The organism is Methylobacterium sp. yr668, assembly GCF_900116245.1.
Taxonomy (GTDB): domain Bacteria; phylum Pseudomonadota; class Alphaproteobacteria; order Rhizobiales; family Beijerinckiaceae; genus Methylobacterium.
The window spans coordinates 1-52,707 of record NZ_FOZY01000007.1; the positions used below are offsets into that span (position 1 = coordinate 1).

General features: G+C 73.0%; 63 protein-coding genes (1 of these 63 only partly in view). 27 read left to right on the plus strand and 36 right to left on the minus strand.

The window, feature by feature from the left end; translation table 11 throughout:
* Positions 1-140: 140 nt before the first annotated feature.
* Positions 141-1,604: a class II fumarate hydratase gene (gene fumC / locus BM419_RS10615; protein WP_091926400.1), complete on the minus strand. Its 1,464-nt coding sequence runs from the start codon at positions 1,602-1,604 to the stop codon at positions 141-143.
* 263 nt (positions 1,605-1,867) lie between these two features.
* Positions 1,868-3,322 (minus strand): CoA transferase, encoded by a 1,455-nt coding sequence (locus tag BM419_RS10620; protein WP_091926401.1) that lies wholly within the window; start codon positions 3,320-3,322, stop codon positions 1,868-1,870.
* Positions 3,323-3,397: 75 nt separating this feature from the next.
* Here BM419_RS10620 and BM419_RS10625 point away from each other — a divergent pair, with 75 nt between their 5' ends.
* Positions 3,398-4,531, plus strand: coding sequence for a citrate synthase (locus BM419_RS10625; RefSeq protein WP_091926566.1), 1,134 nt, complete (start codon positions 3,398-3,400; stop codon positions 4,529-4,531).
* A gap of 65 nt (positions 4,532-4,596) precedes the next feature.
* Here the strand turns inward: BM419_RS10625 and BM419_RS10630 are convergent, their stop codons facing one another.
* On the minus strand, positions 4,597-5,460 hold the full coding sequence (locus tag BM419_RS10630) for a class II aldolase/adducin family protein (RefSeq protein WP_091926402.1): 864 nt from the start codon (positions 5,458-5,460) through the stop codon (positions 4,597-4,599).
* 129 nt (positions 5,461-5,589) lie between these two features.
* On the opposite strand from BM419_RS10630, the gene BM419_RS10635 reads away from it, so the two are divergent.
* Entirely contained in the window at positions 5,590-6,498 is a 909-nt protein-coding gene (locus BM419_RS10635) for a LysR substrate-binding domain-containing protein (RefSeq protein ID WP_091926403.1), read from the plus strand.
* A 218-nt stretch (positions 6,499-6,716) separates the two neighbouring features.
* A complete protein-coding gene (locus tag BM419_RS10640) occupies positions 6,717-8,075 on the plus strand; it encodes an NAD(P)H-dependent oxidoreductase (RefSeq protein WP_091926404.1) in 1,359 nt (452 codons plus the stop codon).
* 4 nt (positions 8,076-8,079) lie between these two features.
* On the opposite strand, the gene BM419_RS10645 is transcribed toward BM419_RS10640, so the two are convergent.
* On the minus strand, positions 8,080-8,994 hold the full coding sequence (locus tag BM419_RS10645) for an AraC family transcriptional regulator (protein WP_091926405.1): 915 nt from the start codon (positions 8,992-8,994) through the stop codon (positions 8,080-8,082).
* Between the two features lie 85 nt (positions 8,995-9,079).
* Positions 9,080-9,310: a hypothetical protein gene (locus BM419_RS10650; protein WP_012321783.1), complete on the minus strand. Its 231-nt coding sequence runs from the start codon at positions 9,308-9,310 to the stop codon at positions 9,080-9,082.
* Positions 9,311-9,862: 552 nt separating this feature from the next.
* Between BM419_RS10650 and BM419_RS10655 the strand changes: the two genes are divergently transcribed.
* Positions 9,863-11,179: an HlyD family secretion protein gene (locus BM419_RS10655; protein WP_091926406.1), complete on the plus strand. Its 1,317-nt coding sequence runs from the start codon at positions 9,863-9,865 to the stop codon at positions 11,177-11,179.
* Positions 11,176-13,320, plus strand: coding sequence for a peptidase domain-containing ABC transporter (locus BM419_RS10660; protein ID WP_020091010.1), 2,145 nt, complete (start codon positions 11,176-11,178; stop codon positions 13,318-13,320). The genes BM419_RS10655 and BM419_RS10660 overlap by 4 nt, the downstream gene beginning before the upstream one ends.
* A gap of 19 nt (positions 13,321-13,339) precedes the next feature.
* Here BM419_RS10660 and BM419_RS10665 read toward each other — a convergent pair whose 3' ends face one another.
* Positions 13,340-14,299, minus strand: coding sequence for a helix-turn-helix domain-containing protein (locus BM419_RS10665; protein WP_091926407.1), 960 nt, complete (start codon positions 14,297-14,299; stop codon positions 13,340-13,342).
* A 134-nt stretch (positions 14,300-14,433) separates the two neighbouring features.
* Positions 14,434-15,732, minus strand: coding sequence for an MFS transporter (locus tag BM419_RS10670; protein WP_244540748.1), 1,299 nt, complete (start codon positions 15,730-15,732; stop codon positions 14,434-14,436).
* Positions 15,733-16,112: 380 nt separating this feature from the next.
* Between BM419_RS10670 and BM419_RS10675 the strand changes: the two genes are divergently transcribed.
* On the plus strand, positions 16,113-16,574 hold the full coding sequence (locus BM419_RS10675) for a GNAT family N-acetyltransferase (RefSeq protein WP_091676032.1): 462 nt from the start codon (positions 16,113-16,115) through the stop codon (positions 16,572-16,574).
* A gap of 160 nt (positions 16,575-16,734) precedes the next feature.
* Here the strand turns inward: BM419_RS10675 and BM419_RS10680 are convergent, their stop codons facing one another.
* From BM419_RS10680 to BM419_RS31910, 4 genes are all read right to left on the minus strand, one after another.
* Positions 16,735-17,574, minus strand: a complete 840-nt coding sequence (locus tag BM419_RS10680; protein ID WP_091926409.1) for an alpha/beta fold hydrolase — start codon at positions 17,572-17,574, stop codon at positions 16,735-16,737.
* A 222-nt stretch (positions 17,575-17,796) separates the two neighbouring features.
* The gene (locus BM419_RS10685; protein ID WP_091676038.1) at positions 17,797-18,039 is read right to left on the minus strand and encodes a hypothetical protein; all 243 of its coding nucleotides are present in this window, start codon (positions 18,037-18,039) and stop codon (positions 17,797-17,799) included.
* A 137-nt stretch (positions 18,040-18,176) separates the two neighbouring features.
* Entirely contained in the window at positions 18,177-18,590 is a 414-nt protein-coding gene (locus tag BM419_RS10690) for a Ros/MucR family transcriptional regulator (protein ID WP_091676041.1), read from the minus strand.
* 70 nt (positions 18,591-18,660) lie between these two features.
* Positions 18,661-18,903, minus strand: a complete 243-nt coding sequence (locus BM419_RS31910; protein ID WP_139257060.1) for a hypothetical protein — start codon at positions 18,901-18,903, stop codon at positions 18,661-18,663.
* Positions 18,904-18,976: 73 nt separating this feature from the next.
* Here BM419_RS31910 and BM419_RS10695 point away from each other — a divergent pair, with 73 nt between their 5' ends.
* The 4 genes from BM419_RS10695 to BM419_RS10710 all read left to right on the plus strand — a co-directional run bounded on the left by BM419_RS10695 (position 18,977) and on the right by BM419_RS10710 (position 20,520).
* The gene (locus tag BM419_RS10695; protein WP_056522867.1) at positions 18,977-19,327 is read left to right on the plus strand and encodes a hypothetical protein; all 351 of its coding nucleotides are present in this window, start codon (positions 18,977-18,979) and stop codon (positions 19,325-19,327) included.
* Positions 19,328-19,456: 129 nt separating this feature from the next.
* Positions 19,457-19,717, plus strand: a complete 261-nt coding sequence (locus BM419_RS10700) for a hypothetical protein (protein WP_056523187.1) — start codon at positions 19,457-19,459, stop codon at positions 19,715-19,717.
* Positions 19,717-20,124 (plus strand): hypothetical protein, encoded by a 408-nt coding sequence (locus BM419_RS10705; protein ID WP_091926410.1) that lies wholly within the window; start codon positions 19,717-19,719, stop codon positions 20,122-20,124. The genes BM419_RS10700 and BM419_RS10705 overlap by 1 nt, the downstream gene beginning before the upstream one ends.
* A gap of 84 nt (positions 20,125-20,208) precedes the next feature.
* Positions 20,209-20,520 carry a hypothetical protein gene (locus BM419_RS10710; protein WP_091926411.1) on the plus strand — a complete coding sequence of 104 codons (312 nt, stop codon included), beginning with the start codon at positions 20,209-20,211 and terminating at the stop codon, positions 20,518-20,520.
* A gap of 16 nt (positions 20,521-20,536) precedes the next feature.
* On the opposite strand, the gene BM419_RS10715 is transcribed toward BM419_RS10710, so the two are convergent.
* From BM419_RS10715 to BM419_RS10740, 6 genes are all read right to left on the minus strand, one after another.
* Positions 20,537-21,001 (minus strand): hypothetical protein, encoded by a 465-nt coding sequence (locus tag BM419_RS10715; RefSeq protein ID WP_244540749.1) that lies wholly within the window; start codon positions 20,999-21,001, stop codon positions 20,537-20,539.
* A gap of 139 nt (positions 21,002-21,140) precedes the next feature.
* Positions 21,141-21,359: a hypothetical protein gene (locus BM419_RS10720; protein WP_020090998.1), complete on the minus strand. Its 219-nt coding sequence runs from the start codon at positions 21,357-21,359 to the stop codon at positions 21,141-21,143.
* A gap of 257 nt (positions 21,360-21,616) precedes the next feature.
* The gene (locus BM419_RS10725; protein ID WP_091926568.1) at positions 21,617-22,357 is read right to left on the minus strand and encodes an ABC transporter permease; all 741 of its coding nucleotides are present in this window, start codon (positions 22,355-22,357) and stop codon (positions 21,617-21,619) included.
* Positions 22,357-23,289: an ABC transporter ATP-binding protein gene (locus BM419_RS10730; protein WP_091926412.1), complete on the minus strand. Its 933-nt coding sequence runs from the start codon at positions 23,287-23,289 to the stop codon at positions 22,357-22,359. Before BM419_RS10730 ends, BM419_RS10725 begins: the two co-directional genes overlap by 1 nt.
* A complete protein-coding gene (locus BM419_RS10735) occupies positions 23,286-24,476 on the minus strand; it encodes an ABC transporter permease (RefSeq protein WP_091926413.1) in 1,191 nt (396 codons plus the stop codon). The genes BM419_RS10730 and BM419_RS10735 overlap by 4 nt, the downstream gene beginning before the upstream one ends.
* A 207-nt stretch (positions 24,477-24,683) precedes the next feature.
* A complete protein-coding gene (locus tag BM419_RS10740) occupies positions 24,684-25,616 on the minus strand; it encodes a glycine betaine ABC transporter substrate-binding protein OsmF (RefSeq protein WP_091926414.1) in 933 nt (310 codons plus the stop codon).
* A 528-nt stretch (positions 25,617-26,144) separates the two neighbouring features.
* On the opposite strand from BM419_RS10740, the gene BM419_RS10745 reads away from it, so the two are divergent.
* Positions 26,145-26,360 carry a hypothetical protein gene (locus BM419_RS10745; RefSeq protein ID WP_056522883.1) on the plus strand — a complete coding sequence of 72 codons (216 nt, stop codon included), beginning with the start codon at positions 26,145-26,147 and terminating at the stop codon, positions 26,358-26,360.
* Positions 26,361-26,376: 16 nt separating this feature from the next.
* On the opposite strand, the gene BM419_RS10750 is transcribed toward BM419_RS10745, so the two are convergent.
* The 6 genes from BM419_RS10750 to BM419_RS10775 all read right to left on the minus strand — a co-directional run bounded on the left by BM419_RS10750 (position 26,377) and on the right by BM419_RS10775 (position 31,463).
* Entirely contained in the window at positions 26,377-27,852 is a 1,476-nt protein-coding gene (locus tag BM419_RS10750) for a protein adenylyltransferase SelO (protein WP_091926415.1), read from the minus strand.
* 221 nt (positions 27,853-28,073) lie between these two features.
* Entirely contained in the window at positions 28,074-29,132 is a 1,059-nt protein-coding gene (locus BM419_RS10755; RefSeq protein ID WP_091926416.1) for a phosphatase PAP2 family protein, read from the minus strand.
* A 124-nt stretch (positions 29,133-29,256) separates the two neighbouring features.
* Entirely contained in the window at positions 29,257-29,517 is a 261-nt protein-coding gene (locus tag BM419_RS10760; protein WP_020090990.1) for a hypothetical protein, read from the minus strand.
* Positions 29,518-29,708: 191 nt separating this feature from the next.
* Positions 29,709-30,239, minus strand: coding sequence for a Ros/MucR family transcriptional regulator (locus BM419_RS10765; RefSeq protein WP_020090989.1), 531 nt, complete (start codon positions 30,237-30,239; stop codon positions 29,709-29,711).
* 361 nt (positions 30,240-30,600) lie between these two features.
* On the minus strand, positions 30,601-30,903 hold the full coding sequence (locus BM419_RS10770; RefSeq protein WP_020090988.1) for a hypothetical protein: 303 nt from the start codon (positions 30,901-30,903) through the stop codon (positions 30,601-30,603).
* 134 nt (positions 30,904-31,037) lie between these two features.
* Positions 31,038-31,463, minus strand: a complete 426-nt coding sequence (locus BM419_RS10775; RefSeq protein WP_091926417.1) for a hypothetical protein — start codon at positions 31,461-31,463, stop codon at positions 31,038-31,040.
* A 96-nt stretch (positions 31,464-31,559) separates the two neighbouring features.
* On the opposite strand from BM419_RS10775, the gene BM419_RS10780 reads away from it, so the two are divergent.
* Positions 31,560-32,318 (plus strand): CDP-diacylglycerol diphosphatase, encoded by a 759-nt coding sequence (locus tag BM419_RS10780; RefSeq protein WP_091926418.1) that lies wholly within the window; start codon positions 31,560-31,562, stop codon positions 32,316-32,318.
* A gap of 94 nt (positions 32,319-32,412) precedes the next feature.
* Entirely contained in the window at positions 32,413-32,742 is a 330-nt protein-coding gene (locus tag BM419_RS10785; protein WP_244540750.1) for a hypothetical protein, read from the plus strand.
* 55 nt (positions 32,743-32,797) lie between these two features.
* Here the strand turns inward: BM419_RS10785 and BM419_RS32345 are convergent, their stop codons facing one another.
* Positions 32,798-32,965 (minus strand): hypothetical protein, encoded by a 168-nt coding sequence (locus tag BM419_RS32345; protein WP_165923156.1) that lies wholly within the window; start codon positions 32,963-32,965, stop codon positions 32,798-32,800.
* Between the two features lie 154 nt (positions 32,966-33,119).
* Here BM419_RS32345 and BM419_RS10790 point away from each other — a divergent pair, with 154 nt between their 5' ends.
* Positions 33,120-33,365, plus strand: a complete 246-nt coding sequence (locus BM419_RS10790) for a hypothetical protein (protein WP_175556296.1) — start codon at positions 33,120-33,122, stop codon at positions 33,363-33,365.
* Between the two features lie 15 nt (positions 33,366-33,380).
* Here BM419_RS10790 and BM419_RS10795 read toward each other — a convergent pair whose 3' ends face one another.
* Complete coding sequence (locus BM419_RS10795) at positions 33,381-33,569, minus strand: hypothetical protein (RefSeq protein ID WP_020090982.1); 189 nt, start codon at positions 33,567-33,569, stop codon at positions 33,381-33,383.
* Between the two features lie 168 nt (positions 33,570-33,737).
* Positions 33,738-34,001, minus strand: a complete 264-nt coding sequence (locus BM419_RS10800; protein ID WP_026604594.1) for a hypothetical protein — start codon at positions 33,999-34,001, stop codon at positions 33,738-33,740.
* Between the two features lie 217 nt (positions 34,002-34,218).
* Here BM419_RS10800 and BM419_RS10805 point away from each other — a divergent pair, with 217 nt between their 5' ends.
* The 3 genes from BM419_RS10805 to BM419_RS10815 all read left to right on the plus strand — a co-directional run bounded on the left by BM419_RS10805 (position 34,219) and on the right by BM419_RS10815 (position 35,201).
* Positions 34,219-34,608, plus strand: coding sequence for a hypothetical protein (locus tag BM419_RS10805; protein WP_091926420.1), 390 nt, complete (start codon positions 34,219-34,221; stop codon positions 34,606-34,608).
* A gap of 21 nt (positions 34,609-34,629) precedes the next feature.
* A complete protein-coding gene (locus BM419_RS10810; RefSeq protein WP_091926421.1) occupies positions 34,630-34,830 on the plus strand; it encodes a hypothetical protein in 201 nt (66 codons plus the stop codon).
* Between the two features lie 65 nt (positions 34,831-34,895).
* On the plus strand, positions 34,896-35,201 hold the full coding sequence (locus BM419_RS10815; protein ID WP_091676078.1) for a hypothetical protein: 306 nt from the start codon (positions 34,896-34,898) through the stop codon (positions 35,199-35,201).
* A gap of 46 nt (positions 35,202-35,247) precedes the next feature.
* On the opposite strand, the gene BM419_RS10820 is transcribed toward BM419_RS10815, so the two are convergent.
* A complete protein-coding gene (locus BM419_RS10820; protein WP_091926422.1) occupies positions 35,248-35,652 on the minus strand; it encodes a hypothetical protein in 405 nt (134 codons plus the stop codon).
* A 208-nt stretch (positions 35,653-35,860) separates the two neighbouring features.
* On the opposite strand from BM419_RS10820, the gene BM419_RS10825 reads away from it, so the two are divergent.
* Positions 35,861-36,106, plus strand: a complete 246-nt coding sequence (locus BM419_RS10825) for a hypothetical protein (protein WP_091676084.1) — start codon at positions 35,861-35,863, stop codon at positions 36,104-36,106.
* A gap of 42 nt (positions 36,107-36,148) precedes the next feature.
* On the opposite strand, the gene BM419_RS10830 is transcribed toward BM419_RS10825, so the two are convergent.
* Together BM419_RS10830 and BM419_RS10835 are read right to left on the minus strand one after the other, a co-directional pair.
* On the minus strand, positions 36,149-36,889 hold the full coding sequence (locus BM419_RS10830; RefSeq protein WP_091926423.1) for a DUF4336 domain-containing protein: 741 nt from the start codon (positions 36,887-36,889) through the stop codon (positions 36,149-36,151).
* A 103-nt stretch (positions 36,890-36,992) separates the two neighbouring features.
* Positions 36,993-37,577 (minus strand): YgjV family protein, encoded by a 585-nt coding sequence (locus tag BM419_RS10835; protein ID WP_091926424.1) that lies wholly within the window; start codon positions 37,575-37,577, stop codon positions 36,993-36,995.
* A gap of 649 nt (positions 37,578-38,226) precedes the next feature.
* Between BM419_RS10835 and BM419_RS10840 the strand changes: the two genes are divergently transcribed.
* A complete protein-coding gene (locus BM419_RS10840) occupies positions 38,227-39,201 on the plus strand; it encodes a methyltransferase (protein WP_091926425.1) in 975 nt (324 codons plus the stop codon).
* Positions 39,202-39,221: 20 nt separating this feature from the next.
* On the plus strand, positions 39,222-40,181 hold the full coding sequence (egtD, locus tag BM419_RS10845) for an L-histidine N(alpha)-methyltransferase (protein WP_091926570.1): 960 nt from the start codon (positions 39,222-39,224) through the stop codon (positions 40,179-40,181).
* 70 nt (positions 40,182-40,251) lie between these two features.
* Here the strand turns inward: egtD and BM419_RS10850 are convergent, their stop codons facing one another.
* Complete coding sequence (locus tag BM419_RS10850; RefSeq protein ID WP_091926426.1) at positions 40,252-40,476, minus strand: hypothetical protein; 225 nt, start codon at positions 40,474-40,476, stop codon at positions 40,252-40,254.
* A 205-nt stretch (positions 40,477-40,681) separates the two neighbouring features.
* Here BM419_RS10850 and BM419_RS10855 point away from each other — a divergent pair, with 205 nt between their 5' ends.
* A complete protein-coding gene (locus BM419_RS10855; protein WP_091926427.1) occupies positions 40,682-41,410 on the plus strand; it encodes an SDR family oxidoreductase in 729 nt (242 codons plus the stop codon).
* A gap of 16 nt (positions 41,411-41,426) precedes the next feature.
* Here BM419_RS10855 and BM419_RS10860 read toward each other — a convergent pair whose 3' ends face one another.
* Positions 41,427-41,870, minus strand: a complete 444-nt coding sequence (locus BM419_RS10860) for a DMT family transporter (protein ID WP_020090969.1) — start codon at positions 41,868-41,870, stop codon at positions 41,427-41,429.
* A 43-nt stretch (positions 41,871-41,913) separates the two neighbouring features.
* Positions 41,914-42,363: a DMT family transporter gene (locus tag BM419_RS10865; protein WP_091926428.1), complete on the minus strand. Its 450-nt coding sequence runs from the start codon at positions 42,361-42,363 to the stop codon at positions 41,914-41,916.
* A gap of 216 nt (positions 42,364-42,579) precedes the next feature.
* On the opposite strand from BM419_RS10865, the gene BM419_RS10870 reads away from it, so the two are divergent.
* From BM419_RS10870 to BM419_RS32350, 3 genes are all read left to right on the plus strand, one after another.
* Positions 42,580-44,589 (plus strand): OPT family oligopeptide transporter, encoded by a 2,010-nt coding sequence (locus BM419_RS10870; protein ID WP_091926429.1) that lies wholly within the window; start codon positions 42,580-42,582, stop codon positions 44,587-44,589.
* Between the two features lie 155 nt (positions 44,590-44,744).
* Entirely contained in the window at positions 44,745-45,218 is a 474-nt protein-coding gene (locus BM419_RS10875; protein ID WP_091926430.1) for a DUF2243 domain-containing protein, read from the plus strand.
* The gene (locus tag BM419_RS32350; protein ID WP_170868071.1) at positions 45,215-45,370 is read left to right on the plus strand and encodes a hypothetical protein; all 156 of its coding nucleotides are present in this window, start codon (positions 45,215-45,217) and stop codon (positions 45,368-45,370) included. The genes BM419_RS10875 and BM419_RS32350 overlap by 4 nt, the downstream gene beginning before the upstream one ends.
* A 34-nt stretch (positions 45,371-45,404) precedes the next feature.
* On the opposite strand, the gene BM419_RS10880 is transcribed toward BM419_RS32350, so the two are convergent.
* The 3 genes from BM419_RS10880 to BM419_RS10890 all read right to left on the minus strand — a co-directional run bounded on the left by BM419_RS10880 (position 45,405) and on the right by BM419_RS10890 (position 47,733).
* Positions 45,405-46,166 carry an amino acid ABC transporter ATP-binding protein gene (locus BM419_RS10880; RefSeq protein ID WP_091926431.1) on the minus strand — a complete coding sequence of 254 codons (762 nt, stop codon included), beginning with the start codon at positions 46,164-46,166 and terminating at the stop codon, positions 45,405-45,407.
* Entirely contained in the window at positions 46,163-46,843 is a 681-nt protein-coding gene (locus BM419_RS10885; protein ID WP_091926432.1) for an amino acid ABC transporter permease, read from the minus strand. Before BM419_RS10885 ends, BM419_RS10880 begins: the two co-directional genes overlap by 4 nt.
* A 92-nt stretch (positions 46,844-46,935) precedes the next feature.
* Complete coding sequence (locus BM419_RS10890) at positions 46,936-47,733, minus strand: amino acid ABC transporter substrate-binding protein (RefSeq protein ID WP_091926433.1); 798 nt, start codon at positions 47,731-47,733, stop codon at positions 46,936-46,938.
* Between the two features lie 238 nt (positions 47,734-47,971).
* Here BM419_RS10890 and BM419_RS10895 point away from each other — a divergent pair, with 238 nt between their 5' ends.
* On the plus strand, positions 47,972-48,898 hold the full coding sequence (locus BM419_RS10895) for a dihydrodipicolinate synthase family protein (protein ID WP_091926434.1): 927 nt from the start codon (positions 47,972-47,974) through the stop codon (positions 48,896-48,898).
* Between the two features lie 16 nt (positions 48,899-48,914).
* Here BM419_RS10895 and BM419_RS10900 read toward each other — a convergent pair whose 3' ends face one another.
* Entirely contained in the window at positions 48,915-50,135 is a 1,221-nt protein-coding gene (locus BM419_RS10900; RefSeq protein WP_091926435.1) for a pyridoxal phosphate-dependent aminotransferase, read from the minus strand.
* A 258-nt stretch (positions 50,136-50,393) separates the two neighbouring features.
* Between BM419_RS10900 and BM419_RS10905 the strand changes: the two genes are divergently transcribed.
* The gene (locus tag BM419_RS10905) at positions 50,394-51,812 is read left to right on the plus strand and encodes a cytochrome ubiquinol oxidase subunit I (RefSeq protein ID WP_091926436.1); all 1,419 of its coding nucleotides are present in this window, start codon (positions 50,394-50,396) and stop codon (positions 51,810-51,812) included.
* 7 nt (positions 51,813-51,819) lie between these two features.
* Positions 51,820-52,707 carry the 5' portion of a cytochrome d ubiquinol oxidase subunit II gene (gene cydB / locus BM419_RS10910; RefSeq protein WP_056522934.1) on the plus strand. The gene runs 120 nt beyond the window's last position, so only the first 888 of its 1,008 coding nucleotides appear in the window; its start codon is at positions 51,820-51,822; its stop codon lies off the right edge, out of view.

A 52,707-nucleotide genomic window follows, 5' to 3' on the forward strand; every position in this document is an offset into this window, starting at 1 on the left:
GGCCGTTGAGGCTGTCACCGACCACGCCGTAGATGCGCTTCACGCCGGCCTGCGCCAGCGCCCGGACGAACAGATCGGCGACCTTCGTGCTCATGGTGTCTCGCTCAGCTGAGGGGGCGGACGGACGGTCCCGGCGCACTTCAGGCGCCGGCCAGCCCGTGGCCGATCATGGTCCTGGGATCGCACACCGCGTCGAAGCGCTCGGCCGGGACGCCCTCGGCCAGGGCGGCCGCGCGCAGCGTCGTGCCCTCGTCGTTGGCGCGGTGGGCGATCTTCGAGGCGAGGTCGTAGCCGATCACCGGCGACAGAGCCGTGACCAGCATCAGCGACTGGTTCACGGTCTCGTCGATCCGCGTCCGGTTGAGTTCGGTGCCCTCGACCGAGTAGGTCCGGAACTTCTCGCAGGCGTCGCCCAGCACGCGGATCGAATGCAGCGTGTTGTTGATGATGATCGGGCGCATCGCGTTGAGCTCGAAGTTGCCCTGCGAGCCCGCGAAGGCGACCGCGTTGTCCTCGCCGATCACCTGGATGCAGACCATCACCAGGGCCTCGCACTGGGTCGGGTTGACCTTGCCGGGCATGATCGAGGAGCCCGGCTCGTTGGCCGGCAGCAGCAGCTCGCCGAGGCCGCAGCGGGGCCCCGAGGCGAGCCAGCGCATGTCGTTGGCGATCTTCATCAGCGCGACCGCGAGCCCGCGCACCGCCGCCATGGCGGCGACCATGGCGTCCAGCGACCCCTGCGCGGCGAACTTGTTGGGCGCCGTGACGAACGGCTTGCCGGTGAGATCGGCGATCTTGGCGGCGATCTCCGCGCTGAACCCTTCCGGGGCGTTGAGGCCGGTGCCGACCGCGGTGCCGCCGGCCGCCAGCTTGTACAGCCCGGCGCGCGACGCCTCGACGAGGGCCAGCGCGTCGCGCATCTGCGCCACGTAGCCCGACCATTCCTGGCCGACGGTGAGCGGCGTCGCGTCCTGCAGGTGGGTCCGGCCGGTCTTGACCACGTCCATCCAGGCCCGCGCCTTGGCGTCGATCGCGTCGGCCAACGCCCGCGCCTTGGGGCGCAGGACCTCGTCGAGTTCGAGCACCGTGGCGACGTGCATCGCGGTCGGGAAGGTGTCGTTCGACGACTGGCCCATGTTGACGTGGTCGTTCGGGTGGACCGGGCTCTTGGAGCCGAGCACACCGCCGAGGAGCTGGATCGCGCGGTTCGACAGCACCTCGTTGACGTTCATGTTGGACTGGGTGCCGGAGCCGGTCTGCCAGACGTAGAGCGGATAGTGCGCGTCGAGCTTGCCCGCGATCGTCTCGTCGGCGGCCTGGACGATGGCCTGCGCGCGCCAGTCCTCCAGGCGGCCGGCGGCGGCGTTGACCAGGGCGGCGGCCTTCTTGACGTAGCCGTAGGCGTGGTAGACCCGCTTGGGCATGCGATCGTCGCCGATCGAGAAGTGCTGGAGCGAGCGCTGCGTCTGCGCGCCCCAGTAGCGGTCCGCCGGCACGTCGATCCCGCCCATCGAGTCCGTCTCGTGCCGCATCCCGGTGGCGGCGATGCCGATCGGAACGTCGCGCAGGATGGGGTGGCCCGGGGCAGACTCGTTCATCGTCATCCTTCTCGGTGTCGGACCGTCTGGCACAGTGCGAGACGGGTTCGGCGAACCGGGTGCGCTTTGACGTAAACGGAGGTATTATTTTCGGTCTTCGGTCGATATGTGCAGGTTTTAATAAAGCTGACTATTAAATCTTCACTTAAACCTAGTATTAAAAACGCCGACAAAACGCATTACAGATCATGAATGCGAATTGCCAGATAACATAGATCGGTGTCAAGCGTTCCGCCGCGCGGAGGCTGCAAAAACATTCCCGCGATTGGTCAATTTATAGCGCTTCTGCTCCCCGGAGCGGCTTTCGAGCCGGACAAGCGCGCGCTGCCGAAATGTCTGACTTGTGCGGCCTCCGTCGTGCCGAGATCGCAGGCCGGGCGATCCCACCGCAGCGGCGCGCCCTCAATCCGCACGGGCGCGTGCAGCCGGAGGGCAGGTCCCCACGCCGTGTCCTCGATCTCCGGGGCGTAATCCGCGTCCCGATATCCGCCGAAGGCGGGCCCCGGCGCGCTGCCGGGATAGTCCGTGAGCAGGCGCGCGGTCCGGGCCAGAGAGAGCCGCGCGGTGACGGCGTGCCCGTCGCGCTGCCGGGCGATCAGGCCTCGCACGGCCGCCGCCGCCATCAGGTAGCCGGTGGCGTGGTCGAGCGCCTGGACGGGCAGCGGCACCGGCCGGTCGGCCTGTTTCCACCGCTGCCCGGCCGCCGCGATGCCGGTCGCCATCTGGACGAGGCTGTCGAAGCCGCGCCGTCCGGCCCAGGGTCCGGTCCAGCCGTAGGCGCAGAGCGCGACGTCGATCAGGTCCGGGTTGAGTGCCCGGCGTCGCGCCGCGCCGTAGCCGAGCCGCTCCAGGGCGTCCGGGCGGTACCCGTGCACGAGGATGTCGGCCTCGGCGAGCAGGGTCTCGAAGTGCCGGCGGTCGTCGACCTGCCGGAGGTCGAGGCGCGTGCAGACCTTGCCCAGGGTGACGTCGGGCGCCAGGGACGGTTCGTCCCAGCCGGGCGGGTCGATCCGCAGGACGTCGGCCCCGAGGCCGGCCAGGACGCGCGTGGCCACCGGCCCGGCCAGGATGCGGGTCAGGTCGAGGACCCGGATCCCCGCGAGGGGACGGGCCGGGTCCGGGCGCCACGGCACCCGGTGCTGGACGGGACGTTCCGCGAGCGCCACGAGGCGCTCGGCCCGGACCGCCCGGCCCTGGTCCAAGCCCTCCCAGTCGTCCGGACCGCGCATCGCCGCCGCGCAGCCGCCGGCGCGCAGGATCGCCCCTTCCAGGTCCTCGGCCGCCGTGCGGGCCACGGCGGCCGCCACCGCCTCCCGCTCGCCCGGACAGTCGAGAACCGCCAGGGCGGCGGCGCGGTGACGGGGCGCGTTGGTGTGCAGCCGGATCCAGCCATCCGCCGCCCGGTAGTCCCCGGCGATCGGGTCCCAGGCGGCCGGCAGCATCCAGCCCTGCGGCCGCACGGAGGTGCCGAACCATGCCGAGGCCAGGTGCCGGTCGACCGCGACGGCGGGCGCGGGGCCGGACAGACCGAGGAGTTCGGAGACGGCGAGGCCGGCGGCGGCGATCGACGCCGTCGCCAGCGCGGTGACCGGGAAGCAGGAGGGCAGGCTCCCGGTGCCGGTCACCGCCAGCCGGTCCCCGGCCTCGGGCGGCAGCGCCAGGGCGGCCAGCGCCTCCGCGAGGATCGGCGCCAGGGCGTCGTGGTCGGCGTGTCGTTCGCACATGGTCGCGGCCCTCGATCGGTTCGCGCAGGCTGCCGGCCATCGACGGATCGATCAATCTTGATACATCTGATCAACATGACGGAATGGCTGGACCGCGCCGAAGCCCTCGACGCCCTCGGGATCCGGGCCCAGACGCTCTACGCCTACGTCAGCCGCGGGCTGATCGAGGCGCGAAGGGCGCCGGGCCGGCGCCACAGCCAGTACCGGGCCGCCGACGTCGCGACGCTCGCCGACCGGCGCGGCCGGAGCCGCGCCAGCGCGGCGATCGCCGCGGGAGCCATGGCCTGGGGCGAGCCGTCGGTCGTCACCGCGATCAGCACCGTCCACCGGGGCAGCCTGATCTACCGCGGCCGCGACGCCGTGGCGTTCGCCCGCGACGCGAGCCTGGAGGCGACCGCCGACCTCCTGTGGGACAGCCCGGAGGCGACGCTGTTCGAGGTTCCGGCCGACGCGGCCGCGACGCCGTTCCTGGCGCTGGCCGGGCTTCTGCAGGAGGCCGAAGCCGCGCTGGGCCGCGGGCACCACCGCCTGTGCCGCGACGCGCGCCGCGCCGTCGCGCATCTCGCCGCGTCCTGCGGCATCCCCGAAGGCCGGGCGCCCCTGCATCAGGGGCTCGCGCGGCTCTGGTCCCTCGACGCCGCGACCGCCGACCGGGTCCGCCAGGCGCTGGTGCTGCTGGCCGACCACGAACTGAACGCCTCGACCTTCGCGACCCGGGTCGCCGCCTCCACCGGCGCGCCGATCGCGGCCTGCCTCATGGCCGGGTTGAGCGCCCTGTCGGGACCGCGCCACGGCGGCGCCGCGGCGGCGGTGCTGCGGCTCGTCGACGAGGCCGCCGCGACGGGCCCGAGGGCGGCCGTGCGCGCCTGCCTGGATCGGAGCGGCGCGCTGCCGGGCTTCGGCCACCCGCTCTACCCGGACGGCGACGCTCGCGCCGCGGCCCTGGGCGCGGTCCTGCCCGCCGACCCCCTGCTGGACGCCGTCCGGGACTGCGCCGAGGCGGCGACGGGGGCGCGGCCGAACATCGACTTCGCGCTGACGGCGCTCGTCCGGACGGCGGGCCTGCCGCGGAGCGCGCCGTTCACGATCTTCCTGCTCGGCCGGAGCCTGGGCTGGGCGGCGCACGCCATGGAGCAGGGCCGCCAGGGGACGCTGATCCGGCCGCGGGCCCGGTACGAGGGGCGGCGCAGCCCGGCGGACCGCCCATAGCGAGAGGGCCGGCCTCGCGGCCGGCCCTCGATCTGTCGCGGCCCCCCGCGGGGCGGGCGCCGGCCTCAGGCGAACATGTCGGGCTGGGTCTCGGCGATGTGGTTGTACAGCGTCTGGAAGTGCAGCCAGCCGATGTAGTCGCTGCCGACGTGCTCGCGGCTGTAGCGGGCGGTCTTCTCCGAGAGGAGCTGCGGCTTGATGCCGGAGGCCTCGACCAGGAGCTGCTGCTGGCAGGCCCGCTCCAGGGCGATGAACCAGAAGGCCGCGTCGTCGATGCTGTGCTGCGAGCAGGTCAGCAGGCCGTGGTTCTGGTGCAGCACGCCGCGGTTGCGGCCGATCTGCTGGGCGACCGACAGGCCGCTCTCCTTCTCCACCGCCACGGCGCCCGCCGAGGCGCCGATCACCGCGTGGCTGTTGTAGAAGGCCGCCGCGTCCTGGCTGATCATCTCCAGCGGTCGGCCGGTGGCGCACCACGCGGTGCCGTAGGTGGTGTGCGCGTGGCACATCGCCATGACCTCCGGGTACTCCTCGTGCACGGCGGCGTGGAGGACGAAGCCCGCGCGGTTGATGGCGTGGCGCCCCTCGACCACCCGGCCCTTGTGGTCGGCCAGGATCAGGTTCGACATCCGCACCTGCGAGAAGTGCACGCACATCGGGTTGGTCCAGTACAGCTCCGGACGCTCCGGGTCGCGGATCGTCAGGTGGCCGGCGAAGCCGTAGTCGAAGCCGTGCATCGCGAAGGCGCGGCAGGCGGCCACGAGGTGCTTCTTGCGGTAGTCCCGCTCCTCGGCGTGGTCGGCGAAGTCCGGGATCTCCGGGAAGATCAGGCCGGCCTGCTCGGGCTGGTAGATCGAGGTCCGCCTGCGGCCGGCATCGTCGTTCGGCAGGTCGAGGGCGACGGCCGCCTCGTGGGCGTGATCGTCGAGCATGGCATCTCCTTTCGTCGGGGTACGGACCGGCCCGCCGATCGCGTCGTGGCCGGCACTATCCTGCCGGATCCGCGCGTTGACAAACGACGATTTTTCACGCTTTCCATGAATTCAATTCACGGATTGCGCATGCGCCGGATCCCGAGCTTCTCCGCCCTGCGGGCCTTCGAGGCGGCCGCGCGCCTGGGCAGCTTCGCCCGCGCCAGCGCGGAGCTGCACCTCACGCCCTCGGCGGTGAGCCACCAGATCCGGGCGCTGGAGCGCTGGTTCGGGCGCGCCCTGTTCCGGAGGGCAAACCGCCAGGCGCTCCTCACCGCCGACGGCCAGCGCCTGCTGGCCGGGCTCTCGAGCGCCTTCGACGCGATCGAGGCGGTCTGCGCCGACCTCAGCCCGCCGTCGCCCGCGTCGCTGGCCGTGCACTGCACGCCGAGCTTCGCGGCGAAGTGGCTCGGGCCGCGGCTCCCCGCCTTCGTGGAGGCGCATCCCGGCATCGCCATCCGCCTCTCCACCAGCGCCGACCCGGTGGATCTCGGGCGGCACGAGGAGATCGACATCCTGATCGCCTACGGCCGGCCGCCGCACGGGCCCGGCCTGACCGTCGAGTCCCTCGGCCCGGAGGAGATCGCCGCCCTCTGCGCGCCGGAGGTCGCCCGGGCCGCGCAGCCGGACGCGGCCGGATCGATCGGGCCCTTCACCCGGCTCGACTCGTCCTTCAGCCCCGTCCGCTGGCCGGACTGGTTCGCCCATAACGGCCTACCCTTGCCGACCGGGGCAGCCGGCGCGGCTTTCGACCGGGGCTCGCTGGTGATCTCGGCGGCCGTTCAGGGGCTCGGCGTGGCGCTGGAGACCCTGCGGTTCGCCCGGGACGAGCTCGCCGCCGGGCAGCTGGTGCGCCTCGGCGGCGATCGGGTCGCGAGCCTGACCCGCGACCTCCACTTCATCTGCTACCGCGAGCGCGACGGGGCCCTGGAGAAGATCCGGGCCTTCCGGCACTGGCTCCTCGACGTGGAGGCGCAGAGCCGGGCCGAGGCGGCCTGAGGCGGCCCGAGGCGGCCCGAGGCGGAGAGACCCGATCCCTCACCCCGCCCCGCTCCCGCACGGGAGAAGGGAGCGGCGCGTCGCCCGAACAGACCCCCCGTCTTTTCATCCGGTGGGCCTCAACGGCATCGGGAACCGCGCTAGGTCCCCGTCCAACGACGCGGCGAGCGCGGCGGGGTCCGGTCCCGACCGCGCGCCACCCAGGGAGAGAACGCCCCATGTCCCTTTCCGCCAAGCTGCAGCGGCGCGCCGACGAGGGCCGGCCCGTCCGGGTCGGGCTGATCGGGGCCGGCAAGTTCGGCTCGATGTACCTGTCGCAGGCGCCGCGCACGCCCGGCATCCACCTCGTCGCGGTGGCCGACCTGTCGCCCGACCGGGCGCGCGCATCGCTGCGCCGGGTCGGCTGGGACGATTCGCGGTTCGCCGCGCGCGGGCTGGAGGAGGCCGCGCGCGGCGGCACGACCCTCGTGACCGAGGATGCCGACGCGATGATCGCGAGCCCGTTCGTGGACATCGTGATCGACGCCACCGGCAGCCCGGCGGCCGGCATCCGCCACGCGCTGAAGGCCTTCGCGCACGGCAAGCACATCGTCATGGTCAACGTCGAGGCCGACGTGCTGGCCGGGCCGCTGCTGGCGCGCCGGGCGGCCGAGGCCGGGGTGATCTACTCCATGGCCTCGGGCGACCAGCCGGCGCTCATCGCCGAACTGGTCGACTGGGCCCGCACCATCGGGCTGGAGGTGATCTGCGCCGGCAAGGGCACCAAGTACCTCCCGGCCTACCACGCCTCCACGCCCGACACGGTCTGGGGCCATTACGGCTTCAGCGAGAGCCAAGTCGCGGGCGGCGACTTCAACCCGCAGATGTTCAACTCCTTCCTCGACGGCACCAAGTCGGCGCTGGAGATGGCCGCGGTGGCCAATGCCTGCGGGCTCACCCCGCCGCGCGACGGCCTCGCCTTCCCGCCCTGCGGCGTCGACGACCTGCCGAGCGTCCTGAAGCCCGTGGCGGATGGCGGCCTTCTCACCGAGCGCGGCACCGTCGAGGTGGTCTCGTCGGTGGAGCGGGACGGGCGGCCGGTCTTCCGGGACCTGCGCTGGGGCGTCTACGCGGTGTTCGAGGCGCCGAGCGCCTACGTGCGCGACTGCTTCGCGCAATATGGCCTCAAGACCGATTCGAGCGGCCGGTTCGCCGCGACCTACAAGCCCTATCACCTGATCGGGCTCGAGCTCGGCATCTCAGTCGCCTCCATCGCGGTCCGCGGCGAGGCCACGGGGGCGACGGGCGACTGGCGCGGCGACGTCGCCGCGACGACCAAGCGCGCGCTGCGGGCCGGGGAGCGGCTCGACGGCGAGGGCGGGTTCACCGTCTACGGCAAGCTGATGCCGGCGGCGGATTCCCTGGCGCAGGACGCCCTGCCGATCGGCCTCGCCCACAACATGGTCCTGAAGAACGACGTGCCCGCGGGCCGGGCCGTGCGCTGGAGCGACGTCGCGTTCGACGCAGATCAGGAGGCGATCCGCGTCCGGCGCGAGATGGAGGACCTGTTCCGCAGGGCGGCGGGGCGGGCTGGGTAGCGCCTCAGGCGCGCCGGCCGGCCGTGCGTCCGGTCGGCGAGCGCCCGACGAGCTTCCGGAACGTGCGGCTCATGGCGCTGGCGCTCGTGAAGCCCGATCGCGCGGCGACCTCCGCCATCGATCCCGCGCCGGAGCGGATCAGGGCCTCGGCCCGGCCGACGCGCTCGCGCATGATGTACTGGTAGGGCGTGACCCCGGTGGTCTGGCGGAAGGCCCGGATGAAGTAGCCCTCGCTGAGCCCGACGATGCCGGCCAGGGCGGAGACGGTGATCTCCCGGTCCAGGTGCTCCCGGATATACGCGCAGGCCCGCCCGGCCTGCGACGCCGAGAGGTCGGGCGCCGCCGACCGGCCCGGAGCGCGCGCGGCGACGACCGAGCGCAGGATCGCCAGGTGGAGGCTCTCGATCAGCAGCGCGTCGGGCGACGGGTCGTCCCGGTGCGCGCAAGCCAGCGCGTCGAGGATGTGCCAGGTACTGCGGCAGGCGCGGAGATCGCGCCCGTCCGCCGCGAAAGCGATCTTGCCGATCGGCGCCTCGGCCAGCCGCTCGACGGCGGCTGCCGAGAAAGAGAGGACGCGGCCGGCATACGGGCCCGCCCAACGGGTCGTGCCGTTCAGGCCGGGACGCCGGACCAGCAGGCCTTCGCGCTCGGTCAGCCGGGCCGCGATCTCGTAATCGACCGCGTGGTGCGCCCCCGCGGGCTGCGTGCTGGCGGCGACCTCGAGGCCCGTGACCGCGTGCGTGCTCCACCCGCCGGTCGGGAAGCGAAAATCGATGAAGGCGACCTCCGGGAGGCCGCGGTCGCTCGGCGCGTAGCAGGTCAGCTCGGGGCGGCCGGAGAGATGCCCGGCGCTGCCGCTGGTGGCGTAGGCGAACGTCTCGGCCGAACTCTCGCCTGAACTCTCGGCTGTTCTGTCCATGCGGGCCCGTGATTCCGGTGTCGTCGCGGTCACGCCCCGCGACGGAGGAGGGCGGCCCCGCGGCCGCCCTCCCGGTGTCAGACCGTCAGCGCAGGGAGCCGGTCACGCCGCCGACGACACCGCCGACCGCGCCGAGCACGCTGCCCACCAGGCCGCTCACCAGACCGCCGACCTGGCCCACGACCCCCGAGACCGCACCGAGCTCCTGGCTCGCGTCGACCCCGAGGCCGACAGTGAGGCCGACCCCGAGGCCACCGCCGACCTGGTCCAGCTCGGCGGCGCTCAGCTCGCGGACGGTATCGATGCTGTCCTGCATGATCGTTCTCCAGATTGAGATTCAGGTAGAAGGTTATTTGCTTCGATCTATTGCCTGATCGTAGCGTCTAGGCGCCTTGGACGTCGGCACCTGCCTTTAGGATTACAGAGATGTGCTTCGTGTCAATCGGTCATGACCAGCCGATAATGCTCGCGGACGATCGAGCCCGGCCAATGCGCAAAAACTGACAGGCCTTGTCTTTCCCGGGCCGCGCTCCAGACGCTGTCGGCACTGCGGCCGCCTGCGCTGCGAAGCGGCGCGTCTCACCGCGTCTCACGCCGTCGAGTTTTCGCAACGCAGCACGCGATGATGCAAAAACTGACGTCCTGTTGCGCTGCAAAGTAAGCTCGACGGCGAATTGGAATAAACCATTGAAAAAAGGACGATTTTCAACGCAGGCGCGACGTTCTGACGCGGGCAGAATTATTCAAAATTCGCCGTGTCGGCAAGTGTTGACATGAAACTCCCGTGATGCGACCGAGTAAGGTGGTAGATGCGCTGAGCATTGCCCTCGAATACGGCTGTCTCCTTCAGGAAGGTTGCTTTCTCCGGGTGCCAAGTCCGCTCTTTCGACTTGAGGTTATCGAGGCGCGACGCAACGCGTGGCTGGGCGAGGCGCAGATCATCCAGCCTCTGCCGGTCCGCCTCGTGGCCGCGGCCTGCGTGATCATGGTGGCGGCGGTCGGCCTGTATGCCTGGCAGGGCACCTACACGCGCCGCATCCACGCCGTCGGCCTGCTCGCGCCCGATATCGGGCTGATCAGCCTCGCCAGCCCGGTGGCGGGGCGCGTCGGCTCGACCGGCGTCCGCGAGGGCGACAAGGTCGTGCGCGGGCAGCTCCTGTACACGATCGACCTCGACGCCGTGTCGGCGAGCGGCCCCACGCAGGAGCGCGTGATCGCCGAGCTGGAGCGCCAGCGCCAGAGCGTCGAGCGGCAGCGGACCGCCCGGGCCGATCTGGCCGGCACGGAGCGGCAGGCGCTGCGCGAGCAGGTGGCGAATCTGAGCGAGCAGTCGGCCCAGCTCGCCAAGCAGATCGACCTGCAGGACAAGCTCGTGCCGCCGCTCCGGGCGCGGGTCGAGGAACTCGCGGACGCCGTGGCGCGCGGCTACGCCCGCGCCGCCGACTTCCAGAGCCAGAACTACCTCTACATGCAGGCGAGCGCGCAGCTCGCCCAGTTCCAGCAGAGCCGCCTCCAGATCGACGGCAAGCTCGCCGACACGAAGTCCCAGCTCGCCGCCTACGACGACCGGTTGGCCCGCGACCTCGCCGACCTCGACCGGACCGCCGCCCAGCTGGCGCAGCAGAAGGCCGAGAGCGAGGCGCGCCGCGCCATCGAGGTCCGGGCGCCGGAGGCCGGGACCCTGACGTCGATCCGCGCGCAGGTCGGCCAGACCGTGGCGGCCGGGGCGACGCTCCTGACCCTGCTGCCGAGCGCCGGGCGCCTCCAGGCCAACCTGTTCGTCGATTCGTCGGCCATCGGCTTCGCCGAGGCCGGCGCGCCCGTGATGCTGCGCTACGCCGCCTTCCCGTTCCAGCGCTTCGGCCTGCACCGCGGCGTCGTCACCGAGGTCACGCGGGCGCCGCTGGGCAGCGACGACGCGCCCGACTTCGCGCGGCGCGCCGCCGCCCGGGGGGAGGGGACCGACCTCTACCGCATCGTGGTCCGGCCCGATTCCGACACCGTGCTGGCCTACGGCGAGCGGCGCAGCCTCGAGGCGGGCATGCGCGTCGAGGCCGACATCGCCCTGGAGAAGCGGTCGCTCTACCGCTGGCTGCTCGATCCCGTGACGCATGTCCGGGAGAGCCTCGCCCTCGTCACGCGCGGCGGCCTCGACGCCCTGCCGGTCCGGAAGGCCGCCCCGTGACGGCGCCGTCCCTCGCCGCCCGGCTGGATTTCGGGCTCCGCCGCCGGGTGCCGGTCGTCCTTCAGGCCGAGGCCGCCGAGTGCGGCATGGCCTGCCTCGCCATGGTCCTGGCCTATCACGGGCGCCAGATCGACCTCGCGACGCTGCGGCGGCGCCATCCCCTGTCCCTCAAGGGCATGACCCTGCGCAACCTGATCGACCTCTGCGGCGCCCAGGGCCTGACCGCCCGCGCGCTCCGGGTCGAGCTCACGGACCTGCCCCGCCTCCGGCTGCCCTGCATCCTGCACTGGGGCCTCAACCACTTCGTGGTGCTGACCCGGGTCGAGCGCGGCGGCCTCGTCATCAACGATCCGGGCCGCGGCCGGCGGCGGGTCAGCCTCGCGGAGGCCTCGCGGGAATTCACCGGCGTCGCCCTGGAGGCGGTGCCCAATCCGGGCTTCCGGCGCGAGCGGGCCGCCCCGGGCCTGCGGCTGCGCGACCTGTTCCGCAACATGGCCGGCATCCGCGCCGCCCTGGCCCAGGTCCTGGCCCTCTCCCTCGGGATCGAACTCGTCGCCCTCCTGATGCCCATCGCCTCGCAGGTCGTCATCGACGAGGTGATCGTGAACGCCGACCACGACCTGCTCCTCGTGGTGGCGATCGGCCTCGCGCTGCTGCTGCTGCTCCAACTCGGCCTCAGCATCGCCCGCACCTGGGCGATCATGCTGGCCGGAACCCGGCTGAACTACCAGTGGTCGGCCGGCCTGTTCGACCACCTGTCGCGGCTGCCCCTCGACTACTTCGAGAAGCGCCATGTCGGCGACGTGATCTCGCGGTTCGGCTCCCTCGCCACCATCCAGAAGGGCCTGACGACCGATCTCGTCCAGGCCATGCTCGACGGGCTCATGGCGGTCGGCATGCTGGTGATGCTGACGGTCTACGGCGGCTGGCTGGTCGCCGTGGTCCTGGCCTCGACGGCGCTCAACGCGGTCCTGCGGGTCTTCGCCTACGGCGCGTACCGGGAGGGGAGCGAGGAGGCCCTCGTGGCCGAGGCCCGCCAGCAGACGCACTTCATCGAGACGGTCCGCGGCATGGCGAGCGTCAAGCTCCTCGACCTGCGCGAGCGGCGCGGCGGCGCCTGGATGAACCACTTCGTCACGGCCCTGAACGCCCGGCTGCGGCTGCAGCGCCTCGACCTCGTGTTCGGCCGCGCGAACGAGTTCCTGTTCGGCCTCGACCGGCTGATCCTGCTGGTGCTCGGCGCCCGCGCGGTCATCGGCGGGTCCCTGTCGCTCGGCATGCTGGTGGCGTTCCTGGCCTATCGCGACCAGTTCGCCACCCGGATCGGCAGCCTGATCGACGCGTGGTTCAAGCTGCGCATGCTCGACGTGCAGACCGACCGGCTCGCCGACATCGTGCTGTGCGAGCCGGAGGAGCAGGATCTCGCCGCCGGGGCGCAGCCGGGGGCGCCCCCGGTCGTCGCCCTGAAGGCCGGAACGCTCGCCGGCGCGGGCCTGGCGCTGCGCTACGGGGCCGACGAGCCCTGGATCTTCCGCGGCGTCTCGCTGTCCGTCCGGGCCGGCGCGTGCTTCGCGATCACCGGTCCCTCGGGCTGCGGCAAGACCTCGCTCATGAAGGTGATGATGGGGCTGACGCCGCCCAGCGAGGGGATCGTCACCGCCGACGGCCAGGACATCCGCACCGCCGCCGGGTCCTACCGGCGCCGGATCGCCGGCGTGATGCAGAGCGACGGCCTGTTCGCCGGCTCGATCGCCGAGAACATCGCGGCCTTCGACGAGCATCCGGACGCGGGCTGGATCGCCGAGTGCGCCGCCCGGGCGGCGATCCTGGACGACATCCGCCGCATGCCCATGGGCTTCGAGAGCCTCGTCGGCGACATGGGCTCGACCCTGTCGGGCGGCCAGAAGCAGCGCATCGTGCTGGCGCGCGCCCTCTACCGGCGGCCCGAGATCCTGTTCCTCGACGAGGCCACGAGCCACCTCGACGAGGCCACCGAGGCGGTGATCGCCCAGGCCCTGCGCGACCTGCGGATGACGCGGGTCATCGTCGCCCATCGCCCGGCGACGATCGCCCACGCGGACGCGGTGTTCGATTTCCCCGCCCAGGTCCGCGACCGGGCGGATCTCGCCGCCGCGGGCTGACGCGCCCGACGCGCTTCGCCTAGGGGAGCGCGGGCCGCAGGTCGCCCGGGGCCAGGCCGAAGCGCTTGCGGAAGCCGCGGTTGAAGGTCGGCACGTCGGTGAAGCCGCACGCGTAGGCGATCGAGGCGATCCGCATCTTGTCGTCGCGGCGGGCCTCGAGGCGCCGGCGCGCGAGGTCGAGGCGCGCGTCGCGGATCGCCGCCGCGATGCCGCCGGTCTCCGCGAAGGCGCGGTACAGGCTGGTCCGGGAGAGACCGAGCGCGCGCTGGATGTCCTGCGGGTTCAGGTCGGGGTCGTGCATCCGCCGCGCGATGTGGGCGCGGGCGAGCGAGACGACGGCCGCCTGCGAGACCGCCTCCGGATCGCCGCGCCGGGCCGCGCCGTCGACGAGGTGGCCGAGGAGGTGGAGCACGCCCTCGACGGCCGCCTGCGCCTCGTCGGCGGACATCCAGGCGACCGAGCCGGCCACCCCGCGCAGCCGCGCCCGAACCTCCGCCCCGGCCGGGAGCGGGCCGAGGCTGCGGCCCGCGAAGGCGTCGGCGTCGCCGACGAAAGCCTCGAACATCTTGCGCGGGACGGCGAGGCGGATCTCGCCGTAGGCGCTCTGGGTGCCGGCCACGAAGGGCCGGTTCCGCGTCAGGAAGCTGATGTCGCCGGGGGTCAGCTGGGCCCCGCGGCCGTTCTGTTCCTGGTAGCCGACGCCGTCGAGCGCGAGGCCGATCACCACCATCCTGCGGGCGTTCCGGTCGACGTGGCGGGAGCGGAACTCCACCGCGACCGGGCTGCTCACCGTGTGGGTCAGCGCCCAGCCGGCCGAGGCCACGCTCAGGCGCTTGGCCGCGAACCGCTCCCGGGGGTGCCGCCGGCCGATGTCGCCGAATCCGGCCAGGGCCGTGCAGCGCCAGAACTCGAAGGCCTGCTTGGGGTCGACGTGGCTGGTCGTCTCGACGAGGCTCGGGACGAGCACCGGGCTAGACACGTGTGACACCCCCGGCGTGCCCGGCGGTTCCGTCCGGCTGCCTGCGCAACTTTATCGTGTGAATCTTGCCGGATTGGCAACCGACGCCATCCGGCGCGGCGCCGCGGGTCGGAGACCCGCGTCTCCGGGTTTCCCTAAGCAAGGGCCTGCCCGGACAGGCCGCGCGGTCCGGCGAGGAGCAGGGCCGCGCTCGCCGCGAGGACGAGCGTGATCACCGCGAACATCGCGTGCGGCCCGTAGGCCGAGAGGATCGGCAGGAGGATGATCGGCGCCAGCGCGGCCGCGACCCGGCCGCCGGCCCAGGCGCAGGTCATGGCCGAGGCCCGCAGCGGCGTCGGGAGCAGCTCCGTCGCGTAGACGGCGAGGATGCTGCCGTAGGTCGCCGCCGCGGTGTTGAAGGCGATGCCGACCAAGACCAGGGTCAGGAACGTGCCGCTCGCGGCGAAGGCCGTGCCGAGGGCCGCCATCGCCGCCGCCAGGGCCGTCAGGACGGCGCGCCGCTCGAGCCGGTCGATCGCCAGCGCGGTCAGCAGGGTACCCAGGGGCGGGCCGAGCATCGACAGTGCGGCGAAGACGAGGGATTGATCGACCTTGAAGCCCTTCTCCACCATCACGACGGCGCTGAGCAGCGGGAAGGCGATCGTCGCCAGGGGGGCGAGGGTGTAGAGGCCGACGAACAGGGCCGTCCGGCGCAGCTGGCGCGTCTCGGCGAACAGGCCCCGGAACCCCGCGGGCCCGGTCGCGGGCGGGTCCGTGTCCGGGTCGGCGGGGGCGGCGACCCGGCTCCGGCCGGCCGCGCGCTCGAACCGGCGGCAGGCGGCGTCGGCCTCGGCGGAGCGCCCGACCGAGGCGAGCCACCGCGGTGATTCCGGCAGCCGCGCGAACAGGACGCCGCCGAGCGCCGCCAGGGCGCCCCCGAGGATCAGCGCCCAGCGCCACGGCTCGATCCCGAGCGGCGCGGCCGGTGCCATCATCTGGACCAGGCCGATCGCGGCCAGGCCTCCGAGGAGCCCGAGTCCGGCGCAGACCAGCAGCGTCGCGCCGCGTCGGCGCGCGGGCGTCACCTCGGCGAGGTAGGTGGCGACCAGGGGTGGGAATCCGCCGATCGCGAACCCCGAGACCGTCCGGGCGATCGTCAGCGCCGTGAGCCCCTGGCTCGCGGCGGCCGCCAGCGATCCGGCGGCCATCAGCGCGAGGGAGGCCTGGAGCGCGCGCCTGCGGCCGAGGCGATCCCCCAGCATCCCGAAGACGGGCGCGCCCACGGCGCCGCCGGCGAACACGGAGGCGAGGAGCAGCGAGAGGCTGCCCCGCGGCATGTTGTGGGGCGGCGCGAGGAAGATGGCCGCCAGGGCGTTGCTCAGGGCGACCTCGGCGATGTCGGTGAACAGGCCCAGCGTGCAGACGGCGAGCGCCGCCGCGTGAAGCCGCGTCATCGGAAGGGAATCGAGCCGCCGCGTGACGGCCGCGATCGACCCGGCGACCGATGCGGCGGCATCGGAGGCACTCGCGGTCTGGCTTCCGGCGTCGATCAAGCGTGTGAGTCCTCTCCGGCTGGAGCGTGCCCGCAACCGGTGACGCACCGCCACGGCAGCGTGTTCCCCACCGGGGAACGTGACGGCGTTCACAAATGCACCATGCGCGCCATGGTTGCGGGTCGCAGGGAGGTCGGCGGTCCGCGGGTCTTGCGGAGCTGTCGATCCGCCCTCCGCCGGGAGCCTCGGCGCGGGGGCCGCACCGCCGTTCCGCGCCTTGCTGATCGTTGATCGGGAGGACATCCTGCGCGGGGGATGTCGAGGCGGATGGCCGGGGCACGATGTTCGAGATCGCGCGGGACGACCTGTCCGATACGCAGACACGGGCGCTGCTGGCGCTCCATCTCGCCGGCATGCACGCATCCTCGCCGCCGGGCAGCGTGTTCGCTCTCGACCTGTCAGGCCTGCAAGCACCGGACGTGACCGTCTGGACGGCGCGCCGCGGCGGGCGGGTGGCGAGCGTCGGGGCGCTCAGGATGGCGACGGACGGCACCGCGGAGGTGAAGTCCATGCGGACGCATCCGGATTTCCTCCGCCTGGGAGCCGGCGCGGCGATCCTCGACACCATCATCGCGGCCGCCGCCGCCCGCGGCGCGCGACGCCTCAGCCTCGAGACCGGATGCGGACCCGCATTCGCGCCCGCGCTCGAACTCTATCGGCGTCGGGGCTTCGTGAACGGCCCCGCGTTCGGGACCTACGTGCCGAGCGACTTCAACCAGTTCCTCCATCTCGCGATCGCCTGACGGGTCGGGTCGGCGTCCTCGTCGCGCCGCCGTTCCCGAAGCGGCCCGCGCCGCGCGTCCGTGATCCGTACGTCCAGGCGCAGAGGCCGACTGGGTTAGGGTCAGCAAGGCTGGCTGTCGGCCCGGTGAGTCGCGCGCGTCAGGGGGCCACCCAGGACCCTCAAGGCCCGTCCAGGAAGCCGAGGAGCGCCGCGTTGAAGAGCGCCGGATCCTGGAGGAACGCGAAGTGGCTGGCATTGGGCAGGATCAGCAGCCCAGCCCCGGGAATCGTGGCAGCGAGGTACTCGGTGTGCGCGCGCTTGATACCCTCGTCGTGGTCGCCGTCCGCGATGAGTACCGGCGCGCGGATCCGCTTCAGATCGGCTTCGGTCCAGCGCGGCTGCCCGCCCCACATCCGGCCGACCGCGTCGACGAAGGCGGCGTAGTCCTTCGGGGTCGGCGAGAGGGCCTCGTACTCCTTGCCGGCCCGGTCGATGAAGGCGGCGAAGGTCGGGTTCGTCTCCACACCCTCGATCAGGCCCGACGGGTCGGCGTTGGCGCCGAACGCGAACACCTTGCCGACGCGGTCGGGATGGCGCATCGCCATGTCGAGACCGAGGATCGCGCCGTCGCTCCACCCGACGATGTCGGCGCGCGAGATCTTCAGCACGTCGAGCAGCCCGACCACGTCGTCGGTCATCAGGTCGTAGCCGAATGGCCGATCGTCCCGGGTGCTGCGGCCGTGCCCGCGGCTGTCCACGAGGATGACCGTGCGGCGGGCGGCGAGCGCCGCGACCTGGTGGCCCCAGTAATCGGAGTTCGACAGGCCGCCGTGCAGCAGGACGACCGGCGGACCGTTGCCGATCGTGGCGTAATACAGCCGGATGCCGTTGACAGCGGCGCAACCGGAAACCGTGCCGGCGACCGGCGCGGGGGTCGGCGGCAGGTCCTGCCAGCGCGGTCCGGCCCAGGCCGGGGCTCCGGCCAGCAGAAGCGTCAGGGTGATCGCAGTCCGAAGCATCGAGCACCTGTCGTCGTTGCCGGGGCCGGGCTGCCGGGGCGATCCGGTCCAGCGCGACCCGCCGCGACCGCGATCTGCGGTCGACCTGCGCGCGGACCGTGACCGGCTCGGATTACAGAACGATTTCAGGCCGTGGCCCGCGGGCGGCGAGCGCCGTCTCCGCCGGCGCCCGGGCGCCGAAGGCCGGCGCGCAGCACGGCGCTCGCGCGAGGAGCGGGGCCTCTAGAAGCGCGGGCTCGTGCGGCGGGGCCGGTCCGGCCGGGGCGCGGGGGCGGCTGGCGCATGTCGATGGCCGACCACGTCGCCGTTGCGGTAGGCCTCCTGGATGTTGCGTCGCGCGGCCCGCCCCGCCGTCCCACCGGGCTGCGTCACGGCCGAGTCTCCGGACGGGGCCAGGACGGTCTGCGCCGAGGCCGGTCCGATGCCGAGGAGAAGGAGGGCGACGCAGCCAGACAGACCCTTCATGGCCAGATCCCACTCACCCGATCGCGTTGCCAGACGGGCCAACCCGCAGTGCCGGCACGCGCGCGCCGCCCCGCCCAGCGCATCTACGTCCGTGCGGGCCATCGGTTCACGGGGGCTCGGCGGACGGGCTGCGTCGATCAGGCGGCCTTGCTACCGAGCCGGATCGCCTTGGCGATCTCTGACCGGCGCTCGGCGTAGCCCGGCGCGGTCATCGGGTAATCCTCCGGCAGCCCGTAGCGCGCGCGGTAGAGTTCCGGCGTCAACCCGTGCGCCGTGAGATGCCGCTTCATGGTCTTGTACGACCGGCCGTCGATGAAGCTGACGATGCCGTCCTGGCGGACCGAGCCGCGGATCTGAGCGGCGTCGGGCTGCTCGGGCGGCGCCTCGACGACCGCGGGCCGGTCGGTGAGCGCGGAGAGCGCGCCGTGCACGGTGAGCAGGAGCGGCGGTATGCTGGTGTGCGGCAGCGCGTTGTTCGACAGATAGGCGGTCACGACGCGCAGGGCCACGTCTCTGATGGTCGGCTCGAGCTGGTCCTGGTTCTTGCGCAAAGCGATCGATCCCTTCTTCGACCCTGCCGACACCTGTTATAGACCAGGAATACTCGGACATTATCGTCTGTCAATGCAGAATGACATGCTTGGCAAGTAACGAATTTTGAATGCAGAATTTCGATGCGACGCGCGCCGTCCGGTTGGTCAATGATATGGCCATGGTCCTGTCCGAGATTGGGAGAGCGCCGTCGGATTTTTCGGGTCGCGCCTGCCGGACAATTCGCCGGCGCGGTTCCGACGCTTCCACTTCGCAGATCTTCGTGATCCAATACGCTTCGAGCGCATCGCGAAGTCCCTTCATGGCCGCCACACGCCGCCCGTCCGTTCCGAGGTCGAGGGTCCGGAAGTCCCGCACCGTGCCTGGGGCGAGATGGGGACGCGCGATGCTGGCGGCGCTCCTCGGAGGCCTGCTCGCGGCGCCGTTCGCCCACGGACAGGGCGCCGACGATCTGGAGGCCGAGATGCGGGCGCGGGTCGCCGCGGCCTTCCCGGATGCGGGCCTCGTGAGATTCCGCAAGATCCGACCGATCCCCGCCGAGGCGGAGTCCGCCGTGGCGTTCTGCGGCCAGGTCAGCAGCGGCCCCGTCGGGCAGGGGCGGTCGGATTTCCAGGTGTTCCTGTACGATCGCACCGCGTCGGCCGAGACCGTCCGCATCCTCGGATCGGAATCCCTCAACGGCTACCGCGTCGGCCGGAAGCTGATCGGCGCCCTGCGGCGGGTCGGCTGCCTGTGAGGCGTGCGGCCGGGGTGGTCTGTCCCACACGTGACGAAAATGTGGCAGAAGCTTGACTATTGCTCCAAGGTCGGTTTATAGCTTGACCGTGGCGTTGCGGTTACACCCCCGAGTCCCATGGAGGTTCGGATGTGCGCGCGGAAGACCTTCTACATTTTCATCTCGGCCTCGGACGGGGAGCAGTTCTGCGCCGTCCGACAGGACCAGCCCATCCCGTCGCTCATCGACGGCGTCCGATGGATGTATGTCGGCTGCATCGATACGACCCGGGACAGGCCGTACGGATTCGACGTGGACGCGGCGCACGCGGCGATGCGGCACCGCGGCGTCTACTTCTACCGGCGCGAATTGATGTTCCGCCGGGCCAACTTCCTCCTCGAAGCCGCCTGATGGTGGCTGCCCCCGGACCGATCCTGGCCGGCGCCCTGGTGGTCGCCGGTCTCGGGTTCGCGTCCGCCGCCGAGGCGCAGGTGCCGAAGCGGGTCGGCACTTGCGCGGCGACCACCATCGCGCGGATCGGGACCCGGTTCAGCGACACGCTCGTGAAGCCGAAGGGCGACGGGATCGGGGACGGGACGAGCGTCGATCTCAAGAACGGCGTCTACGGCGTCTCCTACGCGTATGTCGAAGCGGTCGCGCGGTCGCGGGTCGGCGACCGGGTTATGACCTGCCTCGTACTTCTGCCGACGGGCTGCCCCAAGGGCGACGATCGCGGCAAGATGTACACGACGACCAACCTGCGCACGCTGGATTCCTGGACTTTGCCCGACTCCCAGCACATGTGCGGCGGGGCCTGATCGGGCGTCCGTGAACCCGCCCCCCGGAGGGGCGTGCTGCCTCAGGGGGCGGGATCCGGGCCTCGGTGAAGAGGAGAGGGATCCGTGTCGCTCAGGAACGCTCTTGCCGCCCTCGCACTGGCGGTGGCGGGCTCCGCGCCGGTCCCCGCCTGGGCGTGGGGCGTCCCCGGATGCATCAACCTTCCCGAGTACAACCGCGCCCTGGGCGCCCTGCAGGGCATGACGAGCGCCTGCGACATGAGCGTCGAGGAAGCCCGCCGGATCGTCGCCGCCCGTGACGGCGTCGCGCCCGGGCCCCCGGTCGCCGCCGCGGAGTCGCCGGCGGCGCCGCGGGTCGCGCCGCGGCACCGCAGGGCGCGGGCGCACCGGAGCGCGCGGCCGCGGCATCACCGCTGAGCCGGCCGACCGGCGCTCAGGTCCCGTCCTCCGGCGCCCCCGGGGGATCCGCGCGGGTGCGCGCCCAGTCCCGGTCGCGCTCCGCCTGCCGGGCGCGCTGCTCCGCCACGTAGGCCTCCTGGTCGGCGCGCTCCCGCTTCCGGCGGCGGTCGCCGGCGGCCGCGCTGCGCTTGCGCCACGTCTCCGTCTCGGCCTTCTGGCGCAGCAATTCCTCGACCGTGACGGGTGTCACCGGTTCCTTGGGTTGCGCCCAGGGATAGGACCGCCGGGGCGGGGGCGGGCGGGCCGCCCGATCGGCGGAGGCCTGCCCGCTCCGCCGGAGCGCCTCGGCCGCCGCCGCGAGGGTCAGCCCGGCACCCCGGGCGATGCGCTCGGCGGCCGCCCGGGCGGCCGCGCGCTCGCCCGCCGTGGCCCCCTGATCGGCGAGCGCGAGGCACTTCTCGAACCGGTCCCGGTCGGCGGGCGTCATGGGCGACGTCATGGGCAGCGTCTTATCGCCGAGTCGACCCGCCTGTCCCGTCGCACCGGATCCGTCGATCCGGTTTCGCGCCAGCCTCCGTGCCGGTCAGGCCGCCGCGGCCGCGCGTCTCGCCGGCCGTCCGGCGCCGCGACCCGCGCGGCTACGTCTGGGCGCGTCCGTTCCCGCCCGGACCGATCGCCGGCAGCCCGGCCCCGTCCGGCAGGCCGCCGAGCACCACGAGGATCCGTCCCAGGAGCACCCGCGAGTGCCGCGCACCGCTGCCGATGGCCGTGAGGTCCGGCCGGCCCGCGCGGGCCTCGTAGGCCGCGCGCAGCCGGTCGAGCTGCCGCCTGCGCGTCTCGGGATCGCTGGAACCCATGGCCCATCCTCCCGGCGGGCCCTGGCTCGCGGTGCGCCCCCGCGAGCGAGCCTTCGACCATCCCGAGTCGGGGAGTTGGAAAACCGTGTCTGAACGGTCCCTACGACCTTTAGCGCCGGAACGCCTGGACATACGCCGCAGGCTCCCCGACCGTGTGGCCAAGGATACGGGTGCCGTTGTGGTCGGCACCGACCATCAGACAGGGGGTTCCACGCCCCAGGGCCGCGCGTACGGCCCCGCTGGCCTTCTAGTCGCCTCTAGGAAGGAAATCCAGCCCGGCGTGCCGCGCCGCGCTCGAGTCGGCGGAAACCGCCGTCGATCAGGAGCGCCAGCGCGGACACGACGAGGCCGCCCTGCAGGACGTAGGCGGTGTTGCCGGTCAGCAGGCCGGAGATGATCACCTCGCCGAGGGTGCTGGCGGCGACCGTGGAGCCGATGGTCGCCGTCGCCAGCCCGATGATCGCGGCGAGGCGGATCCCCGACAGGATCATGGGCAGCGCCAGGGGCAGCTCGACGCGGACGAGTCGCTGCCGGTCGGTCAGCCCCATGCCGCGGGCGGCCTCCATCAGCGCCGGGTCGAGATCCTCGAGCCCGGTGAGCGCGGTCTCGAAGATCGGCAGGAGTCCGTAGAGGACGAGGGCGATCAGGGTCGGGACCGCGCCGAACCCGAGGATCGGCACGGCCAGGGCCAGGACCGCGACGGGTGGGAAGGTCTGCCCGATTCGGGCCACCGACCGGGCGAAGGGCAGCACGTCGCGGCTGGCCGGCCGCGTGGCCGCGACCGCGAGGCCGAGGGCGATCACGGCCGCGGTCACGGTCGCGGCGGCGACGAGCAGGAGGTGGTTGACGGCGAGCGTCAGCAGCGGCGTCTGGGCGTAGATCGGCGGCGTGTCGCCGGGGGCGAAGGGCCGGAACAGGCGCGCGAACCACCCCGGAGCGACCAGGAACGCCCCGAGCAGGGCGAGGAGCCCGGCCCGGGCGATCTGCGGGGCCCGGATCACGGCCGGGCGCCCCGCGCCTCGAGGGCCTCCCGCGTCACCCGGCCCAGGACGACGCCGTCGCGGCTGACCGGCAGGGCCGGGCGCCGGGACCACAGGCTCTCGGCGAGGGCCGCCCGCACCGTGGTTCCGGCCGGGATGGGCGGGCCCGGCGCCGGGCCGGGCTCGATCAGATCGTCCACGGCGCGCAGGGCCATGAGCTGGAAGGCCCGGTCGCCGCTGCCGAGGAGGGCGCCGACGAAGGCGGTGGCGGGCGCGCCGACGAGGTCCGCCGGCGCGGCCTCCTGCACGAGGCGCCCGCCATCCATCACGGCGACCCGGTCGCCGAGATGCAGGGCCTCGGTCATGTCGTGGGTCACCAGCACGATCGTGGTGCCGTAGCGCGCCTGGATCGCCAGAAGGTCCGCCTGCGCCCGCCCGCGGATGATCGGATCGAGGGCGCCGAAGGGCTCGTCCATGAGCAGGATCGGCGGCTCGGCCGCGAGCGCGCGGGCGACGCCGATCCGCTGCTGCTCGCCGCCGGAGAGCGCCGCCGGCAGGCGGTCCCGGTAGATCGCCGGATCGAGGTTGAACAGGCCGAGGAGCTCGTCGACCCGCGCGGCGATCCGCCGGCGGTCCCAGCCGACGAGTCTCGGCACCACCGCGATGTTCTCCGCGACCGTGCGGTGGGGGAACAGCCCGTGGCCCTGGATGGCGTAGCCGATCCCGCGCCGCAGCAGGTGCGGCGGCACCTCCCGGACGTCCCGGCCCGCGATCCGGATCGTCCCGGCGCTCGGCTCGATCAGGCGGTTGATCATCCGCAGCAGGGTGGTCTTGCCCGATCCCGAGGTGCCGACCACCGTCAGGATCGCCCCGGTCTCGACCCGCAGGGTGACGTCCGCCACCACCGTGCGCCCCTCGAAGACGCGGCTCACCCCGGCGAGGTCGATCATGGGATCCGCTCCGCCGCGCGGCCGCGGCTCAGGTCGATGACGGCGTCGAGCAGCACCGCGGCGCCGGTCGCCATGGCGACGGTCGGCAGCGCGCCGAGCAGGACGAGGTCGCCCGCGTTCTGGCTGATGCCCTGGAAGACGAACACGCCGAGGCCGCCGCCGCCCACGAGACCCGCGATCACCGCGAGGCCGATATTCTGGACGAGGACGATCCGGATCCCGGTCAGGATCGCCGGCAGGGCGAGGGGCAGGTCGACCTGGAACAGCCGCTGGCGCGCGGTCATGCCGACGCCCCGGGCGGCGTCGCGCACCGGCCAGGGCACCGCGTCGAGGCCCGCGACGGTCGCGGCGGCCACGGGCAGGAGCGCGTAGGCGAACAGCGCCACGAAGGCCGGCGCGGCGCCGATCCCCGCGATGCCGAGGGCGGCCGCACCCGGCACCTCCCGGCCGATCCAGGCCAGCGGCGCGATCAGCATGCCGAACAGCGCCATGGACGGGACGGTCTGCACGACGTTGAGGCCCGTGAGCAGGCCCGTCCGCGCGGGCGCGACCGGGCGGGCCAGCACGGCCGCCGGGATCCCGACCAGGGCGGCGGCCGCCACCGAGGCGAGGGCGAGGGCGGCGTGGGTCCGCAGCTCCCGGCCGAACGTGTCGGAGCGACTGGCATATTCCCGCAGGACCGAGAGGTTGTCCCAGAAGCCGGTGCGCAGGGCGAGCCCCGTCGCGGCGACCAGCAGGGCGAGCGCGGCGATCCGCAGGACCGGTCCCGGCCGCAGCCGCGCCAGCCCGTCGCCGGCCGCGAGGGCCGCCGTGACGAAGGCGAGCCACCAGCCCGCGTCCGGCGAGACCCGGCCGTACCGGTCGCCCGGCGCGGTCAGGTGATCGGCCGCCCAGCCGGCCGCGAGGCCGAGCAGCAGCAGGATCGCGGCGGCGGCGGCCAGCCGCAGGATCTGCGCCGACCGCAGGACCAGCGGCGGCAGCGCGAGGGCGACGACGCCCCCGAGGAGGAGCGCCGCGCCGGGGGGGAGCGCCGACCACGCCGTCAGCGCGGTGCCGGCCGCGATCCGGTTCGGCCGGGTCGTCATCAGCGGCAGGGCGAGCAGGCTCAGTGCCAGGACGGCCGCGAAGGCCGCGCCCAGCGGATCGACGCCCGGGCGAAACCGCCCGGTCGCGAGGGATTCCCCCATCCTCACGCTGCGGCGGCGCCCGGGGGCGCGACGATGGACGGAAATGCGGCGGGTCTCATGAGGCGGGTCACCGGCGTCGCGACGCTCTCGGGCGCCCCGCCGCGCATCCTTGCCGGCGGAGCCCCGGCTTGTCGACGCGGGATCCCGCGGGCCGCGGACGGCTCCGCCGGTGAGGGCGCGCCGCGCCGCGCTGTCCGCGCGGCCGGCTCACCGCACGAACCCGTTCCGCCGGAGGAAGTCCGCCGCGACCGCGGAGGCCGGCTCGCCGCCGATCTGGACCCGGCCGTTGAGATCCCGGAGCGTGGCCAGATCGAGCTTGCGGAAGATCGGGTCCAGCACCGCGGCGATCTCCGGATGGGCCTTGAGGACCGCGCCGCGGACCACCGGCGCCGGCTGGTAGACCGGCTGGACGCCCTTGTCGTCGTCCAGCATGACGAGGCGCGCGACCGCCATGCTCCCGTCGGTGCCGAACACCATGGCGGCGTTCGTGCCGGAGGTGCCCCGCGCCGCCGCCGCGATCGTCGCGGCCGTGTCGCCGCCGGCCAGGATGACGAGCTGGTCCGGCCGGAGGGTGAAGCCGTAGGCCCGGCCGAAGGCCGGCAGCGCCCCCGGGCTGGTCACGAATTCCGACGAGGCGGCGAGCCTGATCGCGCCTCCGCCCGCCACGTAGCGGCCGAAGTCGCTCATGGTCCTCAGGCCCGCGGCCCGCGCGACCTCCTCGCGCACCGCGATCGCCCAGGTGTTGTTGGCCGAGGCGGGCGTCAGCCAGACGAGGTCGTTGGCCGCGCGATCCAGGTCCCGGGCCGTGCGGTAGGCCGCCTCCGGGTCCTTCCAGACCGGGAGATCGGCCTTCCCGAAGAAGAACGCCGCGTTGCCGGTGTATTCGGGATAGATGTCGATCTGCCCCTCGATCAGGGCCTGGCGGACGATCGCGGTCGCGCCGAGCTGGATCTTGTCGACGGTCGGCAGGCCCCGGGCCTGGAGCGCCTGCAGGATGATGTTACCGAGCACCCCGCCCTCCGTGTCGAGCTTGGAGGCGACGACGATCCCGGCCGCCGGCGCGCCGGGCGTGGGCGCGCACTGGGCTGTCAGCAGCGCGAGCCCTGCCGCGACGAGCCCCGCCCGGATCCGCTTCACCATGGCCTCCGGCTCTGCCCCGCGCCCCGTCGGTCCGGTCGGGCGCCCGCCTTCCGACATCTAGGGCCGGTCCCGGTCAAGTTGAGGCGGAGGCGCGCCGAGCCTGTGCCGCACGGGAGAGGGGGCATGGCGCGACTGACTCCGCCCGAATCGTCGTCCGTCCAGACCGCTGCGACACGATCGGGAGCAGCTCTCGGGCCGGCGCCGCGGCGTGATTCGGTGCCCGAACCCGGTCGACAGCCGCGTCTCCCGAACCGGACCGCTCCGGCGTCGCGGGCCGCGCCCCCCCCCCCCCCCCCCCCCCCCCCCCCCCCCCCCCCCCCCCCCCCCCCCCCCCCCCCCCCCCCCCCCCCCCCCCCCCCCCCCCCCCCCCCCCCGAAGACCTGCGTGCCCGGCGAGTCCAACCGGGGCCGTATCAAATCAACACATTCCCGTTAATGTTGTTTAACCTTTACACGATCCTTCCGCGAACGATCCTGGCTTTGGCGATATAATCTTGAGTACATGCTTTGTGTCGAAAGGAGGGGGGATATGTCGTATTCGATTCTGGTTCGCGATCTCACCCGCGAGACCGACGGTACTCCCAAACTTCTGGCCTACGACATTCACGACCGCTCGGCGGCCGAGACTCTCGTGTCGGTGATCGCCACTTCGTACCAGGATCACGGTTTCAATCCAGCGACCCGCGTCCACTGGTTTCGCCACGCGGGCGGGCTGCGCGAGATCTTCACGTGGCCGCGGTCCTGACCGGCGGCGCGCGGGCTCAGGTGCCGCAGAAGGTCCGATAGCCGACGCCGCCGCCCGCGGGCGACTCCGCGAAGGCGGCGTGGTCCGGCTGGTCGTCGTAGGGGCGGGCCAGGACGGCGAGGAGCGTCGCGAACGGCGCGAAGTCGTCCCGCTCCACGGCGGCCTCGATCATCGCCTCGACCCGGTGGTTGCGCGGGATGAAGGCCGGGTTCTCCCGGCGCATCGCGGCGGCGGTCTCGCCCGGGTCGCGTGCCTCCTGCGCCAGCCGCGCGCGCCACGCGGCCGCCCAGGCATCGTAGCGCGTCGGGTCGACGAACAGGTCGCGCACGGCCGCGTCGGCCTCAGGCTGCGCCGCCGCGTCGCAGAGCCGGCGGAACGTCAGGGTGAAGTCGGCCTGGTTCTCGGCCATGCCCTTGAGGAGGTCGCCCGCCAGCTCGGCGTCGCCGTCGCGGGTCTCGGCGAGGCCGAGCTTGCGGGCGAGGCCGCCGTGATAGGCCGCCTCGAAGCGCGGCGCGTAGGTGGCCAGCGCTGCCTCGGCCTCGGCGACGGCGGCGTCCTCGCCCTCGGCGAGGAGCGGCAGCAGGGTCTCGGCGAGGCGGGTCAGGTTCCAGAGCGCGATCCGCGGCTGCTGGCCGTAGGCGTAGCGGCCGTTGCGGTCGATGGAGCTGTAGACCGTCCGGGGATCGTAGACGTCGAGGAACGCGCAGGGCCCGTAATCGATCGTCTCGCCCGCGACCGACATGTTGTCGGTGTTCATCACACCGTGGACGAAGCCGACGTGCAACCAGCGGGCGACGAGGGCCGCCTGGGCCGCGACGACGCCCTCCAGCAGCGCCCGGTAGGGATTGCCGGCCCCGGCCGCGTCCGGATGGTGCCGGGCGACGACGTGGTCGGCGAGCGCCCGCAGGCCCTCGACGTCGCCCCGCGCCGCGAAGAACTGGAAGGTGCCGACCCGGATGTGGCTCGCCGCCACGCGCGTGAGGACCGCGCCCGGCAGGAGCGTCTCGCGCACCACCGGCTCGCCGGTCGTCACGGCGGCGAGGGCCCGGGTGGTCGGTATGCCGAGCGCCGCCATGGCCTCGCTGACGAGGTACTCGCGCAGGACCGGGCCGAGCGCTGCCCGCCCGTCGCCCCGCCGGGAGAACGGCGTCGGGCCCGCGCCCTTCAGCTGGATGTCGCGGCGGCGCCCGTTCCGGTCGACGACCTCGCCGAGCAGGACCGCGCGGCCGTCGCCGAGCTGGGGCACGAACTGGCCGAACTGGTGCCCGGCATAGGCCGCGGCGATCGGGTCGGCGCCGTCCGGGACCGCGTTCCCCGCGAGCGCGGCGACGCCGTCCGGGCCGGCGAGCCAGTCCGGATCGAGACCGAGCTCCTCGGCGAGCGCGCGGTTCAGCCGGACGAGGCGCGGCGCCGCCACGGGCGTCGGCGGCCGGCGGGCGTAGAAGCGCTCCGGCAGGCGGGCGTAGCTGTTGTCGAAGGGGAGTGCCGTCATCGTCGGGATCTATGGAGCGCGGGGTCGGGGGGCAAGCGGGGCCGTCGGGGCCGCGGGATCCGGGCGGTGCCGTCAGCGCCCGTGGGCCTCTCGGACATCGACCGGAGCCGCGCGGCGGCGACGGAACCGCGGATCGTCCACCGGGTCCGGGTCATCGTCGCGCCTTCCCCGCTCCCTGGCCCATCCACCAGGCGGGGAAATGTTCGCGGCCCGACCCGTTCTCAGGCGTCGGCGGGCCGGATCGCTTCGAGCGCCTCGATCCTCCGGGTGGTGGGATCGCGCGCGGCGGGATCGGCCGTCGACCCGCGCCGCCGGGCGCGGCAGGCCAGGGCCGCGAGGGCCAGGAGACCGCCCGCCAGCACGTCCGGCAGGTAATGACCGCCCGACCCGACGGTCGCGACGATCACAGCGGCGTTCAGCAGGACGGCCAGGGGGCCGAGGAGCGGCACCGGCGCCAGCGCCCAGGCCGTGAGGATCGCGAGGCACACGTGGAAGGACGGGAAGGTCGCGAGGCCGCGCAGGTCGCCGAGGGCCAGGGTGTGCAGGCTGCCTGCCCGAAGCCGCGCCACCGGCTCCAGGTGCCAGAGCGCGCCGACCGTCTCCAGGGGCTCGGACGGGACGACCCGCGGGGCGTAGTGGGCGTAGGGGCCGAGGGCCGGCAGCAGGGCGGCGAGGACGATCACGCACAGCAGCGTCGCGGAAAACAGCCGGATGTAGGTCCAGAGCCGGCCGAGGCGGCGGGTCGCGCTCAGCGCGATCACCACGAGCCCGACCTGCGGGCCGCTCGAATGGTAGGCGAGCGCCAGCCACCACGACAGCGTCGGGTGCCGCGCCAGGAACGCCACGTGACCGGTCCAGTCGAAGCCGAGGGCGGTCTCGATGCGGGCCAGCGCGGGATCGACGAAGGGCAGCCCGATCCCGGCGGCGAGGAAGTGCAGGACCGCCACCGGCACGGTGAAGGCGATGAGGAACGCGCTCGCCAGGGCCATGCCGCGCAGGGGCGGGTCGGACTTCACCGTGCTCAGGCAGGCGGCGGCGCTCAGCAGGACGAGGACGGCGAGGCCCGCGAGCGCGAAGCCCAGGGGCGCGGCGGCGATCCCGGACGCCGCCATCCAGACGGCGTCGACCGCGACGATCGCCAGGGTCAGGGCCCAGAGACGCGGGTCCGGCGCGGCGATGCCGGTGCTGTGCCGGCGCAGCAGGTGCCACCAGGGACGTGCCGGGTTTCGAGCGCGGACGATGGGCGCGTGGCCGGCGTGAACGGCCCGGTCTGGACGCATGATCCGGCTCACCTCGCCCGACAGGGCCGATGCGCGGCCGGGACGAGGCTCGGCCGCGACGGGGATGTGGCCGCCGGCCGGGGGTGGCGACGGGCGGACAGGGTTGGGGGTGCGGGGGCGGACTCTACCGGCCGGTCGTCGGGGCGTCGCCCGTGGCCGGGGGCTTGCCGGTGCCGACCGCGCCCTCGGTCGGCGGCACGGCGGACGGGTGGGTGACGGCCTCCGTCGCGGTCTTGCCCGGGTCCTTCGTGTCGGCCGCCGGCTTCGGCGCGGTCTCGGCCGGTGGCGCCGCCCCGGGGCCGGGCCGATCCTGCGCCCGGGCCGCGGCCGGAAGGGCGGCCAGCGTGGCGGCGGCGAGGACGAGGGCGGGGATCGATCGGGTCAAGCGTGGCTCCGTCGCGCGGTCGGGCGTTCAACCGGCCCAACGGCTGGCCGCAGGGGTCGTTCCGACGCGCGCCGGTCCGGGACCGGCCGGGAGGTGACGGGTGGGTCCGGCGAGGCCGTACCCGGTCCCGTCATCTCAGGTCCTGGCGCGCGGGGCGCCGGCAGTGCGCGCCGGAGCGCGCGGCCGGGGCCTCACGCCTCCGCGGCGGCCTTCCGGGTCTTGCGGCCCTTGGGAGCCTTCGTGCCGGCGCCGGCCTCCGCCGCGACGGTCTCCGCGGGCTCGCTCCGCTTGGCGGCCGGGCCGCGGCGCTTGTGGCCGAGGCCGGCGTTGCGGGCGAATTCGGCGCGCATCGCCGAGTAGTTGGACGCGGTCGTCGGGTAGTCCGGCGGCAGCCCGTAGCGCTGCCGGTACTGCTCGATCGTCATGCCGTTGCCGGTGAGATGCCGCTTGAGCGTCTTGTACGGCTTGCCGTCGATGAAGCTGATCAGGGCGTCGGGCGTGATCGACTTCTTGATCTGCGCGGGCGTCGCCTTCTTGAATTCGGGCTCCGACGTGACCGTCGCGTGCCCGAGACCGGCCAGCGCGGCGTGCACGCCGGACAGCAGCGACGGGAGGTCGGGAACCGGAACGGAGTTGTTGGCGACATAAGCCGAAACAATATCGGCGGTCAGCTCGACGAAATCGATCGGGTCCTGATGCGGTGCAGGATTGCTATCTTCCATGGGCGCCTCTCACGTGTGAGTGATCCATGAACGTGCATTCGCTTCTCGACAGTCAAGTCCTTATCTGCACGAAGATAACCCATTATGCCTGTTATCTACCGAATGGAGTGGCGAATACCAACATAGATCAGTGGCGCATTTCGCGCCGGATCTTTCGCCCGCCGGCACCCCGATTGCCGGGTCCTCGGGCGCCTCCGGCCGCCACCGACCGGCCGGACCGGGCGGGGCTCTTCACAAAGCGTTAACCCTGACCGTGGTCACTGACAGGGTCGCTCCGGCTTTGGGGGTAAGAAGCCGAACGACAGGCGGGCCGAGCCCTGCCCCTCCATGCTCGGCCCGCGCCCTCGCGCCGCGGCGACGCTCAGGCGTTGGCCGCGGTCCCGATCGGCGTGGCGATCGCGCCCCGCGTCCCGGGCGGGATGACGGCCTGCAGGACCCGCGCGGGCCCGGCCGCGTAGTCGGCGCGGTAGCTGCGCTCGAGGGTCATCAGGGTGCGCATCGGCGCCTCGGCCAGGTCGAGCAGGCGGGCGTCGCGCCAGCGGAGCTTGGTGAGGCCGGTGCGGCTGAACCACCGCGGCCTCTCTTCCTCGACGAGCAGGACCAGCTTGCCCGTCCACGTCTTGCGGAACCAGAACCGTCCCGTGAGCTTGGCCGCGCCGAACATGCAGCACCTCGCGTGAGAGCCCCTTGAAAGCAACGCGGGTCAAGCTCGGCGGTTTCCGCGCGCGGCCCGTCGTCCGGCACCGGACCGGCGCCGCGGCCATGCGCCGGCGGCATGGGCGCGACGGCGGACACGGCTCAGCCGCAGGTGCGGTCGCCCAGATCGCGGCCGGCCAGGGTGGTGCCGGCCGTGGTGCCGCCGGCGAGGGCGCGGTCGGCCAGGATCGCGAGCGGGCGGCCGGCCAGGGCGCCGACGAGCCCGGCGGCGGCCTTGATCAGGAAGTCGTCGAACCGGCCGTGGCGGGTCCCGGTGAGGGTCTGGCCGGCTTCCAGGCCGCCGGCCAGGACGACGCTGCCCGCCAGGATCCAGAGCCAGTGCCGCGGGTAGGCCACCGTCATGAGCAGCCCGGCCAGTGCGTAGGCCGCGACGCGCTCGTAGCTGGGATTGGCCGTGACCACCGGGCGGAGGCCGATCGGCACCAGCGTGATCGCGGCGATCAGCGCCACCAGGATCCAGGCCGCGACCCGTATCAGGCCGTGCCACTGCGCGTTCGATCTCAGCATCGCGGAAACGTAACCTCGCGGCGACGGCGGCCGCGTACAACGATGGCGCGCCGCCCGACGTATCATAACGACGGCCGGGGACCGGAACATCTGATCATGCATGGTACTCTGGTCGTCGCGACCCTTCTCGCCTTCTCGGTGATGCCGGCCGCCATCGCGGCCAATCCGGTGCGGGACGTGCTCTGGGTGGCGCTGCAGGGCTGCGTGCTCGCCAAGAAGGCCGCGGGCCGGAGCTTTCCCTGCCTCGCGGTCGATCTCGGCGACGCGGCGCGCCCGGGAACGGCGGTGCTGCGGGCGCCGGGCCAGCCCACCCACACGGTGGTGATGCCCACCGACAGCGTCTCGGGCATCGAGGCCCCCGTGCTCCAGGGCCCGCGGGGAGCGGCCTACTGGCGGGCGGCGCTCGCGGCCCGGCACTACGTGTCGGACGCGCTGCAGGGTCGCCTGCCCCCCTCCGCGGTGGGCCTGGAGGTGAATTCCGCGGGCGGCCGCAGCCAGGATCAGCTGCACATCCACCTCGACTGCATGCGCCGGAGCGTCACGGCGGCCCTGAAGGCCCACGGCGACGCCGTCGGCGACAGCTGGGCCCCGTTCCCGGTGCCGCTGGCGGAGGTGTCCTACCTCGCCATGCGGGTCCCGGCGGACTCGGTCGCGGCGTTCAACCCGTTCGCCGCTCTGGCCCGCGTGCCGGGCTGGCAGGGCCACCTGCACGACGCGAGCTTCGCGGCGGTGGAGGCCGATCCCGGGGATCCGCGGGGCGGGATGATCCTGCTCGCCTATCGGGAGCCTGAGGCCAGTGCCGAGTACCTGATGGATCACGGCTGCCGGGTGGCCAGGCACGGCCGGGCCGGCTGACCGGCGGCCGAGCCCAGCCGAGCCGAGCCGCGGCACTGTTGCTGCTACGTTCTATCCCTCGGGGGCACGAATCGGGCATAGAGCGAGCATGCGCATGCCGGTGCTCAGCTTGTCCGCGATGCTCCTCCTGACCACCGGACCTGCGGTTGCGGGGCCGGCCGCCGGACCCACCGATCCGGCCGAGCTGGAGCGCGCGTGGCACCGCTGCCTGCGGGACGCCACGGGGCATCAGCCGACGGGGCAGAGCCGCGCCGGCGACGAGCGCAACGCCCTCGACGAGTGCAAGGCCCGCGAGGATGCCCTGGTGGCGGCCCTGATGTCCGGCGCGCGCCCGGCGGACGCTCGCACCGGCACGGTGTGGTCACGGACCTGGGCGGCGTTCGTGGAGCCGCTCACCGCGTGGCTCGGCGCGCTGCGGCGCTGAGCGCGTCGCGGTCTCCGCGCCGATCGTGCCGGGTGACGTGCCGGGTGATACGGCGTCAGGCGCCGCCGATGCCGGTCGTCACCGTGCCGCTGCCACGGCATTCGGAGCACTGCGCGTCGGCGACCTTGCCGGTGCCGCCGCAGGTCCGGCACAGGTTCTCGCCGGTGCCCGGCGTTCCGGGCGGGGCCTCGTCCCCGGGTTTGCGCGGATCCGCCTCGGCCATCGTCAGCCCTCTCCGGACGCCCGTTCCTGACCGGAAAACCGTGTCGGTCCGGCGCTGTTCCCGGTCGCATGCGTCGTCGAGGCTCGGGGCCGTCCGCGGCGTCGCACCGCGCACGGCCCGGCGAACCGCGGCCCGCGCGGGCCGTTGGCCGGCCATGAGCGATCAGACATCCAAGCCGCACCCGGATCCCGTCACCGAGGCGCGCCGGCGCGAGATGGCGACCGAGCATCTCCTGTTCGGGACGATGCGGTTCCTGACGCGGCAGAACCCTGACCTGCTGGACGAACTCGAGGGCAGCCTCGTCCACCTGTGGGATACAGTCGAGGGCGAAGCGCGGGACGATGAGGCCGTGCGGACCATCGCCCGGCGCATGCTCAAGGGGCTGCGGGCCGAGCGATGATCGGCCCGGCCCGGCTCACCGCTGGGCGGCGTCGGTCACCTTGATGGTCGGGATCATCGCCACGGCCTGCGCGGTCACGCGGTCGAACGTCTCCCCGGTCAGGCCCCGCTCCGTCGCGAGCTTCCGGATCCGGTCCGCGTGCTGCGAGAGGGTCAGGCCGAAATAGGTCTTCTCTGCCGCCTGTTCGACAGACTCGTTTGCCACGTGTTCACTCCTGTTCATGGTCGGTGAGGCGCGCTGATTTGGGCCAGAGCGGCCGGGGCTTCAACCCCCGGCCGCGACCACCGCACCCCGGTCATGAATCGCGGTCATGGCCGGGACGCCGTAGGCGCGCGGTCTTACCGACGCCCTGCAGCCGTCGGCCCGCCGCTATCAGCGGTTGCAGCCAATGCAGATGCCGCGGGTGATCGCGTCGTTGCGCTCCTCGACGGCGTCGCGGCGCTCGATGCTGCCGGTCTCGTTCGGGCCGAGGGCGCCGGGATTGGGCACCGTCTGGCCGGTTGCGGCGGTATGGGGCGCCTTGGCGGTGGTGGCGGGCCCGCCGCCGGTGCCCGTCTGGCTCACCGGGTCGGCCCAGGCAGTGACAGAGGCCAGGGTCAGGGCGGCGGCCATGGCGAGAGTCGCGGATCTGCGCATGTGAAGCTCCCAGCACTGCGTGCGTCGGTCTGTGCGAAACTGACGCACGCGCGCGCGAGAAGTTCCCGCCTCCGCGCGCGATCGGCACCCCGGCGCGAGTCGTTCGGCGGCTGAATGCGGCCGTTCACCTTCGGGCGTAACGGCTAAGCCATTTTGAGAACTGTCTTCGCTTCCGAATTCGGGAATCGTGGTGCTGTAACATTCGGAGGCGTACGTCATGAACCCGACCGTCAAGGCCGTGCTGCTGAACGAGCGGGCCTCTGTGCTCTCGGCGATCGCGGCGCGTCAGGGCACCGTCTCCGACCTCCTCGTGCAGATCAACGGCGTCGAGAACGATATCTGGCGGCTGCGCCACCGCCTCATCGATATCGAGGCGTACCTGGTCGGGCATCGCGTCGAGCTGCCGGATCTCGGCGAAGGGCAGACGGAGAGTGCGGACGGGACGGAGGTTATCGTTCCGCGCAATGCGCCGCCGCAGGCACCGACCCGGTCGGTCGAGGTGATCGGCCTGCCGACCTGCAAGCCCCTCGGCGATTTCGTCCGGCCGAAGACGTCCGCGCGGAAGGCCCAGGCGGCCGCCGGGCCCCGCCAGGTCGAGACCGCCTGAGGTAGTCCGGGGATCACGCCCATGCACCGCATCCGCCTGGCCCTTCGGCGGAGGGCCCCCGTGCCGCCGGCGACGGCGCTGCCCGAGAGCCTGACCCGCTACGTGTCGCCGCCGGCTCCCGAGGTCGGCTTGATCACCGCGCCGCTCCGGGACATCGGCATGGCGCTGCTCGTCGGTGTCGTCGTCGCGCTCGTCGGCGGCCGGATTCTCGAAGCCTGGTAGCCGGTCCTGACTGTGTCCCGGCCATGGCCTATGAGGATCGGTGAGGATCCCGAGGGGGTGGACGGATGGGCAACGGCGACGGCAGCGGCGCGCCGAGCGCGAAGATCGCGGAGGTTCAGCGCCTGGCCACGGCGCTCGCGGCGCGCGTGCGCTACGCGCAGCTGGTAGGCCGCCCGGTCTACGAGGCGCAGATCTCCGCGCTGGTCGGCGCGGCCCGCCTGATGGATGAGGAGAGGGCCCCCTGGCCGCCGATGGTGGAGGAGGTGCTGACCGAGCTCGCCCGCGCGATCGAGGGGACCGAACCCGCCGCGGAAGGCGAGGCGGACGATTCTGGGGGAGACCCGGCGAAGGACGCGCCCGGACAGCCCTGAGCGCACCGCTCCCGTCGCCACACCCCCGTCGCCACCCTTGTACCGGTCATCGTGCGATCGCGCCGGGACTCCGGCCGGGATCGCCCGGAGATGGGCCGCGCCTGTCGCGAGCTCTCAGCCAGATGGCGGCATCCAGCATGACGACGGGCGCCACCGCCAGGGCCGCGGCCAGGGTGCGGTTGCGCCGCGGGTTCGAGGGCGTGGCGCGGGCCGCCAGCAGGCCGGCATCGAGGAGATCCCCGCCCAACCGCAGGCCGAGATGCCGCTCCGGCTCGGCGGCAGCCAGGATCGCCGCGCCCGAGGCGATCTCGCGCAGGCCGTAGAGCTGGATCAGGCCCTCGTGGCCGTCGAGGCCGGTCGCCGCGGCGACGCGCCGGGGCGCGAAGGTCTCGGCGAGGCCGAGCCCGATCCCGAACCAAGCCAGCCCGCGGGCCATCTGCCTGTCATCCATCTGCGATCCTGCCCCGCGCGGCCACCGGTCCATGGTTGGCCAACCGGGCGGTCCCGGCCGTGTTCCGGACCGCCGCGAGGCCGGAACTTCGGGGCGAAGGGGTGATTGATCAGTGTGCCGGCACGGAGATCCGCGCCGCCGCCGCGGTGCGACGATCGCCTCCGGTCGCACGCCCTCAACCCGCTCGCGTCGTGAAGGCGATGGCCGCATGATCCTGAGCCTGCAGGCCGTGCAGGTCGCGACCGGCAGCGACGATGCCGAGAGTCAGCTCGTCTTCGCCGACGGGTTCCTGGTCGCGATCCTGGTCCGTCTCTCGGCGCAGCACGGGGCCGATGCCGGGAAGTGGTTCCTCGAAGCCGGGTTCGGCCCGATCGATCCCCTCGGGCCGCCGCTGTTCGCGGACCTGCCGGCGGCCCGGGCCTGGATCATGCGGCAGCTGATCGCCGCGGCCTGACGGCGGCGACGGCGAAACTCGGGGTGATCCTCGGGGTGATCCTCAGGACGGCGTCCCGAGCCAGCGGAGCGAGCGTCTCAGCCGGACCGCACCGTCCGCGGCGAACCAGAGTCCGTGCGCGAACACGACCCGTTCCGGCGCCAAGCCGACGAGATCCGCGGCCGCCCGCGCGGCGTCGCGCCGCCGGAGCCTGATCACGAGGCGCAGGTAGGGCGGCGGCTCGCCGTGCGGCGGCGTCATGCGGGCGAGGCGCAGGAGCGGACGCAGCAGCGCCGGCATCTTCGCCGGCTCCAGGTTGAGGACGAGGTCGGTCAGGATCAGCGTGCGGCTCGCGCCGTGGAAGAATGCGACTTCCCGGAAGCCGAACCCGCCGGGCACGACGACCTGGCGCAGGTCCGCCGCCCAGTCGGGCGGCGGCGCATCCTCCAGAACCCGGTCGACGCGCAGGCCGGCGCGGCGGACCTGGCGACGCTCGCGGAGGTTGGGGGCTGCCCAGGTCAGGGCCTCCGGACACTGGGTCTGCCAGTCCTTCAGGAAGGTCCAGTGGGCGATGTTGGGCGCGACCAGGTGGCGGATCGGTCCGAGCGCGGCGATCGCGCGGTGCAGGCCCGCGTCGTAGCGCGTGGGGGAGTGCAGCCAGACCGATCCGTCCCCGAGACGGACGACGGTCATCCGGACGGGCAGGGGGATGCCGAGGGCGCGGAGCGGCCCGCTGTCGACGATCCAGACGCCCTCAGCCACTGGCTTGAGCACGTCGAGGGGTGGATAGGTCGCGTCCGGCAAATCCCGCTCTCTTCCTCGGCCGCGGGGCGTCACGCGCCCGCTCCCGTGCAACGGCGGGGCCGCGGCGGGTTTCCCGGATCCATCGCCGCAGGCCCGGGGCGTCTCACGCCCGCGCGCAGTCGGGCGCGACCGGCGCCATCGGCGGAACCGGGGCGGCGCGCAGCAGCGCGATCGCGAGACCGAGGATCGTCAGCACGTCGCAGGTCAGTCCGAAGACCGAGCCGACCAGGAGATTGTGCCCGGCCCAGCACAGGGAGGCGCCGAGGAAGAGCTGCCGCATCGCCTGCGGCGCCGCCTGGAGCCGCGCGCCGGTGGCGAGCAGCGACCCCGCGGCCGCGCAGGCCGACGGCCAGCCGTTCCACGTGGCCGCCGTCAGGCACGCCGCCGCGAGGGTGCTCGCGGCGAAGACGGGCGGCACCCAGCCGCCCCGGCCGGGCGCGCCGACGCAGCGGAGGGAGACGAGGCTCTGCAGCACCGAGATGGCGCACATCGCCGTCCCGGTGAGCGCCCCGAGCGTCAGGTAATGCGCGCCGAAGCAGGCGGCACAGGCCGCCGAGGCCGCGAGGATCCAGGCGCGCCGCGGCATCACCCCCGCAGTAAAGCCCAGGATCAGGCCCAGCGACCCGAACAGATCGAGGTGCGTCGCGGCGGCGGCGGACCAGGAATACAGGAATGATGCGGCGTTCATCGTGCGCGACCGGCCGGCGCGGGGGCGCCGTTTCAGTCGATCGCGCTAGGATCGCCCGGTAATCGGATGGTTAACGCCGCCTCCGGCGACGATCGCGACCCGGCGAGCGTGGCCGCGCCGCCGCACCGCGGTCCCGCGCGGCGACCCGCCGTGCCCGCATGTCCGTGGGCCCGATCATCGGTCATTCCGTGTGTCGATCGGCATCATGTGAGTATTCAATCAAAACAAGATGTTTAAACTCCGGGATTAACATAGATCAGATGGCCGATCTGCGCGTATTGCGCAGGGAACAATGCCTGCGGCTTCCGGTTCTCCGGGCATTCGAGTCGGGACGACACCGCGGCCGGTCGGGCGGGGGTGCGCGCGCGCCCGCTACAGGTGGTCTGAACCGACGCTCCGATGCAGCTTCCCACGTATGACGATCATCATCCCGTCGCCGCGCGGTTCCGGAACTTCATCGGGCCTGGACGACGCCCGCATCTACCTGGCCCTGCTCGCCTTCCTCTGTCGGTACGGCGCGGTACCGCGCGCAGCCGGGCCTGTTCCGGAGCTTCGCGGTGCTGTTCGACCGGGGACGCCCGGCAGGTCGCCGCCGGTCGCGCGTCGGGCGCCTTCGTGATGCGCCGGATGGACAGCTGAGGGCCGACCGATGACGCGTTCCGTTCCGATTGCCGCTCCGTTTCCCGCGGACGAGGAGGCGGTGCTGGCGCTGGCGCGCGCCCTGCGCGAGACCGGCTATACCTTCACCACCGTGACCCCGGCCACCCACGCCCACGTCAACGCCCGGCCGCGGCACGTCGAGGCGCGCAGCCTGCGCGACGTGTTCGGTTGGAGCCGGCCGTTCCGCGCCGACCTGGTCCCGGAGCCGATCCTGCGCCTGATGCGGGCGGCCGGCGCCGTGATCGAGGACGGCCCGCTGCTGCGGCCGACGCTGCGCGTCTCCAGCCTCGACGGCGAGCTGTTCGCCCATTCCGCGTATCCCCCGAGCGCGGCCGACGCGGTGTTCTTCGGGCCCGACACGGCGCGCTTCGCCGCGGCGGTGATCGCGCATCTCGAGGCGCGGTCGCGGCCGGTGCGCCGCGCGGTCGATATCGGCTGTGGCTCGGGTGCGGCCGGGATCTGCGTCGCCAAGAGGGCGCCGGGCGCCGAGGTGGTGCTCGTCGACATCAACCCGGCGGCCATGCGGGCGGCGCGCGTCAACGCCCGGATCGCCGGGACCGACGGGGTCGACGTCCGCCGCAGCGACCTGCTGCGCGACGTCGAGGGCCCGTTCGACCTCATCATGTCGAACCCGCCCTTCATGATCGACACGGCGGAACGGGCCTACCGGCACGGCGGCGGCCCCCTCGGGGCCGGGCTGCCGCTCGCGGTGGCCGAGCAGGCGGCCGGGCGGCTCGCGCCCGGCGGCAGCCTCGTCCTGTTCACCGGCGCGGCCATCGTCGACGGGGCGGACACGTTCCGCGACGCCGTGGCCGACCTCTGCGACCGGGCCGGGTTGGACTGGACCTACCGCGAGTTCGACCCGGACGCGTACGGCGAGGAACTCGCGACGCCCGCCTACGACGCGGTCGAGCGACTCGCCCTCGTCGTCCTGACCGCCACGCGCCCGGTGACCCGGCCATGACCGACAGCATGACCGACAGCATGACCGACAGCTCGACCGACAGCTCGACCGACAGCTCGACCGACACCTTCCTCCGGGACGCCCTCGCGGGCCTCTCCGCCGAGCCGAAGACGCTGCCGGGAAAGTATCTCTGGGACGAGACCGGCTCGGACCTGTTCGACAGAATCTGCCACAGCGCCGACTACTACCCGACCGCGCAGGAGATGACCGTCCTGCCGCAGGTCGCCGCCGACGTGGCGCGCCGGGTGCGGCCGGGGGTGACCGTCGTCGAGTTCGGCAGCGGCGCGAGCCGCAAGATCCGCACGCTCCTCGACGCGCTGCCCGAACCGGCGGCCTACGTGGCGATCGACATCTCCGGGGCGTACCTGGAGGCCGCGATCCGGCGGCTGGCCGCCGATTACCCCGGCATCCCGATGATCCCGGTCTGCGCCGACTACTCGCAGCCGGTCCAGCTGCCGCGAGGGGCCGGGCCGGGGGGCATCCTGGGCTTCTATCCGGGAACGAGCATCGGCAACTTCGACCCGCGCGGGGCCCGGCAGTTCCTCGAGCGCGCGCGCGCCACCCTCGGGCCGAGCCTTTTCCTCGTCGGCGCGGACGGCACCGCCGACCCGGACCGCCTGCAGCGCGCCTACGGGCGCGCCGACGGCCTCATGGCCGCGTTCCACCGCAACATCCTGACGCGGCTGAACCGGGAACTCGGCGCCGATTTCGACCGCGACAATTTCCGGCACGCCGTGCGGATCTGCCCGGACCCGCTGCGGGTCGAGGCCCACCTCGTCGCGACCCGGCCGGCAAGCTACCGGCTGGGCGACCGGACCATCGCGTTCGCGGCGGGGGAGAGCGTCCGGACCGACACGTCGCACAAGTACCCGGCGGACGCCTTCCGGGCGCTCGCGGCCGAGAGCGGCTGGCAGCCCCGCGCCCTGTGGACGGGGGACGGCGGAGATTTCAACCTCCACCTGCTGCAGGCGGAGGCCTGACCCGGCGCGGAACTCTTCTCCCGACACGCTCGCGCGCGCCGGGCCAGTAGTTGATCCGGCGGCGGGCGCTCTAGACGGCCTCGATCGGCGCGTGCTTGCCGTCGTGGGCGGAGCCCGACTCCATGCTCAGCGTCTCGCCGGCCTGCCGCTGGTCCCGGGCCGGCGGCGGGTAATCCGTCAGCGGGCGCCAGGGGGCGGACGGAGTGCCGAGGCGCGCGCCGGACGGCCGCATCGACATCCAGATCGCGACGGCCATCCACGGGACGACGAAGAAGACGAAGGCGGCGAGCCCCACGGCGATCCTCCTTAGGTACGGTGACGCCGGGAGAACGCCCGAACGGCGGCCCCGGATCCGACGCGATCGGGCCTGGAGCCCGGCGCGGTCAGAACCTACAAGGATGGGCCGCTCGGCCGGGCCCACCGGACCTGATCGGCGGCCCCGCCGGGCGCGGCCCGGTCCGGACGCCCGCGCGGCGCCGCGCAGCCTGCTGGAGCGAGCAATGGCAGATCTTTCCGGAAAGACGGTCCTGGTCACGGCGGCGGGTCAGGGGATCGGGCGCGCCAGCGCGCTCGCCTTCGCCCGCGCCGGGGCGCGGGTCCACGCCACCGACATCAACGCGGCCGCCCTCGCCGATCTGCGCGCCGACAGCCTGAGCACCGCGACCCTCGACGTGCTGGACGCGGAGGCGGTCGGGGCCCTGGTCGCGCGCATCGGCGCGGTCGACATCCTGTTCAACTGCGCCGGCACCGTCCACGCCGGCACCATCCTGGAGATGCGCGACGACGAGCTCGACTTCGCCCTCGACCTCAACGTCAAGGCGATGATCCGCACGATCCGGGCGGTCCTGCCCGGCATGCTGGAGCGCCGCGACGGCGCCATCGTCAACATGGCCTCGGTGGCCTCCTCGGTGAAGGGCGTGCCCAACCGCTTCGCCTACGGGGTGACGAAGGCGGCGGTGATCGGCCTGACCAAGGCGGTGGCCGCCGACTATGTCGGCCACAACATCCGCTGCAACGCCATCTGCCCCGGCACGGTGGAGAGCCCGTCGCTGCAGGAGCGCATCCGCCAGCAGGGCGACTACGAGCAGACCCGCGCGGCCTTCATCGCACGCCAGCCGATCGGCCGGCTCGGCACGCCCGAGGAGATCGCCGACCTCGCCGTCTACCTCGCGGGCGCGACCTACACGACCGGCCAGGCCGTCGTGATCGACGGCGGCTGGACGATCTGATCCGCCGGGGCGGGCCTCAGAACCGGGCGACCAGCGCCACGCCGCCGATCATCAGGGCGCCGCCGAGGATGCGCCACAGGCCGGCCTCGTGGACCTTGAAGCCCACGAGGCCGAAATGGTCGAGCAGGATCGACGTGACGACGCCCGCCGTCACGATCAGTCCGAGAAAGGTGGCGGCCCCGATCCGCGCGGAGACGGAGAGCTGCGCCATCGTCAGGCCCGCGCTCATCACGCCGCCGAGCCACGCCCACCAGGGTACCTGCGCGAGGCGGTCCAGCGTCGGCCACCCGTACTGCCCCGTCACCAGCATGGCGACGCAGATCGCCGCGACGCTGACGACGAGGCTCACCACGCCGGCGAGCAGCGGCCGCGCGAGGGACTTGGCGAGGCCCGCGTTCTGGCCCGGTTCGATCGCGGTGGCGATGCCCGCGAGCAGCGCGAAGCCGTACAGGAAGAGCATGCTGGGATCCTGAGGGTGCGAGGCGTTCGGATCGACGGGTCCGTCAGAACGCCGCCACGAGGGCGACGCCCGCGACCATCAGCGCGCCGCCGAGGATGCGCCAGCGCCCGGCGCGGTGGCGCGCGAAGCCCACGAGGCCGTGATGGTCGAGGATGATCGAGCCGACCACGCCCGCGGTGATCACGCAGCCCAGGAACGGCGCCGCGCCGACTTTCTCGGAGATGTAGAGCTGCGCCAGGACGACCGCCGCCCCGAGCACGCCGCCCGGCCAAGCCCACCAGGGCACGGGCGTGGCCGCTTCGGCCTGGGAGCGGCCGCGCAGCCAGGCGACGGCCATCGCGGCGAGGAAGCAGGCGATCGCGAGGCCGAAGCAGAACAGGCCGGCCAGCATCGGCTGCCCCGTGACCTTCGCCAGCGTGGCGTTCTGGCCCGGCTCGATGGCGTTCGCGACGCCGGCCACGAGGGCGATGCCGTAGAGATACCACTTGGACAAGGCGGCGCCTTCCCGACGAGGAGCGGATCGCACCCGGACGGGGCGGTCTGCTGCCAAACCCGCCGCCGCGCCGGGTGACTGCATCACAGGCCTGGTCGGTGCCGGGACACATCGCCCCAGGGCGGGGCGGGTCAGGGTGAGGCCGGGCGGGCCGGGCGCGGCGCGGGAACGTTTCCGGCCCCTCGCGTGCTGTGCCTGTGGCAGCCCGAGTGGACGATGGACGCCCGCAGCCCGACGATCACGCCGACGACGCAGGACCGTCAGGCCGAGCTCACCCTGCGGGGGATCGCGCTCGGCGCGGCCATCACGGTCGTGTTCATGGCCGCCAACCTCTACATGGGCCTGAAGACCGGGATGACGTTCTCGTCCTCGATCCCGGCCGCGATGATCTCGATGGGCGCGTTCCGGCTGATGGGCGGCGCCGGCATCCTCGAGAACAACATCGTGCAGACGCAGGCCTCGGCGGCCGGCACCCTGTGCAACGTCATCCTGGCGCTTCCCGGGCTCATCCTCGTCGGCCACTGGCACGGCTTCCCGTTCTGGCAGACCACGGCGGTCTGCCTGCTGGGTGGCCTGCTCGGCGTCGCCTTCTCGATCCCGCTCCGCCGCGCGCTCGTGTCGGGCAGCGATCTCCCCTATCCCGAGGGCATCGCCGCCGCGGAGGTGCTCAGGACCGGCCACGAGGAGCAGGGCGGCCACGGCCTGCGGGACCTGCTCGGGGCCGCCGCGGCCGCCGGGACGATCGGGCTCGCCACCACGGGGCTGAAGGTCCTGGGCGAGGGGCTCAACGGCGCGGTCAGCCTCGGCGGCGCGGTGTTCCGCACCGGGACCGGCTTCTCGCTGGCGCTGGTCGGCGTCGGCTACCTCGTGGGCATCGGCGCCTGCCTCGCGCTGCTGACCGGCGTCCTGATCGCCTGGGGGATCGCGGTCCCGATCCTCACCGCCCTGTCGCCCGATCCCGCCAAGTCGGCGGGCGCGGCCGCCGAGGCGGTCTGGTCGGGCCAAGTGCGCCTCATGGGCGCCGGGATCATCGCGGTGGGCGGGCTCTGGACCGTGGGCTCGCTGGCGCGCCCGATCCTCGGGAGCATCCGCGCCGCCCTGTCGGGCAGCGGCGGTCTCGGCAAGGATCACCCGCGCGAGGACCGCGACCTGCCGATCACCTGGGTGGCCGCCGCGACCCTGGGCCTGTGCGTGCCGCTCGCGCTGCTGTTCTGGGCCTTCGCCGGGGCCGCCGACCTCGGCGGCCTGACGATCGTGCTGGTGGTGGCCGCCACCCTGTTCACCGTCCTGTTCGGCTTCCTGATGGCGGCGGCCTGCGGCTACCTCGCGGGCCTGCTGGGCTCCTCGTCGAGCCCGATCTCGGGGATCGGCATCCTGACCACGATGGCGACCGCGCTGCTCCTGCCCCTGGTCCTGGGGCATTCCGCCGGGCCCGAGGGAGACCGGTTCGTCACCGGCATGGCGCTGCTGCTGACGTCGGTCATCATCACCACCTCGTCGATCGCCAACGACAACCTGCAGGACCTGAAGACCGGGCAGGTGCTCGGCGCCACGCCCTGGCACCAGCAGGTCGCGCTCATCCTCGGCGTCGGGGTCGGCGCCGTGGTGATCGCCCCGCTCCTGTCGCTGCTCTACGAGGCCTACGGCTTCGTCGGTGCCCCGGCGCGAGACGGGCAGGACGCGGGGAGCGCCATGCCGGCGCCCCAGGCGGCCCTGATGACCCAGATCGCCAACGGCATCACGCACGGTGAGTTGCCCTGGACCATGGTGCTGATCGGCGCCGGGCTCGGGGTGGTCCTGGTGGCGACCGAGACGTGGCTGAAGCGGCGTGACCTCACCTTCCCGGCCCTGACGGTCGGCATCGGCATGTACCTGCCGCTCTCGGTGGAGATGACGATCGCCATCGGCGGCATCCTCGGCTGGGTCGCCGAGCGCCGGCTGCGCGCCCGGGTCGGCGCGAAGGGCGACGCGAAGGCCGACAGGGCGGTCGGCACCGCCCGCCGCCGGGGTGTCCTCCTCGCGTCCGGGTTCCTCGTCGGCGAGAGCTTCGTGGGCGTGCTTCTCGCCGGCACCGACCTCCTGGCGGGCCACAGCTCGGCGATCGCCGTGGCCGGCAAGGATTTCGCGCCCTACGCCACCGGGCTCGGCCTCGCGGTCTTCCTGGCGGGGCTCGTCGTCTACCTGCGGATGGTCTCGCGACTGGAAGCGGCCCCGCGGGGGGCGTGACGGATCCGCCGGCGCCCCGGGCGGGTTCCCCGCAAGACGCCGTCGCCCGCGCGGCCGCGGCCTCCGCCACGCCGGAATTGCGCATGAGAGCGGCTGACAGAGCGGCTGACAGGGCGGTTGAGAGAGCGGCCGACACCCGGGAGCGCGTCTTCCCCGTGAGCGCCGGCATCCTGTTCGGGCTCGGCCTCGGCGGCTTCTTCGACGGGATCGTGCTGCACCAGATTTTGCAATGGCACCACATGCTGAGCAGCTGGTACCCGATCGACACGATCCCGAACCTCGAGCTGAACACCCGCTGGGACGGCCTCTTCCACAGCGCGACCTACGTCTTCGTGGTCCTCGGGCTGTTCCTCCTCTGGCGCGCCGCGCACCGCACGCACCTCTACTGGTCCAGCAAGCTGCTCGCCGGGTCGCTCCTGGTCGGCTGGGGCCTGTTCAACCTCGTCGAGGGCCTGATCGACCACGAGATCCTCGGCGTGCACCACGTCAACGAGCGGGCACCGCCGGAGCAGTGGCTCTACTGGGACATCGGCTTCCTGCTCTGGGGCGGCGCCATGCTGGCCGCGGGTCTGGGCCTCGTGGTGGTCGGCAAGGGCGAGGAGGCGTCGCTGGCGCGGAATCCCGCGTGAGGGCCGCCGGTCCCGGCCTGAGCCCGGTCCTGCCCTGGCTCGCCCTGGCGGCCGGCCTGAGCCTCGCCACCCTGCCGGCCTGGCGGCCCCTGGTCTTCGGGACCACGCTCACCGTCGAGGATCTTCTCACGCTCCGCTGCCTGACGCGCTGAATCCCGCGTCCCGGCCCGTTCCGTAGGCCCCTTCTCACGCCCCTTCGGCCGCCTCGCCGAGCAGCGTCCGGACGAACCGGCGGGTGCGCGGGTCGGCCGGCCGGGCGAAGACGTCGGCGGCCGCGCCCTGCTCGACGATATGCCCCCCTTCCAGGAACACCACCGTGTCGGCGACGCGCCGCGCGAGGCGCAGGTCGTGGGTCGCCATCAGCATGGTCGTGCCCGCGTTCGCGAGGCCGGCGAGGACGTCCACCACCTCGGCGGCGAGTTCCGGGTCGAGGGCCGAGGTCGGCTCGTCGCAGAGCAGCAGGCGCGGGGAGGGGGCCAGCGCCCGGGCGATCGCCACCCGCTGCTGCTGGCCGCCCGACAGGCTGGCGGGCCAGTCCGCGGCCTTGTGGGCGAGGCCGACGCGCTCCAGCAATTCCAGGGCGCGCGCCCGCGCCCGGTCCTGCGGCCACTTGCCGACGGTGACGAGCCCCTCGGTGACGTTCTCCATCACGGTCCGGTGGGGGAAGAGCTGGAAGTTCTGGAACACCATGCCGGTCTGCCGGCGCACGGCGAGCACGTCCCGCCGCGCCGGCGGGCTGCCGGGCCGGAAGGTGAGGCGTATGTCGCCGAGGGTCAGCGTCCCGGCCTGCGGGACCTCCAGCAGGTTCGCACAGCGCAGGAGCGTCGACTTGCCCGAGCCCGAGGGGCCGATCAGCGCCGTGACCCGCCCCTCCGGCACCGCGAGGTCGACGCCCCGCAGGACCGGGTTGTCGCCGAAGCGCTTCTCGATGGCCGACAGGGCGATCACGCGCGGGCCTCCAGGTAGCCGCCGTAGCGCCCGAGGCGCCGCTCCAGCAGCGTCTGGAGCCAGGACAGGAGCGTCGACAGGACGAGGTAGATCAGCGCCACCTCGATGTAGAGTATCAGCGGCTCGTAGGTGACGGCGACGATGCGCTGGGCCGCCTGGAACAGCTCCGGCACCGTGATGGCGGCCGCGAGCGAGGTGTCCTTCACCAGCGCGATGAAGGAGTTGGCGAGCGACGGCACCGCCACCCGCGCCGCCTGGGGCAGGATCGTGCGGCGCAGGGCCTGGACCGGCGTCATGCCGGTGGCGTAGGCCGCCTCCCACTGGCCCTTCGGGATGGAGGCGATGGCGGCGCGGACGATCTCCGACGTGTAGGCGCCGACGTTGAGGGTGAACCCGATCACGGCGGCCGGGAAGGCGTCGATCAGGATGCCGGCGCTCGGCAGGCCGTAGAAGATCACGAACAGCTGCACGAGGAGCGGCGTGCCCCGGAAGATCCACACGTAGAACCACGCCAGGGCCGCCAGGGGCCGGGGCGCGAACAGGCGCACGAGGGCGGTCCCGAGCCCCAGCGCGAGGCCCAGCACGAAGGTGATGAGCGTCAGCGGCACGGTGAAGCGCAGGCCGGCCGCGAGCAGCGGCCCCAGCGACTGGAGCATGAGGTCGAGCCAGTGCGGCACGGGGCGGCGTCTCCTACCGGGCGATCGAAGCGTGGGGCTGTACGGGGCGGCGCCCGGGCGGGATCCGTCCGGGCGGGCCCTCTGCGGACGGTCTACTTGGAGACGTCGGCGCCGAAGTACTTCTGGGCGATCGCCGCGTAGCTGCCGTCGGCCTTGATCGCCTCCAGCGCCTTGTCGATCGCCGCCTTAAGGGCCGGGTTGTTCTTGCGCATGATGATCCCGGAGGCGTCCGCGTCGGCCTGCTCGGCGGCGATCTTTACGGGGGCGTTCGGCTTCTGCTTGTGGAAGTCTAGGAACGACAGGCTGTCGTTGACGGTGGCGTCGGCGCGGCCGGTGAGGACGAGCTGGATCGACTGGTCGAAGCCGTCCGTCCCGACGAGCTCGGCGCCGGACTGCTCGGCGAGGCGCGCGAAGTTGCTGGAGAGGCTCTGGGCGGCCTTCCTGCCCTTGAGATCGGCGAAGGACGTGATGTCGGACCGGTCCGCCCGCGTGATCAGCACGGCCCGGGCGCGGATGTAGGGCTCGGAGAAGTCGAACTTCGCCTGCCGCTCCTTGGTGATGCCGACTTGGTTGATCACCACGTCGTAGCGCTTGCCGTCGAGGCCGGCGATCAGCCCGTCCCACTTGCCCTCGAGGAATTGCGGCGTGACGCCCAGCTGCTCGGCGACCTTGCGGCCGATCTCGACGTCGAAGCCGACGAGCTGCCCGGACGCGTCGTGGAACGTGAAGGGCGCGTAGGTGCCCTCGGTGCCGACGCGCAGGGTCTTGGCGGCGCGAATCGCGTCGAGATCGTCGGCCCGCGCGGGCGCGGCGAAGGGCGAGGCGGGGGCCGCGCCGAGGAGCGCCGCGACGACGAGCGCCGCGACGCGGCCGGCAGAGAAGAATCGCATTACAGTAGCTCCGAAAAGAAAACGCTGTTCTCGTGCGGCCGCCGCGCGCGATCTCGGCTGTCGATGGACAAAGCAAAGAAGAGCTCGGCCGTACAGGAAAGTCGGTGCGCTTGTCGACAGCTTGGTTGGTTCGATCCGGCCCGCGCCAGGATAGAGGCCGCGTGCTAAGAGGCGCCCGGATCCCGCCCGCGGACACGGCCGTCCGCCGGGACGCGCGATCCCGGCAGGAGGACCGCGCATGACTTCGCCCGCCCACGCCTATCGCGGCGTCTTCCCGGTCGCCCCCACGGTCTTCGACGCCGCGGGCGCCCTCGACCTCGACGGGCAGCGCCGGGCCGTCGACTTCATGATCGACGCCGGCAGCCAGGGCCTGTGCATCCTGGCGAACTTCTCCGAGCAGTTCGTCCTCACGGACGACGAGCGCGAGCGGGTGATGGACGCCGTGCTGGAACACGTGGCCGGCCGCGTGCCGGTGATCGTGACGACGACGCACTTCGCCACGCAGGTCTGCGCCGAGCGCTCGCGCCGCGCCCAGGAGGCCGGCGCCGCGATGGTGATGGTCATGCCGCCCTATCACGGCGCCACGATCCGCGTGCCGGAGCTCGGCATCGTCGACTTCTTCCGCGCGGTCTCGGACGCGATCTCCATCCCGATCATGATCCAGGACGCGCCGGTGGCCGGCACGCCGCTGTCGGCGCCGCTCCTGGCGCGCATGGCCCGGGAGATCGCGAACGTCGCCTACTTCAAGATCGAGACCGCGGGCGCCGCGGCCAAGCTCCGCGAGCTGATCGCGCTCGGCGGCGACGCGGTCGTGGGCCCCTGGGACGGCGAGGAGGCGATCACCCTGATGGCCGACCTCGACGCCGGCGCGACGGGTGCGATGACCGGCGGCGGCTACCCGGACGGCATCCGCCAGATCACCGACGCCTACGCGGCCGGGCGCCGGGAGGAGGCGATGGACGCCTACGCGCGCTGGCTGCCGCTGATCAACTACGAGAACCGGCAGTGCGGCCTGCTCGCCTGCAAGGCGCTCATGGCCGAGGGCGGGGTGATCGCGAGCGAGACCGCGCGGCTGCCGATCCAGCCCCTGCACCCGGCGACGCGGGCCGGCCTGATCGAGCTCGCCCGGCGGAACGACGCGCTGGTCCTGCGCTGGGGCCGCTGAGCCGCCTCCGCCCGACTCAGTGCGCCGCCGCGGCCGGCGCCCGGGTCCCGAGCACGCCCGCGAGCCGGCGCACCGCCTCCCGCGCCAGGTCCGGGCTGATGGCGAAGCACATCCGCACCAGGCCCTCGCCCTCGGGTCCGAAGGCGGTGCCGGGCGCCACGCCGACCTTGGCCTCCCGCAGCAGGCGCAGCGCCAGGTCGAGGCTCGGCTCGCCGCCGCCCATCCGGGCCATGAGGTAGAAGGCCCCGTCCGGCGGCGCGACCGTGACGCCCGGCAGGCGCGACAGCCCTTCCACCAGGATCGCCCGGGCCTCGGCGCAGCGATCCACCATCGTGCGGATGAAGCCGTCGCCCTCCTCGAGGGCCGCGATGCAGGCGTGCTGGACGAAGGTCGGGATCGAGGTGGTGCTGTACTGCCCGAGCTTGGCGAAGGTCGGTGCGAGGCCGCGGGGATAGATCACCCAGCCGGCCCGCCAGCCGGTCATCGCCCAGTTCTTCGAGAAGGTGTTGGTCACGATCAGCCGGTCGTCCTCCGTGCAGATCTGCAGGAAGGACGGCGCGATCCGGTTGCCGTAGGTGAAGTGGGCGTAGACCTCGTCCGAGAGGATCCAGAGGCCGCGCTCCCGGGCGAGGTCGCGCAGGGCCGTCATCTCGGCGAGCGGCATGGTCCAGCCCGTCGGGTTCGAGGGCGAGTTCACCATGATCACCCGGGTGCGCGGTGTGATCGCCGCCGCGATGTCGGCGAGCGGCAGCGCGAAGCGCCCGTCCGGCAGGCGGCGATACGGCACCGTCACGGGCACGCCGCCGGCGATGCGGACCGCCTCGCCGAGGTTGGGCCAGGCCGGGGAGGGGATGATCATCTCGTCGCCCGGCTCCAGCAGCACCTGGGCCGCCTGCATGATCGCGTTCATGCCACCCGCCGTGACGCCGAACCGGTCCGGCGGGATCTCCACGCCCCAGTGGCGGGCGTGGTAGGCGCCGAGCGCCGCCCGCAGCGCCGGCAGCCCCAGCGACGTGGTGTAGCGGGTGTGCCCGTCGAGCATCGCCCGGTGCGCGGCCTCGACGATGAAAGGCGGCGTCGGCAGGTCGCCCTCGCCGATCCACAGCTTCACCACCTCCGGGTCGTCCCGCCCGCGATCCGCCACGAGGCCGATCTGGCTCGTGCCGATGCCGCGGATGCGCGCCGACAGCGCGGCGGCGAGATCGACGGGCGCGGCGGAGACGAGGGTGTCGGCCATGGCGGCGCGTGCTCTCCGTGCGTCGGGACGCGGCGTCCCGTCGCGCGGCGCGCGTCCAGGGGCCCGCGTGGTCCCGACCTGTGAGGAATCCAGCGACCCTGACGCGTTCGGGCGCGGACGTCCAGACCCCAAGGCCGGATCGATCCCGGACCCCGGCGCATGGCCAGGGCGCCGCACCGGCGACACAGGATGTTTTGACTTTTCAGAAATTTCTGAAATTGCTATACGCCGAGTCGCGCACAGAGCCGGAGGCACGACGTGCTCGCCAACCTCGATCCCCTCATCCTCGCCCGCATGCAGTTCGGGTTTACGGTGGCCTTCCACATCGTGTTCCCGGCCTTCTCGATCGGCCTCGCGAGCTTCCTCGCCGTCCTGGAGGGGCTCTGGCTCGCCACCGGGCGCCAGGTCTTCCTGGACCTGTTCAAGTACTGGCTGAAGATCTTCGCCATCGCCTTCGCGATGGGCGTCGTGTCGGGGCTGGTGATGTCCTACCAGTTCGGCACGAACTGGTCGGTCTTCTCCGACAAGACCGGCCCGGTGCTGGGCCCGATGATGGCCTACGAGGTGCTCTCGGCCTTCTTCCTGGAGGCGGGCTTTCTCGGCGTGATGCTGTTCGGGATGCGCAAGGTCGGGCCGCGGCTGCACTTCGCGGCGACGCTGATGGTGGCGGTCGGGACCTGCTTCTCGGCGTTCTGGATCCTGGCGGTGAACTCGTGGATGCAGACGCCGGCGGGCTACGGCACGAACGCCGAGGGCCAGTTCGTGCCGCTGGACTGGTGGGCGATCGTGTTCAACCCGTCCTTCCCGTACCGCCTCGTGCACATGGTGCTGGCCGCCTACCTGACGACGGCCCTGGTGGTGGGCGCGGTCGGCGCGTGGCACCTGCTGCGCGACCGGGCCAACCCGGCCGCCCGGACGATGTTCTCGATGGCGATGTGGATGGCCGCCCTGGTCGCGCCGGTCCAGATCCTCGCGGGCGACGCGCACGGCCTCAACACGCTGGAGCACCAGCCCGCCAAGGTCATGGCCATGGAGGGGCACTTCCAGAGTCACCCGGACGGCGCGCCGCTGGTGCTGTTCGGCCTGCCCGACCAGGAGGCCGGCACCGTGCGCTACGCGGTCGAGATCCCGAAGCTGTCGTCGCTGGTGCTGAAGCACGCCCTCGACGCGCCCCTGAAGGGGCTCGACAGCCTGCCGCGGTCGGAATGGCCGCCGGTGCCGATCGTGTTCTGGTCGTTCCGCATCATGGTCGGCCTCGGCATGCTGATGCTGCTCCTGGGCGCCCTCAGCCTCCTCGCCCGCTGGCGCGGCGCCCTCTACGCGTGGCGCCCCCTGCACCGGTTCGCGGTGGCCATGGGCCCGGCGGGCTTCGTGGCGGTGCTGGCCGGCTGGATCACCACCGAGGTCGGGCGCCAGCCCTACACGGTGTACGGCCTGCTGCGCACGGCGCAGTCGGTCTCGCCGCTGCACGCGCCGGCGGTGGCGGCCTCGCTCACCGCCTTCGTGGTGATCTACTTCGCGGTCTTCGCCATGGGCACCGGCTACATGCTGCGCCTGATGGGCCAGCCCCCGCATGCCGGCGAGAGCGGAATCGAGCCCGGCGCGCCGATCCGGACGGCGGGCATCACGCCCGCCCCGGCGATCGACCCCGACCGCCACCTCCAGCCGGCCGAGTGAGGGACCCATGGCCTACAGCGTCGATCTCACGGTGGTCTGGGCGCTCGTGATCGCCTTCGCGGTCTTCGCCTACATCGTCATGGACGGCTTCGACCTCGGCATCGGCCTCTTGTTCCCGGTCCTGCCGCCGGGCGCGGAGCGCGACACCGCCATGAACTCGGTCGCGCCGGTCTGGGACGGCAACGAGACCTGGCTGGTGCTGGGCGGCGGCGGCCTGTTCGCCGTCTTCCCGCTGGCCTACGCGGTGATCCTGCCGGCGCTCTACGCGCCGATCATCGCGATGCTGCTCGGGCTGATCTTCCGCGGCGTCGCCTTCGAGTTCCGCTGGCGCGACCCCCGCCACCGCGCCGCCTGGGACGTGGCCTTCGCGGGCGGCTCGCTGGTGGCGGCCCTCGCCCAGGGCATCACGCTGGGCGCGCTCCTGCAAGGCATCGCGGTCGAGGGGCGGGCCTATGCCGGCGGCTGGTGGGACTGGCTCACGCCCTTCAGCCTCCTCGTGGGCGCGAGCCTGGTCGTCGCCTACGCGCTGCTCGGGGCGACGTGGCTGGTGATGCGCACCGAGGGCCTGCTCCAGCTGCGGGCCCGGCGCCTGGCCCTGCGCCTCACCGCGGCGACGGTGGCGGCCATCGCCCTCGTCAGCGCGGTGACGCCGTTCCTCCAGGGCCGCTACTACGAGCGCTGGCTGGCGATGCCGAACGTGCTCGTCACCGCGCAGGTGCCGCTGCTCGTGGCGCTCGCGGCCTACGCCCTGTGGCGCACCCTGCGGGGCGGCGCCGAGCGGGCGCCCTTCCTGATCGCGCTGGGGCTGTTCGCCCTGACCTTCCTGGGGCTCGGCATCAGCATCTTCCCCGACATCGTGCCGGGCCGGATCACGATCTGGCAGGCGGCCGCCCCC

Coding starts and splice junctions, on each gene's coding strand:
- fumC (WP_091926400.1), bottom strand. CDS start 1,604: ATGACGATGAACGAGTCTGCCCCGGGCCACCCCATCCTGCGCGACGTT.
- BM419_RS10620 (WP_091926401.1), bottom strand. CDS start 3,322: ATGTGCGAACGACACGCCGACCACGACGCCCTGGCGCCGATCCTCGCG.
- BM419_RS10625 (WP_091926566.1), top strand. CDS start 3,398: ATGACGGAATGGCTGGACCGCGCCGAAGCCCTCGACGCCCTCGGGATC.
- BM419_RS10630 (WP_091926402.1), bottom strand. CDS start 5,460: ATGCTCGACGATCACGCCCACGAGGCGGCCGTCGCCCTCGACCTGCCG.
- BM419_RS10635 (WP_091926403.1), top strand. CDS start 5,590: ATGCGCCGGATCCCGAGCTTCTCCGCCCTGCGGGCCTTCGAGGCGGCC.
- BM419_RS10640 (WP_091926404.1), top strand. CDS start 6,717: ATGTCCCTTTCCGCCAAGCTGCAGCGGCGCGCCGACGAGGGCCGGCCC.
- BM419_RS10645 (WP_091926405.1), bottom strand. CDS start 8,994: ATGGACAGAACAGCCGAGAGTTCAGGCGAGAGTTCGGCCGAGACGTTC.
- BM419_RS10650 (WP_012321783.1), bottom strand. CDS start 9,310: ATGCAGGACAGCATCGATACCGTCCGCGAGCTGAGCGCCGCCGAGCTG.
- BM419_RS10670 (WP_244540748.1), bottom strand. CDS start 15,732: ATGACGCGGCTTCACGCGGCGGCGCTCGCCGTCTGCACGCTGGGCCTG.
- BM419_RS10675 (WP_091676032.1), top strand. CDS start 16,113: ATGTTCGAGATCGCGCGGGACGACCTGTCCGATACGCAGACACGGGCG.
- BM419_RS10680 (WP_091926409.1), bottom strand. CDS start 17,574: ATGCTTCGGACTGCGATCACCCTGACGCTTCTGCTGGCCGGAGCCCCG.
- BM419_RS10685 (WP_091676038.1), bottom strand. CDS start 18,039: ATGAAGGGTCTGTCTGGCTGCGTCGCCCTCCTTCTCCTCGGCATCGGA.
- BM419_RS10695 (WP_056522867.1), top strand. CDS start 18,977: ATGCTGGCGGCGCTCCTCGGAGGCCTGCTCGCGGCGCCGTTCGCCCAC.
- BM419_RS10700 (WP_056523187.1), top strand. CDS start 19,457: ATGTGCGCGCGGAAGACCTTCTACATTTTCATCTCGGCCTCGGACGGG.
- BM419_RS10705 (WP_091926410.1), top strand. CDS start 19,717: ATGGTGGCTGCCCCCGGACCGATCCTGGCCGGCGCCCTGGTGGTCGCC.
- BM419_RS10715 (WP_244540749.1), bottom strand. CDS start 21,001: ATGACGTCGCCCATGACGCCCGCCGACCGGGACCGGTTCGAGAAGTGC.
- BM419_RS10720 (WP_020090998.1), bottom strand. CDS start 21,359: ATGGGTTCCAGCGATCCCGAGACGCGCAGGCGGCAGCTCGACCGGCTG.
- BM419_RS10730 (WP_091926412.1), bottom strand. CDS start 23,289: ATGATCGACCTCGCCGGGGTGAGCCGCGTCTTCGAGGGGCGCACGGTG.
- BM419_RS10735 (WP_091926413.1), bottom strand. CDS start 24,476: ATGGGGGAATCCCTCGCGACCGGGCGGTTTCGCCCGGGCGTCGATCCG.
- BM419_RS10740 (WP_091926414.1), bottom strand. CDS start 25,616: ATGGTGAAGCGGATCCGGGCGGGGCTCGTCGCGGCAGGGCTCGCGCTG.
- BM419_RS10745 (WP_056522883.1), top strand. CDS start 26,145: ATGTCGTATTCGATTCTGGTTCGCGATCTCACCCGCGAGACCGACGGT.
- BM419_RS10750 (WP_091926415.1), bottom strand. CDS start 27,852: ATGACGGCACTCCCCTTCGACAACAGCTACGCCCGCCTGCCGGAGCGC.
- BM419_RS10755 (WP_091926416.1), bottom strand. CDS start 29,132: ATGCGTCCAGACCGGGCCGTTCACGCCGGCCACGCGCCCATCGTCCGC.
- BM419_RS10765 (WP_020090989.1), bottom strand. CDS start 30,239: ATGGAAGATAGCAATCCTGCACCGCATCAGGACCCGATCGATTTCGTC.
- BM419_RS10770 (WP_020090988.1), bottom strand. CDS start 30,903: ATGTTCGGCGCGGCCAAGCTCACGGGACGGTTCTGGTTCCGCAAGACG.
- BM419_RS10775 (WP_091926417.1), bottom strand. CDS start 31,463: ATGCTGAGATCGAACGCGCAGTGGCACGGCCTGATACGGGTCGCGGCC.
- BM419_RS10780 (WP_091926418.1), top strand. CDS start 31,560: ATGCATGGTACTCTGGTCGTCGCGACCCTTCTCGCCTTCTCGGTGATG.
- BM419_RS10785 (WP_244540750.1), top strand. CDS start 32,413: ATGCCGGTGCTCAGCTTGTCCGCGATGCTCCTCCTGACCACCGGACCT.
- BM419_RS32345 (WP_165923156.1), bottom strand. CDS start 32,965: ATGGCCGAGGCGGATCCGCGCAAACCCGGGGACGAGGCCCCGCCCGGA.
- BM419_RS10790 (WP_175556296.1), top strand. CDS start 33,120: ATGAGCGATCAGACATCCAAGCCGCACCCGGATCCCGTCACCGAGGCG.
- BM419_RS10800 (WP_026604594.1), bottom strand. CDS start 34,001: ATGCGCAGATCCGCGACTCTCGCCATGGCCGCCGCCCTGACCCTGGCC.
- BM419_RS10805 (WP_091926420.1), top strand. CDS start 34,219: ATGAACCCGACCGTCAAGGCCGTGCTGCTGAACGAGCGGGCCTCTGTG.
- BM419_RS10810 (WP_091926421.1), top strand. CDS start 34,630: ATGCACCGCATCCGCCTGGCCCTTCGGCGGAGGGCCCCCGTGCCGCCG.
- BM419_RS10815 (WP_091676078.1), top strand. CDS start 34,896: ATGGGCAACGGCGACGGCAGCGGCGCGCCGAGCGCGAAGATCGCGGAG.
- BM419_RS10820 (WP_091926422.1), bottom strand. CDS start 35,652: ATGGATGACAGGCAGATGGCCCGCGGGCTGGCTTGGTTCGGGATCGGG.
- BM419_RS10825 (WP_091676084.1), top strand. CDS start 35,861: ATGATCCTGAGCCTGCAGGCCGTGCAGGTCGCGACCGGCAGCGACGAT.
- BM419_RS10835 (WP_091926424.1), bottom strand. CDS start 37,577: ATGAACGCCGCATCATTCCTGTATTCCTGGTCCGCCGCCGCCGCGACG.
- BM419_RS10840 (WP_091926425.1), top strand. CDS start 38,227: ATGACGCGTTCCGTTCCGATTGCCGCTCCGTTTCCCGCGGACGAGGAG.
- egtD (WP_091926570.1), top strand. CDS start 39,222: ATGACCGACAGCTCGACCGACAGCTCGACCGACAGCTCGACCGACACC.
- BM419_RS10855 (WP_091926427.1), top strand. CDS start 40,682: ATGGCAGATCTTTCCGGAAAGACGGTCCTGGTCACGGCGGCGGGTCAG.
- BM419_RS10860 (WP_020090969.1), bottom strand. CDS start 41,870: ATGCTCTTCCTGTACGGCTTCGCGCTGCTCGCGGGCATCGCCACCGCG.
- BM419_RS10870 (WP_091926429.1), top strand. CDS start 42,580: ATGGACGCCCGCAGCCCGACGATCACGCCGACGACGCAGGACCGTCAG.
- BM419_RS10890 (WP_091926433.1), bottom strand. CDS start 47,733: ATGCGATTCTTCTCTGCCGGCCGCGTCGCGGCGCTCGTCGTCGCGGCG.
- BM419_RS10895 (WP_091926434.1), top strand. CDS start 47,972: ATGACTTCGCCCGCCCACGCCTATCGCGGCGTCTTCCCGGTCGCCCCC.
- BM419_RS10900 (WP_091926435.1), bottom strand. CDS start 50,135: ATGGCCGACACCCTCGTCTCCGCCGCGCCCGTCGATCTCGCCGCCGCG.